Annotated in this window: 57 protein-coding genes (1 of these 57 cut by a window edge); 24 read left to right on the top strand and 33 right to left on the bottom strand. The window is 63.1% G+C overall.

Annotated elements, in window-relative coordinates; translation table 11 throughout:
- Both EAV90_RS23325 and EAV90_RS23320 read left to right on the top strand, forming a co-directional pair.
- Window positions 1-897, top strand: partial view of a sialidase family protein gene (locus tag EAV90_RS23325; RefSeq protein ID WP_129144799.1) — the 3' portion only. It extends 303 nt beyond the left edge of the window; the window shows 897 of its 1,200 coding nt (coding positions 304-1,200); the start codon falls outside the window, past its left edge; its stop codon occupies window positions 895-897.
- Entirely contained in the window at window positions 894-1,577 is a 684-nt protein-coding gene (locus EAV90_RS23320) for an SDR family NAD(P)-dependent oxidoreductase (RefSeq protein ID WP_164937072.1), read from the top strand. The genes EAV90_RS23325 and EAV90_RS23320 overlap by 4 nt, the downstream gene beginning before the upstream one ends.
- Before the next feature lie 33 nt (window positions 1,578-1,610).
- Here the strand turns inward: EAV90_RS23320 and EAV90_RS23315 are convergent, their stop codons facing one another.
- The 3 genes from EAV90_RS23315 to EAV90_RS23305 all read right to left on the bottom strand — a co-directional run bounded on the left by EAV90_RS23315 (window position 1,611) and on the right by EAV90_RS23305 (window position 4,892).
- A complete protein-coding gene (locus tag EAV90_RS23315; protein ID WP_129144797.1) occupies window positions 1,611-2,798 on the bottom strand; it encodes a CaiB/BaiF CoA transferase family protein in 1,188 nt (395 codons plus the stop codon).
- 68 nt (window positions 2,799-2,866) lie between these two features.
- Window positions 2,867-4,522, bottom strand: coding sequence for a copper resistance D family protein (locus tag EAV90_RS23310; RefSeq protein ID WP_129144796.1), 1,656 nt, complete (start codon window positions 4,520-4,522; stop codon window positions 2,867-2,869).
- 7 nt (window positions 4,523-4,529) lie between these two features.
- Window positions 4,530-4,892: a copper resistance CopC family protein gene (locus EAV90_RS23305; protein ID WP_122404447.1), complete on the bottom strand. Its 363-nt coding sequence runs from the start codon at window positions 4,890-4,892 to the stop codon at window positions 4,530-4,532.
- A 347-nt stretch (window positions 4,893-5,239) separates the two neighbouring features.
- Between EAV90_RS23305 and ftsH the strand changes: the two genes are divergently transcribed.
- A complete protein-coding gene (gene ftsH, locus EAV90_RS23300) occupies window positions 5,240-7,081 on the top strand; it encodes an ATP-dependent zinc metalloprotease FtsH (RefSeq protein ID WP_129144795.1) in 1,842 nt (613 codons plus the stop codon).
- 56 nt (window positions 7,082-7,137) lie between these two features.
- Here the strand turns inward: ftsH and EAV90_RS23295 are convergent, their stop codons facing one another.
- Window positions 7,138-7,821, bottom strand: coding sequence for a GntR family transcriptional regulator (locus EAV90_RS23295; RefSeq protein WP_122404449.1), 684 nt, complete (start codon window positions 7,819-7,821; stop codon window positions 7,138-7,140).
- Between the two features lie 123 nt (window positions 7,822-7,944).
- Between EAV90_RS23295 and dctP the strand changes: the two genes are divergently transcribed.
- Genes dctP through EAV90_RS23270 form a run of 5 tightly spaced genes read left to right on the top strand, consistent with a single transcriptional unit; the run spans window position 7,945 to window position 13,814 of the window.
- Window positions 7,945-8,964, top strand: a complete 1,020-nt coding sequence (gene dctP, locus EAV90_RS23290; protein WP_129144794.1) for a TRAP transporter substrate-binding protein DctP — start codon at window positions 7,945-7,947, stop codon at window positions 8,962-8,964.
- Complete coding sequence (locus EAV90_RS23285; RefSeq protein WP_129144793.1) at window positions 8,961-9,518, top strand: TRAP transporter small permease; 558 nt, start codon at window positions 8,961-8,963, stop codon at window positions 9,516-9,518. The genes dctP and EAV90_RS23285 overlap by 4 nt, the downstream gene beginning before the upstream one ends.
- Window positions 9,515-10,870, top strand: a complete 1,356-nt coding sequence (locus EAV90_RS23280) for a TRAP transporter large permease (protein ID WP_129144792.1) — start codon at window positions 9,515-9,517, stop codon at window positions 10,868-10,870. The genes EAV90_RS23285 and EAV90_RS23280 overlap by 4 nt, the downstream gene beginning before the upstream one ends.
- Before the next feature lie 17 nt (window positions 10,871-10,887).
- Window positions 10,888-12,297, top strand: a complete 1,410-nt coding sequence (locus EAV90_RS23275; protein ID WP_129144791.1) for a malonyl-CoA decarboxylase — start codon at window positions 10,888-10,890, stop codon at window positions 12,295-12,297.
- Window positions 12,294-13,814 carry a malonate--CoA ligase gene (locus EAV90_RS23270; protein ID WP_129144790.1) on the top strand — a complete coding sequence of 507 codons (1,521 nt, stop codon included), beginning with the start codon at window positions 12,294-12,296 and terminating at the stop codon, window positions 13,812-13,814. Before EAV90_RS23275 ends, EAV90_RS23270 begins: the two co-directional genes overlap by 4 nt.
- 111 nt (window positions 13,815-13,925) lie before the next feature.
- Here the strand turns inward: EAV90_RS23270 and EAV90_RS23265 are convergent, their stop codons facing one another.
- The 6 genes from EAV90_RS23265 to EAV90_RS23240 all read right to left on the bottom strand — a co-directional run bounded on the left by EAV90_RS23265 (window position 13,926) and on the right by EAV90_RS23240 (window position 20,489).
- Complete coding sequence (locus tag EAV90_RS23265; RefSeq protein ID WP_122404455.1) at window positions 13,926-14,261, bottom strand: hypothetical protein; 336 nt, start codon at window positions 14,259-14,261, stop codon at window positions 13,926-13,928.
- Window positions 14,262-14,352: 91 nt separating this feature from the next.
- The gene (gene groL, locus EAV90_RS23260; RefSeq protein WP_129144789.1) at window positions 14,353-15,972 is read right to left on the bottom strand and encodes a chaperonin GroEL; all 1,620 of its coding nucleotides are present in this window, start codon (window positions 15,970-15,972) and stop codon (window positions 14,353-14,355) included.
- 36 nt (window positions 15,973-16,008) lie between these two features.
- Complete coding sequence (groES, locus tag EAV90_RS23255) at window positions 16,009-16,323, bottom strand: co-chaperone GroES (protein WP_164937067.1); 315 nt, start codon at window positions 16,321-16,323, stop codon at window positions 16,009-16,011.
- Between the two features lie 221 nt (window positions 16,324-16,544).
- Entirely contained in the window at window positions 16,545-18,149 is a 1,605-nt protein-coding gene (locus EAV90_RS23250) for a glycoside hydrolase family 17 protein (protein ID WP_208738532.1), read from the bottom strand.
- Between the two features lie 285 nt (window positions 18,150-18,434).
- Window positions 18,435-19,493, bottom strand: coding sequence for a hypothetical protein (locus tag EAV90_RS23245; protein ID WP_122404458.1), 1,059 nt, complete (start codon window positions 19,491-19,493; stop codon window positions 18,435-18,437).
- A 63-nt stretch (window positions 19,494-19,556) separates the two neighbouring features.
- Window positions 19,557-20,489: a crotonase/enoyl-CoA hydratase family protein gene (locus EAV90_RS23240; RefSeq protein ID WP_283810501.1), complete on the bottom strand. Its 933-nt coding sequence runs from the start codon at window positions 20,487-20,489 to the stop codon at window positions 19,557-19,559.
- 51 nt (window positions 20,490-20,540) lie between these two features.
- Between EAV90_RS23240 and EAV90_RS23235 the strand changes: the two genes are divergently transcribed.
- A complete protein-coding gene (locus EAV90_RS23235) occupies window positions 20,541-21,164 on the top strand; it encodes a TetR/AcrR family transcriptional regulator (protein WP_129144786.1) in 624 nt (207 codons plus the stop codon).
- A 288-nt stretch (window positions 21,165-21,452) separates the two neighbouring features.
- Here EAV90_RS23235 and EAV90_RS23230 read toward each other — a convergent pair whose 3' ends face one another.
- Genes EAV90_RS23230 through EAV90_RS23175 form a run of 12 tightly spaced genes read right to left on the bottom strand, consistent with a single transcriptional unit; the run spans window position 21,453 to window position 30,773 of the window.
- Entirely contained in the window at window positions 21,453-22,487 is a 1,035-nt protein-coding gene (locus EAV90_RS23230) for a Gfo/Idh/MocA family protein (protein WP_129144785.1), read from the bottom strand.
- Window positions 22,488-22,493: 6 nt separating this feature from the next.
- Complete coding sequence (aroQ, locus tag EAV90_RS23225) at window positions 22,494-22,943, bottom strand: type II 3-dehydroquinate dehydratase (protein WP_122404463.1); 450 nt, start codon at window positions 22,941-22,943, stop codon at window positions 22,494-22,496.
- Between the two features lie 13 nt (window positions 22,944-22,956).
- On the bottom strand, window positions 22,957-23,703 hold the full coding sequence (locus EAV90_RS23220) for an amino acid ABC transporter ATP-binding protein (protein ID WP_129144784.1): 747 nt from the start codon (window positions 23,701-23,703) through the stop codon (window positions 22,957-22,959).
- Between the two features lie 59 nt (window positions 23,704-23,762).
- Window positions 23,763-24,590 (bottom strand): transporter substrate-binding domain-containing protein, encoded by an 828-nt coding sequence (locus EAV90_RS23215; RefSeq protein WP_129144783.1) that lies wholly within the window; start codon window positions 24,588-24,590, stop codon window positions 23,763-23,765.
- A gap of 55 nt (window positions 24,591-24,645) precedes the next feature.
- Window positions 24,646-25,302 carry an amino acid ABC transporter permease gene (locus EAV90_RS23210; RefSeq protein WP_122404466.1) on the bottom strand — a complete coding sequence of 219 codons (657 nt, stop codon included), beginning with the start codon at window positions 25,300-25,302 and terminating at the stop codon, window positions 24,646-24,648.
- A 10-nt stretch (window positions 25,303-25,312) separates the two neighbouring features.
- On the bottom strand, window positions 25,313-25,981 hold the full coding sequence (locus EAV90_RS23205; RefSeq protein ID WP_122404467.1) for an amino acid ABC transporter permease: 669 nt from the start codon (window positions 25,979-25,981) through the stop codon (window positions 25,313-25,315).
- 51 nt (window positions 25,982-26,032) lie between these two features.
- On the bottom strand, window positions 26,033-26,887 hold the full coding sequence (locus tag EAV90_RS23200) for a shikimate dehydrogenase (RefSeq protein WP_122406779.1): 855 nt from the start codon (window positions 26,885-26,887) through the stop codon (window positions 26,033-26,035).
- Window positions 26,888-26,901: 14 nt separating this feature from the next.
- The gene (aroE, locus tag EAV90_RS23195; RefSeq protein WP_129144782.1) at window positions 26,902-27,729 is read right to left on the bottom strand and encodes a shikimate dehydrogenase; all 828 of its coding nucleotides are present in this window, start codon (window positions 27,727-27,729) and stop codon (window positions 26,902-26,904) included.
- 3 nt (window positions 27,730-27,732) lie between these two features.
- Entirely contained in the window at window positions 27,733-28,959 is a 1,227-nt protein-coding gene (locus EAV90_RS23190) for a CaiB/BaiF CoA transferase family protein (protein WP_129144781.1), read from the bottom strand.
- Entirely contained in the window at window positions 28,956-29,426 is a 471-nt protein-coding gene (locus tag EAV90_RS23185) for a MaoC family dehydratase (RefSeq protein ID WP_129144780.1), read from the bottom strand. The genes EAV90_RS23190 and EAV90_RS23185 overlap by 4 nt, the downstream gene beginning before the upstream one ends.
- A gap of 11 nt (window positions 29,427-29,437) precedes the next feature.
- Window positions 29,438-29,824, bottom strand: a complete 387-nt coding sequence (locus tag EAV90_RS23180; protein ID WP_129144779.1) for a VOC family protein — start codon at window positions 29,822-29,824, stop codon at window positions 29,438-29,440.
- 4 nt (window positions 29,825-29,828) lie between these two features.
- Window positions 29,829-30,773 carry a ketopantoate reductase family protein gene (locus tag EAV90_RS23175; RefSeq protein ID WP_122404472.1) on the bottom strand — a complete coding sequence of 315 codons (945 nt, stop codon included), beginning with the start codon at window positions 30,771-30,773 and terminating at the stop codon, window positions 29,829-29,831.
- Between the two features lie 102 nt (window positions 30,774-30,875).
- On the opposite strand from EAV90_RS23175, the gene EAV90_RS23170 reads away from it, so the two are divergent.
- A complete protein-coding gene (locus EAV90_RS23170; protein WP_129144778.1) occupies window positions 30,876-31,856 on the top strand; it encodes a LysR family transcriptional regulator in 981 nt (326 codons plus the stop codon).
- Window positions 31,857-31,895: 39 nt separating this feature from the next.
- On the opposite strand, the gene EAV90_RS23165 is transcribed toward EAV90_RS23170, so the two are convergent.
- On the bottom strand, window positions 31,896-32,816 hold the full coding sequence (locus tag EAV90_RS23165; RefSeq protein ID WP_244607698.1) for a LysR substrate-binding domain-containing protein: 921 nt from the start codon (window positions 32,814-32,816) through the stop codon (window positions 31,896-31,898).
- Window positions 32,817-32,912: 96 nt separating this feature from the next.
- Here EAV90_RS23165 and EAV90_RS23160 point away from each other — a divergent pair, with 96 nt between their 5' ends.
- A complete protein-coding gene (locus tag EAV90_RS23160; protein ID WP_129144777.1) occupies window positions 32,913-33,668 on the top strand; it encodes a TSUP family transporter in 756 nt (251 codons plus the stop codon).
- 161 nt (window positions 33,669-33,829) lie between these two features.
- On the opposite strand, the gene EAV90_RS23155 is transcribed toward EAV90_RS23160, so the two are convergent.
- Window positions 33,830-34,519, bottom strand: a complete 690-nt coding sequence (locus tag EAV90_RS23155; RefSeq protein WP_122404475.1) for a TetR/AcrR family transcriptional regulator — start codon at window positions 34,517-34,519, stop codon at window positions 33,830-33,832.
- A gap of 162 nt (window positions 34,520-34,681) precedes the next feature.
- Between EAV90_RS23155 and EAV90_RS41290 the strand changes: the two genes are divergently transcribed.
- The 3 genes from EAV90_RS41290 (at window position 34,682) to EAV90_RS23140 (ending at window position 39,145) form a co-directional block, all read left to right on the top strand.
- Window positions 34,682-34,933, top strand: a complete 252-nt coding sequence (locus EAV90_RS41290; protein WP_430644743.1) for a DUF1127 domain-containing protein — start codon at window positions 34,682-34,684, stop codon at window positions 34,931-34,933.
- A gap of 76 nt (window positions 34,934-35,009) precedes the next feature.
- Window positions 35,010-36,056, top strand: a complete 1,047-nt coding sequence (locus tag EAV90_RS23145; protein ID WP_245509589.1) for an efflux RND transporter periplasmic adaptor subunit — start codon at window positions 35,010-35,012, stop codon at window positions 36,054-36,056.
- A complete protein-coding gene (locus tag EAV90_RS23140; protein ID WP_129144775.1) occupies window positions 36,056-39,145 on the top strand; it encodes an efflux RND transporter permease subunit in 3,090 nt (1,029 codons plus the stop codon). Before EAV90_RS23145 ends, EAV90_RS23140 begins: the two co-directional genes overlap by 1 nt.
- Before the next feature lie 231 nt (window positions 39,146-39,376).
- Here EAV90_RS23140 and EAV90_RS23135 read toward each other — a convergent pair whose 3' ends face one another.
- Window positions 39,377-40,066, bottom strand: coding sequence for an IclR family transcriptional regulator (locus EAV90_RS23135; protein ID WP_129144774.1), 690 nt, complete (start codon window positions 40,064-40,066; stop codon window positions 39,377-39,379).
- A gap of 163 nt (window positions 40,067-40,229) precedes the next feature.
- Between EAV90_RS23135 and EAV90_RS23130 the strand changes: the two genes are divergently transcribed.
- The 6 genes from EAV90_RS23130 to EAV90_RS23105 are packed head-to-tail and all read left to right on the top strand — an operon-like array spanning window position 40,230 to window position 45,893.
- On the top strand, window positions 40,230-41,018 hold the full coding sequence (locus EAV90_RS23130; protein WP_122404479.1) for an ABC transporter ATP-binding protein: 789 nt from the start codon (window positions 40,230-40,232) through the stop codon (window positions 41,016-41,018).
- Complete coding sequence (locus EAV90_RS23125) at window positions 41,002-41,775, top strand: ABC transporter permease (RefSeq protein WP_129144773.1); 774 nt, start codon at window positions 41,002-41,004, stop codon at window positions 41,773-41,775. The genes EAV90_RS23130 and EAV90_RS23125 overlap by 17 nt, the downstream gene beginning before the upstream one ends.
- A gap of 31 nt (window positions 41,776-41,806) precedes the next feature.
- Window positions 41,807-42,829, top strand: coding sequence for an ABC transporter substrate-binding protein (locus tag EAV90_RS23120; RefSeq protein WP_129144772.1), 1,023 nt, complete (start codon window positions 41,807-41,809; stop codon window positions 42,827-42,829).
- Window positions 42,830-42,869: 40 nt separating this feature from the next.
- A complete protein-coding gene (locus tag EAV90_RS23115; RefSeq protein ID WP_129144771.1) occupies window positions 42,870-44,111 on the top strand; it encodes a CaiB/BaiF CoA transferase family protein in 1,242 nt (413 codons plus the stop codon).
- Between the two features lie 58 nt (window positions 44,112-44,169).
- Window positions 44,170-45,000 (top strand): citryl-CoA lyase, encoded by an 831-nt coding sequence (locus tag EAV90_RS23110; protein WP_122404483.1) that lies wholly within the window; start codon window positions 44,170-44,172, stop codon window positions 44,998-45,000.
- A complete protein-coding gene (locus EAV90_RS23105) occupies window positions 44,997-45,893 on the top strand; it encodes an SMP-30/gluconolactonase/LRE family protein (protein ID WP_129144770.1) in 897 nt (298 codons plus the stop codon). Before EAV90_RS23110 ends, EAV90_RS23105 begins: the two co-directional genes overlap by 4 nt.
- 773 nt (window positions 45,894-46,666) lie before the next feature.
- Here the strand turns inward: EAV90_RS23105 and EAV90_RS23100 are convergent.
- Entirely contained in the window at window positions 46,667-46,993 is a 327-nt protein-coding gene (locus EAV90_RS23100; protein WP_129144769.1) for a hypothetical protein, read from the bottom strand.
- A 393-nt stretch (window positions 46,994-47,386) separates the two neighbouring features.
- On the opposite strand from EAV90_RS23100, the gene EAV90_RS23095 reads away from it, so the two are divergent.
- The gene (locus EAV90_RS23095) at window positions 47,387-48,727 is read left to right on the top strand and encodes a MobA/MobL family protein (protein ID WP_129144768.1); all 1,341 of its coding nucleotides are present in this window, start codon (window positions 47,387-47,389) and stop codon (window positions 48,725-48,727) included.
- A 108-nt stretch (window positions 48,728-48,835) separates the two neighbouring features.
- Here EAV90_RS23095 and EAV90_RS23090 read toward each other — a convergent pair whose 3' ends face one another.
- From EAV90_RS23090 to EAV90_RS23085, 3 genes are read right to left on the bottom strand one after another with little or no spacing between them, the layout of a single operon-like run.
- Window positions 48,836-49,465 (bottom strand): NAD(P)-dependent oxidoreductase, encoded by a 630-nt coding sequence (locus tag EAV90_RS23090; protein ID WP_197711506.1) that lies wholly within the window; start codon window positions 49,463-49,465, stop codon window positions 48,836-48,838.
- A complete protein-coding gene (locus EAV90_RS40200; protein WP_197711507.1) occupies window positions 49,462-49,617 on the bottom strand; it encodes a hypothetical protein in 156 nt (51 codons plus the stop codon). The genes EAV90_RS23090 and EAV90_RS40200 overlap by 4 nt, the downstream gene beginning before the upstream one ends.
- A 46-nt stretch (window positions 49,618-49,663) precedes the next feature.
- Window positions 49,664-50,179 (bottom strand): molybdopterin cofactor-binding domain-containing protein, encoded by a 516-nt coding sequence (locus EAV90_RS23085; protein WP_197711508.1) that lies wholly within the window; start codon window positions 50,177-50,179, stop codon window positions 49,664-49,666.
- Window positions 50,180-50,189: 10 nt separating this feature from the next.
- Here EAV90_RS23085 and EAV90_RS23080 point away from each other — a divergent pair, with 10 nt between their 5' ends.
- A complete protein-coding gene (locus EAV90_RS23080) occupies window positions 50,190-50,537 on the top strand; it encodes a hypothetical protein (RefSeq protein ID WP_129144767.1) in 348 nt (115 codons plus the stop codon).
- 1,151 nt (window positions 50,538-51,688) lie between these two features.
- Window positions 51,689-51,949 (top strand): hypothetical protein, encoded by a 261-nt coding sequence (locus EAV90_RS40730; RefSeq protein WP_244607700.1) that lies wholly within the window; start codon window positions 51,689-51,691, stop codon window positions 51,947-51,949.
- Here EAV90_RS40730 and EAV90_RS23070 read toward each other — a convergent pair.
- Together EAV90_RS23070 and EAV90_RS23065 are read right to left on the bottom strand one after the other, a co-directional pair.
- Window positions 51,897-52,091 (bottom strand): hypothetical protein, encoded by a 195-nt coding sequence (locus tag EAV90_RS23070; RefSeq protein WP_122404490.1) that lies wholly within the window; start codon window positions 52,089-52,091, stop codon window positions 51,897-51,899. The two genes, EAV90_RS40730 and EAV90_RS23070, sit on opposite strands and share 53 nt — an antisense overlap.
- A gap of 36 nt (window positions 52,092-52,127) precedes the next feature.
- Window positions 52,128-52,325 carry a hypothetical protein gene (locus EAV90_RS23065; RefSeq protein WP_122404491.1) on the bottom strand — a complete coding sequence of 66 codons (198 nt, stop codon included), beginning with the start codon at window positions 52,323-52,325 and terminating at the stop codon, window positions 52,128-52,130.
- A gap of 420 nt (window positions 52,326-52,745) precedes the next feature.
- On the opposite strand from EAV90_RS23065, the gene EAV90_RS23060 reads away from it, so the two are divergent.
- Window positions 52,746-53,207, top strand: coding sequence for a GNAT family N-acetyltransferase (locus tag EAV90_RS23060; protein ID WP_122404492.1), 462 nt, complete (start codon window positions 52,746-52,748; stop codon window positions 53,205-53,207).
- A 541-nt stretch (window positions 53,208-53,748) separates the two neighbouring features.
- On the opposite strand, the gene EAV90_RS23050 is transcribed toward EAV90_RS23060, so the two are convergent.
- Together EAV90_RS23050 and EAV90_RS23045 are read right to left on the bottom strand one after the other, a co-directional pair.
- On the bottom strand, window positions 53,749-54,657 hold the full coding sequence (locus EAV90_RS23050) for an FUSC family protein (RefSeq protein WP_122404493.1): 909 nt from the start codon (window positions 54,655-54,657) through the stop codon (window positions 53,749-53,751).
- 412 nt (window positions 54,658-55,069) lie between these two features.
- A partial coding sequence (locus EAV90_RS23045) for a helix-turn-helix domain-containing protein (RefSeq protein WP_164937066.1) occupies window positions 55,070-55,507 on the bottom strand: 438 nt, incomplete at its 5' end.

Below are 55,507 nucleotides of genomic sequence, written 5' to 3'. Positions count from 1 at the left end.
ACGCTGTGGCTGATGTGGACGGCTCAGCTCGCCGGAAACCAGGACACCGCGCTGATCCGCCGCCGCCTCTCGCGTGACAATGGCAAGAGTTGGGGCCCGATCGAGACGCTGTTCCCGGAGCAGCGCGGCCGCGGCACCTTCATCCGCCAGCCGGTCGTCGTGCTCGACAATGGCGACTGGCTACTGCCCGTGTTCTATTGCCACAGCACACCGGGCCGGAAATGGAACGGCGACGAGGACACCAGCGCGGTGAAGATCTCGTCGGATGCCGGCGCGACCTGGCGGGACGTCGACGTCCCCGGCAGCCGGGGCTGCGTGCATATGTGCGTCGCGCGCCTCGACGACGGCTCGCTGCTCGCGCTGTATCGCAGCCGCTGGGCCGACAACATCTATCAGAGCAGGTCCGTCGACCACGGCAGCAGCTGGTCGGCGCCGGTTGCGACCGCGCTTCCCAACAACAACTCGTCTATCCAGTTTACGCGTCTCGTGAACGGCCATCTCGCACTCGTGTTCAACGACTCGAGCGCCAATGACGCAACCGGGCGTCGGCTCTCGCTCTATGACGAAATCGAAGATAATCTGCCACCGGTCCTCGCCGCCGACGGCAGCACGGCGAACGGACGCACCGCCTTCTGGGGTGCGCCGCGGGCACCGATGACGCTGGCGGTCTCGGCCGACGGTGGACGGAGCTGGACCAGGCGCAACGTCGAGACCGGCGATGGCTATTGCATGACCAACAATTCGCGCGAGCAAAGCAATCGCGAGCTGTCCTATCCGTCCATCAAGCAGACCGCCGACGGCGCGCTCCACATGGCGTTCACCTTCCACCGCCGCGCCATCAAATATGTGCGTGTGACCGAACCATGGGTGAACGCGCGGCGCCCGGGACTGAGATGATGCACATGCGGCCTCACGCTCTCGTCACCGGCGCCAGTTCGGGGATTGGCGCTGCGATCGTCGAGCGGCTGCTGCGCGACGGCTGGCGCGTCACCGGGATCAGCCGGCGGCCCGGTCTGTTGGAGCATCCGGCCTTCGATCATGTGTCGCTCGACCTTGCCGACGTCAGGGCCATCGCGGACACCGTCGCGGGCATCGCGCCGACCGCACTGGTTCATGCCGCCGGGATGCTGAGGGTCGGTCAGCTCGGGTCGCTCGATCACGAGGCGGGAGCGGCGATGTGGCGGCTGCATGTCGAGGTTGCCGAGCGTCTCGCCGACGCCCTGGCACCGCGCCTTCCACAGGGCGGGCGCATCGTCTTCATCGGCAGCCGAACCGCATCGGGTGCGCCCGGACGCGGGCAATATGCCGCGACGAAGGCGGCGCTGATCGCGCTGGCCCGGTCCTGGGCAATGGAGCTTGCACCGCGTGGCGTCACGGTCAACGTGGTTGCGCCGGCTGCGACCGAGACGCCGATGTTGGAGAATCCCTCGCGCGCTGATGTTGCACCAAGACTGCCGCCACTCGGCCGTTACATCCGCCCCGAGGAAGTGGCCGGCGCAGTCGCCTTCCTGCTCTCGGCCGAAGCCGCCGCCATCACCGGACAGCAGCTGGTCATCTGCGGCGGCAGCTCGCTTTGAGCGCCCGCCATCCCAGAGCTTGCACCCTGATAGCTAGATAATGCCGCCTCGCCGAAGCGCCGCGATCGCCGCCTCGTCATAGCCGAGCTCGGCGAGGATGAGATCGGTGTGCTCGCCGAGTGTCGGCGGACGCGTTGCGATGTTGCCCGGCGTTTCCGACAGCCGCACCGCGGCGCGGGCGACCGGCGCCTGTTTCGGCAGGCCCGGATAATCGACGTCCTGCATGAAACCGGCGGCGCGGATGTGCGGATGATCCAGCGCCTGTTGCGGGCTGAGGACGGGACCGGTCGGAATCATCGCTTGGCCCAGCGCGTCGACGGCTTCCTGCGTGGTGCGCTCGGCGCACCAGCGCGCCATCCGCTCGCTGATGATGCGGCCGTTGTTTCCGCGGCTGATGTCGTCGGCAAAGCGCGGATCGTTCAGCCAAAGCTCCTCCTCGCCGATCAGCCTCGCCCAGCGCTTGAACAGCGGATGGCCGGTGACCTGGCAGAGCACCCAGCCGTCCTTCGTGCGGTAGATGTCGGCCGGCGCTGCGGTCTGGCCGAGATTGCCGGTCGGAACGCGATTGACGTTGATCACCGCCTGCTCGATCAGGCTGGCATTGGTGAAGGACAGCGCGGTTGCGAGCAGCGCGCCCTCGACGATCTGCCCGCGTCCGGATTTGCCGCGCTCGATCAGCGCGGCGAGCGTGCCGAACGCGCAATGCAGCGCCGTGCCGAAATCGACCCAGTTCACCGCGGCCCGATACGGCGGATCGCCCGCGCCCGTCATGTAGACCGAGCCCGACATCGCCTGCCCGACGCCGTCGAAGCCGACGCGGTCAGACCAGGGGCCCGGCCCGCCGAACGCAGTCGCCGTAGTCAGGATGATGTCCGGCTTGATCGCCTTCAACGACTCGTAATCGAGCTTCATCGCGCGCAGGGTCTGCGGCGGCAGATTGGCAACCACGACGTCCGCGGTCGCGATCAGGCGGCGCATCACCCCCTGGCCTTCCGCCTTCATCGGATCGAGCGTGATGCACTTCTTGTTGCGATTGACTTGGAGAAACAGTGCGCCCTCGCCGCCTTCGCCCACCGGCGCCACGAAACGATCCTCGCTGCCGTCGCGCTTCTCGACTCGGATGACGTCGGCCCCGAACTCCGCCAGCAAGGTCGCGCAATAGGGCCCGGCGATGTAGCGCCCGAAATCGAGCACGCGCACGCCCTCCAAAACTCCTCCCATCGGCCTCTTCCCCGGTGTTTTGATCAGATTACAGGGAATGGTTGCCACGGCAAGATGGCAGCGGGCGCTCAGGCTTCGCGGTAGTCCAGCAGGACGAGCCCGACCAGGACGAAGGCGACTGGCCAGATCCACGCCGCGACCTCGCGGACGCGACCGTCGAGACGCAATTCGAGCCAGCGCGCCCAGCCGGCAGCGATGCCGCACAGCGCCAGCGGTGTGTGGCTCATCTCGATCAGCAGCTGGTCCTTGATGTTGGCGATGGCATGGGAATGCGTGAGCAGCAGCGCACCACCGAGCGCGGTCGTCAGGGGAAACACCAGCGCTGCGCGTCCGGCCTTGTCGCCGCGCAGCCGCACGCGCCATTCGAACAGGCCGAACGCGGCGATCAGCAGCACGAAGATCCGATGCTGCGCCACCTCGGGATCACGAAGCGACTCGAAGAAACCGGCCGGCCCGAGCGGCCAGGCCTGCTCGTCGGCGCGGAGGAACAGGAAGGCGGCCATCGCGAGAAACAGCAGCGGCCAGTGCCTCGCCCAGCGGCCCCAGCGAAAATGCTCGATCAAGGCGAGCAGCCCGATCAACACCACGAAGACGCCGGCCCAGTGATGATTGTACTCGGACCAGGCGATGTCCTCGGCGTTGCGCGGCAGGATCGTGCCTTCGCCGGGAACGTAGGCGGATGGCGCGCTGCTGCGCCCGGCATCGGACACGCTGATCCTGGCCTGGAGCTGCGCGATGGTCAGCTTGTCGTAGTCCGGGCTGGTCAGGCGCGGCGGCCATTGCGGCGTAGCGCGCTCGACGATCTCCTGCCAGTTCAGGCGATCGCGCGAAAGATCGACGCCGGGCGGCAATGACGTCAGCGACGCAGCGGCGAGCAGAACGGTGAGACCGATGCCGACCTCGACCTCGGCGAAGCGCTTGAGGCGGAGGATGGGCGTTGCGGCGTCGCGCCGCAGCCGCTCGACCAGGAAATAATTGCCCGCGCCAAGCGCGAGCAGCATCAGCAGCAACCCGACCTTGGCGAGGGTCATGACGCCATAGGCGGTGCCGTAGATCGCCTCGATTGAGCCGATGTAATCGAAGGCCATGACGAGACCGCCGCCGACGATCGCCGCGACTGCGGCCATGGACATCAGCGAGTAGCGCCGTGCGATGAGACGCCAGTCGGAAGGCGACTTGCAGCCGTTCAGCGCGATCAGGAAATAGGGAAGCCCGCCGATCCATGTCGCGGCGCCCAGCATGTGTCCGGCATCGGACAGGAGCAGCGGCCAGCTGACGACCGGCCGGCTCGCCGCGTGGGTCAGCCTGGTCTGCATCGCGAGCGCGAGCAGCGCAAGCGCGAGGAGCGCAGCGGATCGCAGGGCCTGCGCGCGACCATTCGCCAGTACGGCAAGGCCGAATGCACATATCGCGATGACGAAGTCCGCCCGGCCGAAATCGGCGGTGACAGCTTCGCTCCAGGGCACCTGGAGCGTTCCGACCAGCGCGGCGGTATTGAGGCCGAGCGAGGCGACGGTGAGGATCGCCCACGCGAAGGCGCTGGCCTTCAGCACCGTCAGGCATTTCTCCTCGATCGAGAGGCCGAACACGGAGAGCTGCGGCTGCAACGGCCCCCACAAAAGCATCTGAAAGGCGAGACCGCCGAGTGCGAAGGATTGGGCGATCAGGATCAGGCCGCGCAGGACGACCGACAGATAGCCGAAGATGTCGAGAAACAGGTACAAGGTGAGGTCAGTGAACGATGAACGGAATGTCGCCGCGCGTGATGTGTCCGTCGACGCTCAGCACCTGCCAGCGCAGGTGCCATGCGCCACTGGAAAGCCGCGCCGCCTCGGCCTTGAGCTCGTCGGCCGGCGCATCGGCCGCGGGCGTCAGCGCCTGCGCGGCGCCGTTCGGAGCCAGCAGCGTCAGCTTGGAACGGGCGCGATCGATCCGGCTGTTGAAATGCAGGCTGATCGCGACCGCATCGCCCGATACGGTCGCACCGGCCGCCGGCGAGGACGACACGATGATGGCGTGTGCGCAAGCTGCGTTCGGGTCGGCTAGACACCAGATGGCAGATAGAAGGATCGCGATTCGAACGAACACGCGCATGATTGCTCACTCGCTGCCGGTAGCCGTCTCGCCACCGCACCGCCCGCCGGCGCGTGGTCCGTGCCTATGTTGGAACCGGGACGCCCTTCGCAAGGGCGCGCGAGCGCCAACCCGGTTACAACCCGCGGAAAAGCACCGGCTGTTGCCGCTGCGACACACCGGCTGCGGCGGCTGAGCAAGGGCCCGGCCTGCGCCTCTCACCCCAAGCGCACTGGCGTATCCGGAACTGAAGGCAGCAGGAGAAGTTTTGTCGATAACGATGCAGGTCCGGCCGCGTACCGGGCCCGAGCGCGCAAAAATGCGCCTCGACGCGGCGCGGCCGCAACACGATCGGATCTGGCTCTCGCATGAACAAGAATATCCGTTTCAATCTTGGATATGCTGTGGCCGCGATCTTCGCGGTCTTCTTGATCCAGTATCTGATCTCCACGGCGCACCAGACCGCCGTGATCCCCTACAGTGAATACCAGCAATTGCTGCGCCAGGGGAAAGTCGATGCCGTCGGCATTTCCGACCGCACCCTGCAGGGCACACTGAAGGAGCCGCTGCCCGGCGGCCAAAAACAATTCGTCACCACGCGCGTCGATCAGGACGTTGCGCAGGAGCTGGAGAAATACAACGTCCGATTCACCGGCCAGATCGAGAGCACGTTTCTGCGTGACCTTTTGTCGTGGGTCATGCCCGTGCTGCTGTTCTTCGGGGTCTGGTGGTACATCGGCCGCCGCATGGCGGAAGGCGGCGGGATCGGCGGTGGGCTGATGGCCATCGGCAAGAGCAAGGCCAAGGTGTATGTCGAATCCAACACCGGGGTCACCTTTGCCGACGTCGCCGGAGTGGATGAGGCCAAGGACGAGCTTCGCGAGGTCGTCGATTTCCTGAAGAACCCGACCGACTACGGCCGACTCGGCGGCCGCATGCCGAAAGGCGTGCTGCTGGTCGGCCCCCCGGGCACAGGCAAAACCCTGCTGGCGAAGGCCGTTGCCGGCGAGGCCAGAGTGCCGTTCTTCTCGATCTCGGGTTCGGAGTTCGTCGAGATGTTCGTCGGCGTCGGCGCCGCGCGGGTGCGGGACCTGTTCAAGCAGGCCCATGAAAAGGCTCCGGCCATCATCTTCATCGACGAGCTCGACGCGCTCGGCCGCGCCCGCGGCATCGGCGCTTTCGCGGGCGGCCACGATGAGAAGGAGCAGACGCTCAACCAGCTGCTCGTCGAACTCGACGGCTTCGATTCGCGGTCGGGGCTCGTCATCCTCGCCGCCACCAACCGGCCCGAAATCCTCGATCCCGCCCTGCTCCGCGCCGGCCGCTTCGACCGGCAGGTGCTGGTCGACCGGCCCGACAAGAAGGGCCGCATCGAGATCCTGAAGGTGCACATGAAGAAGGTGCGGCTGGCGGATGGCGTCGATGCAGACGCCGTTGCAGCGCTCACCCCGGGTTTCACGGGCGCGGACCTCGCCAATCTCGTCAATGAAGCGGCGCTTCTGGCGACACGTCGCGGGGCCGACGCGGTCAGCATGATTGACTTCAACAATGCGGTCGAGCGCATGGTCGCGGGCCTCGAAAAGCGCAACCGCCTGCTCAACACCAGGGAACGCGAGATCGTCGCCTATCACGAGATGGGCCACGCCCTCGTCGCCCTCTCGTTGCCGGGGACCGATCCCGTGCACAAGGTCTCGATCATCCCGCGCGGGGTCGGCGCGCTCGGTTACACCATTCAGCGACCGATCGAAGACCGCTTCCTGATGACCAAGGAGGAGCTGGAGAACAAGATGGCGGTGCTGCTCGGCGGCCGCGCCGCGGAGCTGATCGTGTTCGGTCATTTGTCCACGGGTGCGGCCGACGATCTGCGCCGCGTGACCGACATCGCCCGCAGCATGGTGACGCGCTACGGCATGTCCGAGAGATTGGGCGGCGTCGCCTACGAGCGCGATCCCGGCAACTTCCTTGCCGGCGCCGACCGCCCCTATCCGGCGCGCGAGCGCGACTATGCGGAAGAGACTGCAGCCGCGGTCGATCGCGAGGTGAAGGCCATCCTCGATCAGGTCTTCCAACGCACCCAGGGCATCCTGAACACGCGCCGGCCGATCCTGGACCGCGCCGCGAAGAAGCTCTTGGAGAAGGAGACGCTCGAGCAGAACGATATCGATGCGCTGATCCGGGAGATGCCCAAGGAAGGGCTGCGGGCCATCTAACTGGCGCGCCGCACGGCAGCCGGTCTGCGTCCCAGACCAGATGCTGGCGGCCACGTCTATTTCGCCGTCTGCCTCCTGCTTTCGGCAGGAGATTGGCCGCCGGGTGAAAGGCCAAGGACCATGTCCGAGAACCGTTCGCCTTGCACCAGGACGTGGTCGTGGAGGCGGGTTGCGGCCAGTTGCTCGTCGCCGGCACGGATCGCTTCCAGAATGCCGGCATGCTCCTGCAGCGATTGCAGCAGCCGGTTGCGCGCCCGAAGCTGGATGCGGCGATAGGCACTCAAGCGCTTGTGCAAGGCGAAAGCCTGATCGGCCAGGAAGCTGTTGCGGCTGGCGCGGTAGATCGCTTCGTGGAAGTTGCGGTTGTCGGCGTAGTACTGCTCGCTGTCGCCGTTCCGCGCGGCCGTCTCGCAGGCCCGGTGCGCAGCTTCCATCGCCGCATCATTGTCCGGCGTCAGCCGCCGTGCGGCCAGCCGTCCGCAGGCGCTTTCGATCTCGGCCATGGTCTCGAACATCTCGAACAGCCGGGTTGGTGACGGGACGCTGACAATGGCGCCGCGTCGCGGGCGAACATCGATGAAGCCTTCGGCCCCGAGCTGCAGCAGCGCTTCCCGGATGGGTGTCCGCGACACGCCGAATCGCTCCGCCAGCGAGGCTTCGTCCAAGCGATCGCCGGGCTGAAATTCCCCTGCAATCACAGCGTCTTCGATCGACTGCTTCAGTCTGAAGGCCTGGCTCATTGTATACATCCGATCTCACAGTTCCATACCATACCCTTGACAAAACATACAGCATGCAGTTCATATGGTAATTGTATGCAAGATCAGAAATAAAAAATGCAATTTGGCGACGGGAGGTATGGAATGAGGATTTCGAGACGCCAAGCCCTGGCCCTGGGCATCGCGGCCCCGGCGCTGCTCCGGTTCGGAGAGGCGCGTGCGGCCACGGCCCTGAAGATTTCGCACCAGTTTCCTGGAGGCACCGCAACCGAGGGCGATTTCCGCGACCGGCTCTGCCGGCGTTTCGCGGCGCAGATCCAGGAGCGCAGCAAAGGTGCGATGACCGCCGAGATCTATCCGGGCTCGTCGCTGATGAAGACCAACGCGCAGGTCTCAGCGATGCGCAAAGGCGCGCTCGACATGAGCCTCATCCCGATCTCCTACGCCGGCGGCGATCTTCCCGAGTTGAACATCGGCCTGATGCCGGGCCTCGTCACCGGTTACGACGAAGGCCTCGGCTGGAAGAACAAGCCGATCGGCCAGGAGTTCAGCAAATTCCTTGCCGCCAAGGGTCTCGTCATCATCACCTGGATCTGGCAGGCCGGCGGCGTCGCCAGCCGTGCGCGCCCCCTGGTCGAGGTCGGCGATGCCAAGGGCATGAAGATTCGCGGCGGCTCGCGCGAGATGGATCTCGTGGTGCAGGCTGCCGGCGCCTCGGTGCTGTCGCTGCCCTCCAACGAACTCTATGCGGCGATGCAGATCGGCGCCTGCGATGCCGCCCTCACCTCGTCCACCAGCCTGACCTCGTTCCGCCTGGAGGAGCTCGCCAAGCATCTGACGACCGGGCGAGCCAAGAGCTACTGGTTCATGCTCGAGCCGCTCGTGATGTCGAAGGCGGTGTTCGACCGGCTTTCGAGCGAGGAGCGCGACATCATCGTCTCGGTCGGCACCGAGCTCGAAGCGTTCGGCCGCGCTGCGGCCGTGGAGGACGACGTCCGCGTCGCCAAGGTCTACCAGGCCGCCGGCGCGACGGTGCACGATCTCGACGACAAGACGGTTCAGGCCTGGCGTGAGCTTGCGCGCAACACCGCCTGGAAGGACTACGCTGGCAAGAACGAGAACTGCGCCCGCCTGATCAAGCTTGCCATGGAGGCCGGCTCATGAGCGCGCACGGCATCGATCTCGGCCATTCCGCCGCCGTGCCCGCGGCGCGCTCCGGCTCCCCCGTGGGACGCATCAGCCGCGCGATGACCCTGCTCAACAGGGCAATCGTCGTGCTCTGCTCGATCGCGCTCATCGTCGCGAGCACGATCCTGAGCTACAGCGTGGGCGCGCGCTACTTCTTCAACGCGGCCACCTATTGGCAGGACGAGGCCGCGGTGTTCCTGCTGGTCGGCGCCACGTTCCTGTCGACCGCGTTCGTGCAGGCCGGGCGCGGCCATATCGGCATCGAGGCCCTCACCGGCTATCTGTCGAAACGCGGCAACGCGATCCGCATGCTCGTGGTCGACATGGCGAGCCTGCTGTTCTGCGGCTTCTTCGCCTGGAAATCCTGGACGCTGTTCCACGAAGCCTGGGTCGACGGCCAGGTGTCCGGATCGACCTGGGCTCCGCCGCTGTGGATTCCCTACAGCATGATGTCGCTGGGCATGACCCTGATGACGCTGCAGATCGCGCTTCAGCTCGCCGCGAGCATCGACGCATGGAGGAGCAAATGAGCACGCTTGCCGTCGGACTGATGTATGGTGGTGCGACCCTCGCCGTCATGGCCTCGGGCATGCCGATCGCCCTCGCACTCGGCGCGGTCGCCGTCGTCTTCATGTACTACTTCATGCCCGCCGCATCGCTCGATACGGTGACGCAGAACGTCTACGAGGAGATGGCCTCGATCACGCTGCTGGCGATCCCGCTCTTCATCCTGAAGGGCGCCGCGATCGGCAAGTCGAAGGCGGGACAGGACCTCTACAGCGCACTGCATGTCTGGATGGGCCGCATTCCCGGCGGTCTCGGCATCGCCAATGTGTTTGCCTGCGCGCTGTTCGCCGCGATGGCCGGATCGTCTCCGGCCACCTGCTCGGCGATCGGCTCGGCCGGCATCCCCGAGATGCGCAAGCGCGGCTATTCCGGCGGCTTCGCCGCCGGCGTGATCGCCGCCGGCGGTACGCTGGGCATCCTGCTGCCGCCTTCGATCACCATGATCCTCTACGCGGTCGCGGCGGAGCAGTCGCTCGGACGCCTCTTCCTCGCCGGCATCGGACCGGGCCTCCTGCTGGTGCTGCTGTTCGCGATCTACGCGGTGCTGAGGTTCAAGGCCGAATACAACGCGGCGCAGCGCGCCTATGCGGCCGATCCGGCGCAGCATCCGATCCTGTCGAATGAGCGCTTCACCATGGCGATGCGGTTCGGCGCGCTGCCGCGCGTGCTGCCCTTCGTCGTGCTGCTCAGCGGCGTCATGATCGCGCTCTATGGCGGCTATGCGACGCCCTCGGAAACCGCCGGCCTCGGCGGCATCCTGGCGCTGGTCCTGATCGCCTCGATCTACGGCGTGTGGCGCCCGCGGGATCTCGGCCCGATCCTGGAATCGACGCTGAAGGAATCGACCATGCTGATGCTCATCATCGGCATGTCGCTGCTCTACTCCTATGTGATGAGCTATCTCCACATCAGCCAGGCGGCGGCGCAGGCGATCGTGGCGATGCAGCTGTCGCGATGGGTGCTGCTGGGCGCGATCCTGGTGCTGGTGGTCGTGCTCGGCTTTTTCCTGCCGCCGGTCTCGATCATCCTGATGACCGCGCCGATCATCCTGCCGCCGCTCAAGGACGCCGGCTTCGACCTGATCTGGTTCGGCGTGGTGATGACGATCGTGATGGAGATGGGCCTCATCCATCCACCGGTCGGACTCAACATCTTCGTCATCAGGAACATCGCGCCCGACATCCCGTTGCGGGACGTGATCTGGGGCACGCTGCCTTTCGTCCTGCTGATGGCGTTCGCGGTCGTCCTGCTCTGCCTGGTGCCGTCGATCTCCACTTTTCTGCCCAATCTGGTGATGGGCGCGCCGTCGCGTTGACCGAGGAGGCATGAACGATGCTGAACGACATCCGATCCGGACGCATTGCGGCGCCCGAATTCCTGCAAGGGCTGATCGACACGTTGACGCAACGCGGCCGCGCGGTTCTCGGCATCAAGCCGGATCGCGATGTCGGCGAGGATCGCGACCTCGAGCTTCTCGGCGAGGCGCTACTTTCCCGGCGCGGCGAAGCCTCCGGCGTTGCGATCGCGCAATCGCTGCTTGCGGCCTTCGAGCGGGCGGCCGAGCCGCAGCGGCTCAAGTTTCTATCCTCCCTCGCCGACCGGTTCGGGCCCGACCGGCGCGCGATCGAGCTCGCGATCGCCGCCTACCAGCGCAAGGAGGGCGGCGACGGGAGCAAACTCGAGGCGCTCCATGCTGCCGCAGAGCCGCGCCGGCAGGAGCTGATCCGGCGCCTCAACCTTGCGCCCGGTGGAACATCGTCGCTGGTGCGGATGCGCGAGGTGCTGCTCGCGCTGCTGCGCGAGCATCCCGAGCTCCAGCCGGTTGACGACGATTTCGTTCATCTGTTCTCGTCCTGGTTCAACCGGGGTTTTCTCGTGCTGCGACCGATCGACTGGACCACCTCGGCCAACATCCTCGAAAAGATCATCAGATATGAAGCCGTCCACGCCATCCAAGACTGGGACGACTTACGCAACCGACTGGAGCCACCGGATCGCCGCTGCTACGCATTCTTTCATCCGCAGCTGGTCGACGAGCCGCTGATCTTCGTCGAGGTCGCGCTGACGAAGGAGATTCCCGGCGCGATCGGCCCATTGCTAGACAAATCGCGCGAGGCGATTGCCGCGCACGAGGCGACAACGGCCGTGTTCTACTCGATCTCGAACACGCAGAAGGGCCTGGCCGGCGTCTCGTTCGGCAATTTCCTGATCAAGCAGGTGGTGCAGGACCTCGCCCGCGAGCTGCCGAACCTGAAGACCTTCGTCACGCTGTCTCCCGTTCCCGGCTTTGCCGGCTGGGTGCGGCGCGAGCTCAAGACCGAGGCCTCCGCCGCGATCGATGAGGAGACGCGACGCGCGCTGGCCGCGCTCGACGACGGCGGCGACATCGCGCAGGCAAAGGAGGCGATCACGGCGCTCGCCGCCTATTACTTCCTGAAGGCGAAACTGCCGTCAGGCAAGCCGGTGGACCCCGTCGCCCGCTTCCATCTCGGTAACGGCGCGCGCCTGGAACGGCTGAATTTCCTCGGCGATGCCTCCGCCAAGGGCATGAAGCAATCCTACGGGCTGATGGTGAACTATCTCTACGCGCTCGAGCGCATCGAGGCGAACCACGAGGCCTTTGCCGAGCATGGCACGGTCGTCGCGTCCGACAAGGTGAAGAAGGCGCTTCGCGCGAAACTGTCATCGCGGGACCTCGTTCCCAGTCCTCACACCAACTCGCAACGGAAGATCTCGTCATGACCTCGAACCTGTACGATCGCCTGCTGGCCGGCGCGGCGTCCGACCAATCCATCTGCATCGAGAAGGACGACGGCACGGCGTTGAGCTATGCCGAACTTGCTGCGCTGAACGGCAGGTTCGCAAACTTCCTCGCCAGTATCGGCATCGGCCCGAACCACCGCGTCGCGGTCAAGGTGGAGAAATCCGTCGAGGCGGTCGCGCTCTATCTCGCAACGCTGCGCACTGGCGCGGTCTATCTGCCCCTCAACACCGCCTATACGCCGACTGAGACCGAGTATTTCATCCGCGACGCGCAGCCGACATTGATCGTGTGTGATCCCAGGGAAGAGGCCGAGTTGCGCGCCATCGCCGCCAAGGCGGGCGGCCGCGTCGAGACGCTCGATCACCGCGGCAAGGGTTCGCTCGTCGAAGCTGCGGCAGACTTCCCGGTGCGATTTGAAACCGTCGCCAGGACGACTGACGATCTTGCGGCCATCCTCTACACGTCGGGCACGACCGGCCGCTCGAAGGGAGCCATGCTGACACACGGCAATCTTTCTTCGAACGCCCTGACGCTCGTCCAGGAGTGGCGTTTTTCGAGCAAGGACGTGCTGATCCATGCCCTGCCGATCTATCACGTTCACGGGCTCTTCGTCGCCTGCAACGTCAGCTTCGCCGCACGCGCGCGCATCCTGTTCATGCAGAAGTTCGACGCCGAACGCATTCTGGCAACGATGGCGCGCAGCACGGTTCTGATGGGCGTGCCGACCTTCTATGTCCGCCTGCTCGAGAGCACTGACCTGAACGAGCGAAGCACCGCCAACATGAGGCTTTTCGTCGCCGGCTCGGCGCCGCTTCTGGCCGAGACACACCGGGCCTGGAAGGAGCGGACCGGGCACGCGATTCTGGAACGCTACGGCATGACCGAGACCGGGATGATCGCCTCCAATCCCTATGAGGGGTCTCGCATCGCCGGATCGGTCGGCCGGCCGCTTCCCGCCGTCGAGGTTCGCGTCACCCATCCCGAAACCGGCGCAATGCTCCCCGTTGGCGAGGTCGGCATGATCGAGGTGAAGGGGCCGAACGTCTTTGCGGGCTACTGGAACATGCCGGACAAGACCGCGGCCGAGTTCCGTGCCGACGGCTTCTTCATCACCGGCGATCTCGGCAAATTCGATGCGAATGGTTATCTGCACATCGTCGGGCGCGGCAAGGACCTCATCATTACCGGTGGGTTCAACGTGTATCCCAAGGAAATCGAAACCGAGATCGACGCGATTCCCGGCGTTTCCGAAAGCGCGGTCGTCGGCGTGCCGCACGCCGATTTTGGCGAGGGTGTCACCGCGGCGGTGGTTCGGTCGCCGGGCTCATCGGTCGACGAACGCGCCATTCTCGCGGCACTGTCGGGACGATTGGCAAAGTTCAAGCAGCCGAAGCGCGTCGTGTTCGTCGAGGGGCTGCCGCGCAACGCGATGGGAAAAGTGCAGAAGAACGTCTTGCGCGAACGCTTTGCAGATCTCTATTCCGGGCGGGCGTAGTCCCCCGCGGCGTTTCCCCCTCTGCATTGGGCTGCCGAGATCCTGATAGCGCGACGTCGATGGCGGCGGGCGAGAACCGGGAGGTAGCGATCTCCCGGCCGCTCTACGACCTCAGCTCATGGCAGGCTCTGGACGGTTCCGATCCAGCGGCGTGACATCGAGCCGGATACCGGATGGCCCCAGAACCGGCGACAGCAGCGTATCCACCTTCATAGTCGGGCTGCCCCGTTGCCAGCTCGACCACGGCATCGTGTCCAGGTACGGGATCGGCGGCAAGGCCAGCCGCTCGAAAGTGTCCGCCGCCTTGGCGGCGGAGCTCGAGCTTTCGGCGCCGTAGGCTGCGAAGGGCACGAGGGAGAGGCCGGCACCAACGGCCAAGGCGGCGAGTCGCCGCAGCGTTTTCTGGGTGGCTTCCCCGCGAGCGGAGAAAGCACGATCGTTGATCATCTCATCCTCCTTTCGTTCGAAAACAGATCCAATTGATCAGAACAGAGCACGCGAAGAACGAGCCCGGCCGCTCGGCCGGGCTCGCTCGTCTCTAGAAGTCCATGGCGGGGGCGCTTGCCGCTTCTGTCTTCTTCGGCTTGTCAGCGACCAGCGCTTCGGTCGTGATGAGCAGCGAAGCGACCGAGGCCGCGTCCTGCAAGGCGGTGCGCACCACCTTGGCAGGATCGATCACGCCGGCCTGGACCATGTCCTGGTACTCGCCGGTCGCGGCATTGAAGCCCCAGGTGTAGGTCTGATTTTCGAGGAGCTTGCCGACGACGATGGAGCCATCCTCGCCCGCATTCTGAACGATCTGCCGGGCCGGCACCTGGATGGCGCGACGCACGATCTCGACCCCCGCCTTCTGGTCGGCATTGGTGGTCTTGACGCCGTCGAGCGCCTTGAGGGAGCGCAGCAGTGCAACGCCGCCGCCAGGCAGAATGCCTTCCTCGACAGCGGCCCGCGTCGCATGCAGGGCATCGTCGACGCGATCCTTGCGTTCCTTCACCTCGACCTCGGTCGCTCCGCCGACCCGGATCACCGCGACGCCGCCGGCGAGCTTGGCCAGCCGCTCCTGCAGCTTCTCGCGATCGTAATCCGAGGTGGTTTCCTCGATCTGCGTCCTGATCTGTTGGCTTCGCGCCTCGATGTCCTTCTTGGCGCCGGCGCCATCGACGATCGTGGTGTTCTCCTTGTCGATCACCACCTTCTTGGCACGGCCCAGCATCTTCACTGTGACGTTCTCGAGCTTGATGCCGAGATCTTCGGAGATCACCGTGCCGCCGGTGAGGATCGCGATATCCTCCAGCATCGCCTTGCGGCGGTCGCCAAATCCCGGCGCCTTGACGGCGGCGACCTTCAAGCCGCCGCGCAGACGGTTGACGACCAAAGTCGCAAGCGCCTCGCCCTCGACCTCCTCAGCGATGATCAGCAGCGGCTTGCCCGATTGCACGACCTGCTCGAGCAGCGGGAGCATCGACTGCAGGCTGGAGAGCTTCTTCTCGTGGATCAGCACATAGGGATCTTCGAGCTCGACCCTCATCTTCTCCGGGTTGGTGACGAAGTAGGGCGAGACATAGCCGCGGTCGAACTGCATGCCCTCGACCACCTCGAGTTCGGTGTGCAGGCTCTTGGCTTCCTCGACCGTGATCACGCCCTCATTGCCGACCTTCTGCATGGCATCCGCCAGGAAGCGGCCGATCTCGGTGTCGCCGTTGGCGGAGATGGTGCTGACCTGGGCGATCTCGTCGTTGGAGGTGACCTTCTTGGCGTGCGACTTGAGATCGGTCACGATCGCCTCCACGGCAAGGTCGATGCCGCGCTTGAGGTCCATCGGGTTCATGCCGGCGGCGACGGCCTTGGCACCTTCCTTGACGATGGCCTGCGCCAGCACCGTCGCCGTCGTGGTGCCGTCTCCGGCAAGATCACTGGTCTTTGACGCGACCTCGCGCACCATCTGGGCGCCCATGTTTTCGAACTTGTCCTCCAGTTCGATCTCCTTGGCGACGGTGACGCCGTCCTTGGTGATGCGCGGCGCGCCGAACGATTTTTCGATGACGACGTTGCGTCCCTTTGGACCGAGCGTGACCTTCACCGCATTCGCCAGCGTGTCGACGCCCCGCAGCATGCGCTCGCGAGCCTCGGTCGCGAACTTCACGTCCTTGGCAGCCATGTTGCCACTCTCCTTTCTGTTCGATGACCGTCAGTGTTACGCCGCCTTCTTCAGCGTGCCGCCCTGTTCGACCACGCCGAGAAGATCGCTTTCCTTCATGATCGAGAACTCTTCGCCATCGATCTTGACCTCGGTGCCTGACCACTTGCCGAACAGCACCCGGTCGCCGACCTTGACGTCGAGTGGCACGAGCTGGCCTTGCTCGTTACGCGCACCCGGCCCAGCGGCGATGATCTCGCCCTGCTGCGGCTTCTCCTTGGCGGTGTCGGGAATGATGATGCCGCCGGCGGTCTTCTCCTCGGCATCGACGCGGCGCACGAGCACGCGATCGTGCAACGGGCGGAAATGCATGCACATCCTCCTTGGGTAGGTTCAGCGATGTCCAAAATCCGGGTCCGGAACCGGCCCCCGGGCGGCAAACGACCTAGGAACAGGTTCATCTTTGTTCAAGGGGACTCGGTGAAAATTTTTTGTCGCATCCTTGCGCACCCGCCTGCTCAAAGTTCAACGCACTCGATCGGCCGCATCAAGGTGGTGCTCGCGCAGGCACGGCGGGTCATGTCGTGCCCTTCTCAGGCACGGGCCCGCCACAGCGTCGCGGCAAGCAGGAGGTAGGCGGCGCAAGTCCACATCGCCTGCCAGTTCGCCGTCCCCTCGTTGACGGTCACATAGATCGCCGCTCCGACGAACACGCCGGCAAACAGCGACTCCGCCACAGGACGACCTCCCTTCGCGGATGGATTGAGCAGCGTCATCGCTGCAAAAGGCAACGCTGCCATGGTGAGTGCTGCAAAAGGAAAATCGATGTTGCGCGGGTCGAACACGAGCCCTAGTGCGGTGGCCGCACCGATCACGACGGTCACGATCAAGGCCAACCCGTGCATGGTTGCGACCATCGTTTCCGTCCGGTAGCCTTTCGGACCGAGCAACTCCTGAAAACTCGGCGGTGGGCGCCCCGACATGAGAGCGTTGGCACCAAGCACCGGCGAAACCGTCGCGGCCAGCAGCAGAGAACTCCAAAGGAGCCAGCCACCCGCTCCGACACTTTCAAAGAACACCTTTTGGGCGTCCACGCCAAACAGGATTCCGGCTGCCGTCGCCGATATCGCCACCCCGAGCCATGAAGCCAGGCCAGGGCTCGCGGGCTTGCGACGCGAGGTCAACCATGCCGCGGCGAACACCAGGGTCGCGAGCGCAATTCCGCAGCTCATTTGCAGCTTCCAGAGCGGAAAGTTGCTGACGGGGATGCCGGCAGGATATTTGAGCACGCGCTGCTCGCCTCCGAACAGGCCCCATGATCCGCCGACTGTGCCCTCGATCTCTCGCTTCCAGGATTCGTCGTAGGCCTCGAACAGGTTGAAGCGGAAATTCTCGCGCCGGGCGAGGTCGAGAACCTCCGAAACCACCCGGGCCTGGTTGATACGCGACGGCAACGCCGATCCCCGCATCCGTCCCTGGCTCGGCCAGCCTACTTCGCCGATCAGGATCTCCTTGCCCGGAAAGGCCGCCGCGACCTGCCGGCGTATTGCGTCGGCGTGCGTGGCAGCCGCTTCTGCCGGAATCGGCACGTTCTCCCAATATGGCAGGATGTGAATCGTGACGAAGTCGACGGCGTCGTAGAGCTCACGACTGCTGAGCCAGAATTCCCAGACGTCGGCATAGGTCACGGGGACACTGACCTGCGCCTTGACCGAGCGGATCGTGTCGGCGAGATCGGAGACCGTTATGTCCTTGCGCAACAAGGTCTCGTTGCCGACCACCAACGCGATGACGGTCCCTAGATACTCCCTGGCGAGGCGTATCGCCGTTGAGATCTGCGCTCGATTCTTCTGCTGGTCCTTGTCGAGGAAAATACCCTGGACGACCTTCAACCCCGCTCGGGCTGCAAGCTCGGGGATTTGGTCGAGACCAAGATCGGTCGCATAGGTACGGATGCAGTCGGATATCTCCGCAAGCTGGGCGAGATCTTCCGCGATCTGCTCACGCGATACCTGCGTCGCGGACGAAAGCGAGGTCTGATGGCTGCGGAACGGGGCGTACGAGATGCATTGGACCTTGTCGTTTGGATCGATGGGTGCGCGCACCAAATGGACTGGCGTCCCCAACCACCACCACACGGCGGCGATGGCGCCCAGCGATATCAGGAAGAGCGCGAGCGAAACGCGGAGACCATACACCGGCCTCGTGGCAGGCGCGACGGCCTCGACCTCCCCGCTTGGCGGGAGCAGCAGCCTGGAGAACCAGCTTGCTTTCCGAGGATGGACCAACTGATCACACGTGAGGTACGGCTTTTCACTTGCTGCGATGTCGCGGACGCGTCGCATTGCTCCAAAGCGCACGCCTGCGATCGCAACTGCATGAAAAACGGGAGGATCATGCAAGTGAATTGGTTCAAGGTCGCTTCCAACCCAATTATAGGATCGCTCGCGTTCCCACAAGCTGGTTGATTCAGGTCAATTCATTCAATGGCCCTGTCGAATCTCCCATGCCCAGACCGGATCGCCGGCATCTCGGCGACTGATCAGGGTGACGCGCATGAAACGATCGTGAGCCAGTGCAGCGCCCAGCCACAGCTCATTCCACGCATCGAATATGGCGGGAGACATTTGCTCCCTCCCAGACATGAGGCGCCACGTCGTTTGCCTTACGATCGCCGTGCTGCCTTCAAGATGCATCTCGGCGTCATCGCCTTGGCCACGTAACAGCCTCGTAAGTGCGGTTGCAAAACCTGCGACACCTCGGTCCACTCCACCGAGCATGGACGCAACATCGTCGAACGTGTGCATGCCGATCAATCGAGCGGCTAAACCTCCCAGGTGACCTCCCTCGGCCGGTCCGAGCACCGACATCATTTCAGGCAGGATCGACGTGATGTAGTCCATCGCGTAATTGCGGAGGGCCTTTCTCAAGCGACTTTCTGGCCAATTCGTTTCGCCAAGGCGTGGCGCAAGTTCTGGCCTGAATGGAGGGCATCGCTCTCCGGGCGAAAATTGCAGCCGCTCTTCCGGAGAAAGTTCATGATCGTACTCCCGGTAATATCCCTCCAGGCCGGGCTGCCCGTCGACGGTCTGTCCCGTGCAGACGAAGCCCAGGCGAGGGTTACCGAGAACCACGCCGTTGTTGCCGTGCCATCCCCTGAGCATCCCGCGAGACACTTCCGAGGGAATTCCGCAGATTGCGGTACCATACCAAAGCCACCGGGGAGGCGGATAACGAATCCATGCCTTCTTGTCGCTCTCATAGACGTATTCGACCTTTACGCCGCCGATCTGATTGGCGAGGTAGTTGTACTGTGCGCTGGCGACTGCATGGGGCAAGCCGTCCAAACCGAGCTTTTTGAGGCCAGCGACGAAATGGGTCGCTTGCTGGCGGCGGAACATTCTGAACACGATCTCAGCAGCGCGAGCCGCCCCGGCGCGCGACGAGAGATGTAGGATGAGACCCGTAAGATAGGAGTGATAAATCCGCTCGACCGCGCGATAGGCCTGCACGTCATCCGACGTACTGTTCTTAATGCTCATTCGTTTCTCCGGACGTTCTTCGATGAATGAATGGCGCCGACATCGCTCGCGCTCCCGACGGCGTCAGTCAATACCCTTCATTTCGTGAATCAACCTGCGTGCCTCGTCGCGTTCCGGGATCGGGCGGCCGCTGTCACGCCATTCGATGGCCGCCTTGAAACCGTGCTTCTGCGCGTACCGCCTGAACCACAACCCCTCAGGATTGTGACGCGTGATGCCGTCAAAGAGCGTCGCGAGCGACTGCGTCTGCTCGAGACCCATGGTCAGCATGACCTGGTTGACGACCATCTTGTGCATGGCGAGGTGACTCTTCGGAACGCCGGCAATCCGGTCGGCGAGCTTTCGCGTCTCGGCCTCGAGCCGCTCCACCGGAACGCAGACATTCGCCAGCCCCCACTCCGCCGCCTTGCGCCCGTCGATCATGTTCCCGGTGAACATCATCTCCTTGGCGCGCGCAGGTCCGAGCTTGAACGTCCACATCGCGGTGGTAGGGCATCCCCATACGCGCGTCGGCATGTAGCCGATCCGAGCGTCCTCCGCCATCACGATCAGGTCGCAGCAGAGCGCGATATCGCTACCCCCGGCGACCGCCGCGCCGTGAATCTTGGCGATGGTCGGCTTGGAGCACTTCCACAAGCTCATGAAGTTCTCGGTGTTCTTCTTCATGAATGCGTAATCGACCATGGGGTCCCAAGGCTCGCTCTCCTGCTGGCACGGGTGCTCGATCTCGCTCTCCGCGTAGGCGACGAGATCATATCCGCCGCAGAACCCCTTACCTGCGCCTTCGATCACGACGACGTGCACGTCGTCGTTTTTCTCCGCCCACTCCACCGCCGCACGGATCTCTTCGGGCATCACGTCGTCGATGGCGTTGAACCGACCCGGGCGGTCGAGGACGAGACGGGCGATGTTCGGTGCATCCTCGCGGACTGCGATACTGAGAGTCGAGAAATTCGGCATCGTAACCTCCCGGATGTATGTATGGACAGTCAGCATTGACTGTAACGATTATCGTGTTACAGTCAATGCTGACTGTCGAGGGAAGGCATGCCAAGACCTGCGAAGAACGGCGCTCTCGACGGAGCGGCCGAGACCACACGATCGCGGATTCTGAACGCCGCCGTGGATTGCCTGATCGACCTCGGCGTCGCCGGCACGACCACGCTCGCGGTACAGCATCGGGCGAGAGTCAGCCGCGGCGCCCTACTCCATCACTTTCCAACCCACGCCGCTCTGTTGGCCGCGAGCGTCGCCGAACTCGTCAGCCGGAACAAGAAGGCCGTCTCGCAGGGGCGCGCAGGCGCGGGGCCGGCTGACACTCTGGTTGCGGCCGTCGAAGCGCTTGCATTCGCCGCGCGCCAGCCAGCCTATCTCGCCGAGTTGGAGCTCTGGGCGGTGGCTCGCACGGATGCTGCCTTGAAACAGGCATTGACCACGGCAGAGCGCGGTGCCCGACACGATCTCGAGCGCGTTTATGTCCAGCTCTTCGGCGAGTGGACGGATTCCGAGGCCTATCACGACGTCATCGCGCTGACGCTCCATTTCATCAGAGGCCTCGCGATTTCCGAGAACCTTCGAACCTCTGCGGGACCACGCGAGCGACTTGTAGCGATGTGGGCCGACGCGATGCGAACCCTGCTCGAGGCCAAAAAGAAGAAACGACAGAAGTGAAAAACGGAGGACATGAACGCCGAATGTGACCGCCCGGGCCGCTTCCGCGGAGGCATCGACGTCAGGGCATTCATGGGATCATCGGGACCGGCACGGCCCTATTCGGCAGCCAGTGCCGGCTGCAGGTCCGGCTTCTCGCACGCAACATCGTGGATATCATCAAGCTCAGCGTGCGCTTTCAAAAGACCGGCAATGGGCCTCCGCTGCTCCTCATCCATACGATCCGGACGCCGCTCGAATGTTTTCGCGGCGCGCTCACTCTGCAACAGAAGGCCGTGCTTTCCGGTATCAAACCGATACGAAATCCCCCGTTTCCGCCGCGCGTTTGACCGCGTCGATCACTCTGAGGGTTTTCAGCCCTTCGCGCCCACTCACCACAGGCTCGGCCGTACCCCGGATCACCCCGCAGAAATTGGCAATCTGCAGGCCGAGCGGATCTTCCTTCTCGTACCGCAGCCGCTCGCGCTCGATCGGCGCCCACCAGCTGGCCTGGCTTGGGTGATGCCATAGATCGAGTTGCGGAATAGCCAGCGATGCCCTCGTGCCGCCGATCTGGTAACACGCCTCCTGCGTATGACTGTAGGCCGGGTTCTCATCGGCGGTGAATTCCCAGCTCCAAGGCGACTGGATGGTATCGGAGACATTGACCGTTCCCAAGGCGCCGGAGGCGAAGTGCAGGAGGATCACCGCTGTCTCTTCAACCGCATTTCCACGCAGCCGATTGGATTGGGCAGCTTGTACCGCCACGATATCCCCGCAGAGGTACCGCAGCAGGTCGACATCGTGGATGAGATTCAGGAAAACGGGCCCCGCTCCTTTCTGCCGGCGCCAAGCCACATCGAAATACTCGTCCGGCTTGATCAGCCAGAACATGCCATGCACCGACACGATCTCGCCGAGCCGGCCGCTGTCGATCTCCGCCTTGGCGCGTTGGATCATCGGATTGTGGCGGCGATGATGGCCGGTGAGCAGCGGCACGCCCGCCCCCTCGGCGGCCTCGACCAGGGCATGTGCAGCGAGGACGTCGTCTGCTAACGGCTTCTCGATGAGCGCCGGGATGCGAGCCGCGATACAATCCATGCCGTTGGCAACGTGCATCTGATTGGGGGTGGCGACAACCACCCCCTCCGGCCGATTTCCGGAAAGCAAGTCCTGAAACGACGGAAACCAGTCCACCTTCAGGGCAGCCGCCAACTCTCGTGCCGCCGGCGCCGGATCGACGATCGACGACAGCACCGCCTCCGGCCGCGCGAGAATGTGCTCGATATGCCGTTTGCCGATGAGGCCCGCTCCCATCACCGACAGGCGGACGGGTGCGTCCATCCGATGCTACCCCTTGTTCTCATCGAGCAGCTTGGCCACACGACGCAAGCCGAGCAGATAGCCCTGCGTGCCGAAGCCTGCGATGACCCCATCGGCTCGTTTGGAAACAAACGAATGGTGGCGGAATTCCTCGCGCTTGTGCACGTTGGAAATATGCACCTCGATCACCGTCCCCTCGAACGTGTTCAGAGCATCCAGGATGGCGACCGACGTATGGGTGAAAGCTGCGGGATTCATCACGATACCGGCAGCCGTCTCGCGCGCCTCGTGAATCCAATCGATGATCTCGTATTCCCTGTTGGATTGATGAAAGCGAATGTCCAGGCCGAGCTCCTTGCCCAGCGCTCGACAATCCCGCTCCACATCCGCAAGCGTCTCGTGGCCGTAGATGTGAGGCTGGCGCTTGCCGAGCAAATTGAGATTCGGCCCGTTGAGGACGTAGACAAGACGACTCATCGAAGAACTCCGTTCAGTGATGGGCGAGGATCTCGCCAAGGAACTGCTTGGTGCGGGCGTGCTGTGGTTCGCGGAAGAAAGCGTCGGGCGCGCCTTCTTCGATGATCTGCCCTTCTGCCATGAAGATGACCCGATCGGCAACCTGGCGAGCAAAGCCCATCTCGTGGGTGACGCAAATCATGGTCATGCCGTCGTTGGCGAGGCCGATCATGGTATCGAGCACCTCCTTGACCATCTCTGGGTCGAGAGCCGAGGTCGGTTCGTCAAACAGCATCACCTTGGGCTGCATGCAGAGTGCGCGCGCGATCGCGACGCGCTGTTGCTGACCTCCCGAAAGCTGAGCCGGATACTTCTCGGCCTGGTCACCGATGCGTACCCGCTCGAGGTATTTTCGCGCGGTCGCCTCCGCCTCGGTCCTGCCGATGCGGCGTGCGCGAATGGGCGCGAGTGTACAGTTCTGCAACACGGTCATATGCGGAAAAAGGTTGAAGCTCTGAAAGACCATGCCGACTTCCTGACGTACGACATCGATGGCCTTGATGCTGTCGTCGAGCCGATGTCCGTTTACAACAATACTGCCCTGCTGGATCGCCTCCAGGCGGTTGATACAGCGGATGAGCGTCGACTTGCCCGAACCGGACGGACCGCAGAGCACGATCTTTTCACCCCTGCGGACAGTGAGATCGACGTTGCGGAGAGCTTGATACCCGCCATACCACTTCTGAACGCCCTTCATTTCGATCAGGATCTGGTCTTGCATGCTGGTCTCCGCCGTCGGGCGACGGCCAACGCGGATCGCGCGTCGGCCGCTCGCAGGGGCTACTGGACTGTGAAGGGGACGCCGGGGATCGACTCCGGGAAGGTCGGCACGGGCGCCTTCATCCATTTGGAGTAGAAGCCGGCCAGCTTGCCGTTAGACTTGATCTGGTCGATGAACTTGTTGGCCGTCTCGTTCCACTCCTTCTCGCCCAGGCGGGTGCAGGCTCCGTTGTATAGTGCGGTGAAGTGAAGCTTGGGCTCGAATCCCAGTTCTGGCTTTGCGGCGTTCAGACGCTGCGGATAGAAGCTGTTCGCGCCGACGGCCTGCACCTGACCGGAGAGCAGCGCCTGGATCGTCGCCGCATCATCGTCAAACCTGCGGATTTCGGTGCCCGCTGGAGCGCTGTTGGTGACCTGGGTGTCCTGCGTCGATGACCTCGGAACGCCGATCACGTACTTGCCCATGTCGGCATTGCTGTTGATTGGCGTTGCCTGGGCAGCGACAAGCGTGATCTCGTTGGCGACATACGGCTTGGAATACTGCACCGCCTTCGCGCGCTCCGGCAGCATCGCCATGGTTGCGAACAGAATGTCGACGCGGCCTGTGGTCAGCGCCGGAATACGATTGGCCACGGCCAACGGGACGAACTCGGCCTTCACGCCGAGATATTCGGCGAACGCGCGCCCCATGTCGGCATCGATCCCATCCTGTTTTCCCGAGCTGTCGACATAGCCCCAGGGAGGATTGTCGCCCTGGATGCCGATGACGACGACGCCCTTCTTCTTCACGTCTTCCAGAGTGCCCGCCTGCGCTTTACCTGCGACGGTGACGGCCCCGAGCGTCAGCAGCGCGATGCCGAGCCGGCGGCGATTGAACCAAAATAACATCTGATGTTTCCTCCTCCTGGTGATGGCTGTGTTTGATTGGGCAGGTGCGCCGTTCCTACCTTTGATTGGCCAGTGCGAGCCTGGCCTCCATCCGACTGCCCCACCACGAAAGTGGCCAGCAGAGGATGAAATACATTGCGCCGACCACGCCGAAGACGAGCAACGGCTGGAAGGTCTGGTTCGAGACGATCTGACCGGCGCGGGCGAGTTCGATGAACCCGACGATGGCGGCGAGCGAAGTGCCCTTGATGAGCTGAACGAGATAACCGATCGTCGCCGGCAGCGAGATGCGGATCGCCTGCGGCAGCACGATGTCGCGCATGCGGGACGAATAGTGCAGTCCAAGCGCCATCGCCGCCTCGGTCTGGCCGCGCGGCACGGCCTGTATCGCACCGCGCCAGATCTCGCCGAGGAAGGCGGAGGCATTCACGGTGAAACCGATCGCCACCGCGGCGAAGGCGTCGAGCTTCAACCCGGTCAGCGCCAATCCGTAGTACACGACGAAAAGCTGCAGCAGCAGCGGGGTGCCCTGGAATATCCCGATGTAAATGCGGGTGATCCATTCCACGCTCCTATGACCACAGGTGCGCAGCAAGGCGACGGCCAGCCCCGCCGTGCAGCCGCCCGCAAACGCGACCAGCGTGAGCAGCACCGTCCATTGCAGCCCGCGCAGCAGGAAGCCGAACTCGGGAAGACCAAAATGCGGTGTCACGATCGCCCCCTCAGCGTGTCGGATATGAGAAGAAGCGGTGAGAGACGACCGCGAAGCCGAGCATCAACAGCCAGGAGATCGCGAGGTAGAGGAAGGTGACGAAGAAGTAGACCTCGAAGCTGCGGAACGTGTCGCTTTCGATGCGCTGCGCAACCGACGTCAATTCGTAGGCCGATACCGCCGAACAGATCGATGAGGTCAGCGTCAGCATGATGAACTGCCCCGTGAGCGAGGGATAGATCGCGCGAAGCGCAGGCTTGAGCACGATGAACCGGAATACCTGTCCTTTGTGCAGGCCGAGCGCGTAGCCGGCCTCCACCTGGCCCTTGTGAATGGATTGCACCCCGCCGCGAATGATCTCGATGGCGTAGGCGCCGCCATTGACACCGAGTGCGATAATGGCGGTGGCGGTCGGATTGAGCTTCAATCCGATCAGCGGCAGAGCGAAGAACAGAAAAAAGATCTGCACCAGGAAAGGCGTGTTGCGCACAGTCTCGACGAAGCCGATCACGAGAGCACGCAACCACGCAGCTTTCGAATCGCGCGCCGCGACACCCGCGACACCGATCATCATTGCGAGCGTCATCCCGGCAAGCGCCAGGCCCAGCGTACCCACGCATCCCCACAGCAGCGCGGGCATCGCGTGCCAAACCACCGAGAAATCGAGCGTGTAGCCCATCTTGCGTTTCCTCTCGGGCGTCGTCCGTGCCACTCGCCCATCGGCCGGGTGTCACCCTCCCAGGGATGCAAAAGTGGCGAAGAAGACGTCCGGATCAGGTGAGATGCCCGTGAACAGGCGGAATGCTTCGGTGCCCTGGAAGATCGCCATGCCACCGCCATCGACGGTGCGGCAACCGAGGGCACGCGCCGCGCGCAGCAGCGCGGTTTCCAGCGGGAAGTAGACGATCTCTGCGACCCACAGATCGGGACGCAGCAGGGCCGTCGGCAACGGCGTGCCCGGATATTTGTCCATGCCGATCGGCGTCGCGTTGACAATTCCGTCTGCGGCAGCCACGGCCGCAGCGACATCCTGGCCGGCCTCCAGGCGCCCATCTGCAAATTGAGGGGACAGGCCGTCAACCAGACTCTGCGCCTTGGCCAGGTCGACGTCTATGATAGTCAGTTCCCGCACGCCGAGCTTCATGAGCGCGAAAGCGACCGCCGAGCCTGCGCCGCCCGCGCCGAATTGGACGACCCGTCCGAGTGGTGCACCTTGCATGTTGCGGCGGAAGTTCTCGGCAAAGCCGAACCAGTCGGTGTTGTGGCCGGTCATGCGGCCACTCCTGAGGACCACGGTGTTCACGGCACCAAGCGCCTCTGCGTCAGGCGAAAGCTCATCCAAGAGTGGAATGATCGCCTGCTTGCAGGGATGGGTCACGTTCAACCCGTCAAAGCCCATTCGCCTTGCCGCCGTGAGCAACTCCGGCAATGTCTCCACGCCGAGCTTCAATTCGGCCAGATCAATCTTCTTGTAGATATAGCGGATGCCGGCGGCGTCAGCGGCCGCTTCGTGCATGGGCGGGGTGCGGGAGGCGGCGATGCCACTGCCGATCAGGCCGACGAGAAAGCTGGACTTCGGATGCATGCTCGGCATCGCCTTCAGCTCAATGGGACGGTCAGCTCGGCGATGACCTGAGCCGTGCTCGGTCGAACGCCGCGCCACCAGGCAAAAGCTTCCGCCGCCTGCTCGACCAGCATGCCGACACCGTCGGCCAGCTTGGTGACGCCTTCGGCGCGAGCCGCCCGCAGAAAGGGGGTCAGCCCTTTGCCGTAGGCGAGTTCGTACGCCAGCTCCGCACCGCGGAAGACATTGCCTGGAAGCGGCGGCATCTCACCTCGCAGGCTGGCCGACGTCGCATTGACGACGACGTCATAACCCTCGGCAAGATCGGCCAGTTCAGCATAGCCGCTGACGATCAGGGGGCCACAGCCGGCAAACTCTTCGGCCAATGCCACCGCTTTCGACAGTGTTCGGTTGACCAGAACCAGCTCGGACGGCTCCTGGCGCAGGAACGGCAGCAGCGCACCGCGTGCCGCTCCCCCAGCGCCGAGCATCAGGACGCGCCGCCCGGCCATTTTGACGCCGAGATTGGCGGTGATGTCACGCACCAGGCCGATCCCGTCGAAATTCTCGGCAATGATCCGATCGCCCTCGAACTTCAGGCAGTTTACGGCGCCTGCTCGTCTGGCGCTCTCTGAAAGCTCGTTTGCATAGGCGAAGGCATCGAGCTTGAACGGGGCGGTGATGTTCAGCCCCCTGGCGCCCTCGGTCCGGAATTGATCGACCCGTTCGCTGAAGCCATTGAGGGGACCCTCGATCGCCTCGTAAACAAGGTCCTGTCCTGTCATTCTGGCGAAAGTGCCATGGATGAGAGGTGATTTGCTGAAGCCGATCGGATTGCCTATCACCGCGTAACGATCGCTCATGGCTCACTCCTGCACGGCGGCTTCGTTGTACAGCACGCCATCGCGCACCATCGCCTCGACGAGCTCGGTCGACAGTCCCAGCGACTCTGCAATGCGGCGATTGTCCTGGCCGAGCAGTGGCGCCGGCGTGCGCACCGTGGTGTCGCAGCCGGAGAAGCGGAAGGGCAAGTTCGGCAACGTCACCTTGCCGAGCACCGGATGCTCCTGCTCGACCAGCATGCCACGCGCGTGGATCTGCGGATCCTTCACGACCTCTTCGATGGTCTGCACGGGAGCGGACGGCACACCTGCTTCCTCGAGTGCGGCAAGACAAGCATCCCGAGACGGCTGCGACAGCGTCCAGTCGCGCACGATCTCCATCGCTTCGGCATAATGGGCGTTGCGCGCGGCAGGCGTGGTGAAGCGTTCGTCGGACGACAACCTGCTTCCTCCGATCAGCGTCGCCAATCGCCGCCACGCATCATCGACCTGCGCGGCGATCACAAGATTGCCGTCCCTGGCCGGAAAGACTCCGTAGACGGTCGAATCCGGCTGACCGTTGCCGGTCTGCTTCGGCAGGTCGGTGCCGCCGGAGAGAAAGTAGCGCTGCACCGCATAGTCGTGCATCGACACCATGCAGTCGTACAGCGCGAGATCGATATGCTGGCCGCGCCCGGACGACGTGCGGCCGACCAGCGCCGCATTGATGGCAGCCACACCGTGGATGCCGGTGTACATGTCGGCCAGTGGCATCCGCAGCAGCGGTGGCGCTTCGCCGGGGGAGCCCAGTTGCGCCAGGGCGCCCGACATCGCCTCCGCGATCAGGCCGAAGCCCGGACGGTCGGCATAGGGACCGGTATGGCCATAGGCGGAGACGGAGCAGTAGATCAGTGTGGGATTCCGCGCCGACAGCGCCTTGTAGCCGAGCCCGAGGCGCTCGAGTGCGCCGGGGCGGTAGTTCTCGATGAAGACATCGGCCGTGTCGATGAGCTTCATCATCATGTCGAGGCCACGCGTGTCGCGCAGATCGATGCACAATCCCTGCTTTCCCATGTTCTGCTGCAGGAAGTAGCCGGATTGTCCGTCCTTGAAATAGCCGTGGGCGCGGCCCGCATCGCCTGCCTTCGGACGCTCCACCTTGATGACTTCCGCGCCCATCGCGGCGAGGCAGCGGCCCATGAACGGGCCTGCCAGGAAATGGCTGTAGTCGATGACGCGAATGCCCTTGAGCGGCAGATCTTGCGCGGTCATGCCTGTTCTCCTTTGGCACTGGTCTTCGGGCGCATCGGAATCATCAGCCGATGCTCACCGAGCTGCACCACCTCGCCGCGCTGATTGATCAGCTCCGAGGGCAACACTACGATGCCCCACCCATCACGCTTGGTGGTGCGCATCGAGCCGACGCGAAACTTCACGTGCACGGTGTCGCCGAGCTTGATCGGCAGCTTGAAATCCCACGTCCAGCCCAGCGACATTCCCGGAAAGAAGCGATAGTCGGCGCGGGTCTTCAAACCGTCGGCCAGCGACAGGCCAAACAGTCCATGCGCGACGCGCGTGCCGAATGGTGTGGTTTTGGCGTATTCCTCGTCGACATGGACCGGCGTGAAATCACCCGTCAGTTCGGCATAGGCATTCACCATCGCCTCGGTGACCGTCACCGAAGGGGTGACGCATTCGTCGCCGACCCTGGCATCTTCCCAGTAGCGCTCATCGGTCATCGCGTCTTCCTCTAGGCACGGGGATTGATCGCCAGGGCGGCTTCCACGGCGCCTGCGCTGGCTTGCAAGATTTCGACGTTCAGCCCGCCCGGCAGTTCGAGCCAGTTGGGCCCAGCGGGCAACGCCCTGGCGCCCCACGCGGCCGCACGAGCGAGCACACCTTCGTAATCGTCGACCATGATGCCGAGATGGGCGAGACGCCCTTCCGGACCGGTAAAATTCGGATCCTCGATGAGTTGCACGCTTCCGAGCACCCACACCTGACGCGGGCGTGAACCCTCGGCGGGTTGCTCGTCGCGAATGGCAAGACCAAGCACCTCACGAAAGAAATCGACGTGATGATCGACGTCAGGCACGCGGATCGCGACGTGTTCGACATAAGCGCGGGGCAACGACATTGTCTCAGGCCTTTCCTGGATAATCGCTGCGGGCGTATTCGAGCCCTTTGACCAACGCGACGAGTGTGGAATTGACGGGGGTCGGCACATTGAGCTTGGCGCCCCAACGCACGACGGAGCCGTGGATGTAATCGATCTCGGTCAGATTGCCGGACTGCAAGCTCTGCAACATGGACGTCTTGAACTCGGGCGGTAGACCAGCGGATGCCATCGTCCAGGCACGGCGCGGATCGGCAATCGAGATCTTCACGCCGGCAGCTTGTGCGACCGCGATGCTCTCCGAGATTGCGGCCAAAGCGCAATCTTCCAGGACCGGTAGCGAATAGAGACCACCATAAGTCAGCCCGGTAACGGCGGTAATTCCTCCTCCGGCGACGTTGATGAACAACTTGTCCCACATCGTGCCCAAGATGTTGTCGCTGAGCAGCGTGAGAATGCCGGCACGATTGAAAGTCTCGGAAATTCGCTGTGCGCGCTCGGTCAAGCGTCCATCGAGTTCGCCGATGATGGTTTCCTTGCCGATGACTCCGGAGCGAACATGGCCGGGACCAAGCAGCACGCCGCCAACGTAGGTCTTGCCTGCCATGACGCGGTCACGACCAACCTCCTCCGAAAGGATGTCCTCGTGACCAAGACCGTTTTGAAGCGACATCACGACCGTCTGCGGCCCGATGATCGGCGTGGCCGCCCGGATCGCATCCCGCGTGTGGTAGGATTTGACCAGAACGATGACGAGGTCCGCCACGATGCCGACCTGGTTCGCGGAGGTGCAGGCCGAGACCCTCACAACGGTCTCGGCGTCACCTTCGAGCATCCGTAGGCCGCCCGCATTGATCGCGTCGACATGAGCCTGAAACGGATCGATCAGCCAAACCTCGGCCCCACCGCGCGCCAGCGTCCCACCGATGGTCGAGCCCAAGGCTCCCGCTCCGATAAAGCAGATCCTCATCCGAACGCTTCTCCCTCGCCCGTTTTGGCGTTGGAGGCGTACTAGCAGGCCACCCTGTATCTGGATATGCTATGACTCTTATATCCATTATTGCGGATCGCAATGAAGCACCGGGACCTCTCCGAGACGAACTTTTTGGAGCCGCGCCTGCTCCGGCTCTTCGACGCATTGTTCTCCACGGGCAGCGTCACCAAAGCAGCCGAGAAACTCGGTCAAAGTCAGCCGACCATTTCGATCTGGCTGGCGCGCTTGCGAAAAGAACTGGACGACCCGCTCTTCATTCGGTCGGCTGAGGGAATGCTGCCGACTCCGCGCGCCGAGGCTCTCATCGGCACGGCCAGGCAGGCGTTGGAGATGCTGCGGCGTCTGGCGGAGCTTCGTCCTGAGTTCGATCCGGCGACTGCAAAGCGCCGCTTCATCATCTGCATGACGGATGCGAGCCACATCACGCTGCTTCCGGCCATCCTCGCCTACGTTCGTCGCGTTGCTCCGGGCATCCGCATCGAGGCGGCGCAGATCGGCAGTGATACGCCACGAATGCTGCAGTCTGGCGAGGCCGATCTGGCGCTCGGCTACATCTCGGACCTCGACGCCGGGCACTTCCAACAGGCACTCTTTCCGCAGGACTGGGTCTGCCTGGCAAACGCAAAACATGCCCGGATCCACGAGCGCATCACGGCAAGGGATTTCCGGCGAGAGGCGCACGTCCTCATTCGCTCCGGCACCGGACATCAATTGCTCGCGGATGCGCTACGGGAGCAGCGGATAGTCCCTGACGTTGCGCTCGAGCTACCGGGCTTTTTGGGGTTGCCCGCAATCATCGGGACGACCGACCTGATCGCCACTCTTCCAAGGCACATCGGCGAAACGCTGGCTCACTACTACGGACTGCGCGTGCTCGACTGCCCGCTGGCGATCGCCGGCTTCACGGTGAAGCAATATTGGCACGCCCGCTTTCATCACGACCCGGCAAGCCAATGGTTGCGTGACGTATGCGGGGAGCTTTTTCAACAGCAGGAAGTGCGGGGTCTGCATCGTACCGGCCGGCCAAGGCAACGAAGGCCGCGCGATTTGCAATCGTAACGGTCCCTGGTAGCGCGGCAGCGACCGCCCCGCCACCGATCACGGCTCATTTCGAGGCGCCTTCGGTGCAACGCTCCGCCGCTCTGATGATAGCGAGTCGATCAGCCAAGCGCGCAGCACCGCAAGACCTGGATCGTCCTTGCGGAAGGCGCGATAGAGCAGATACCAGGCACGCTTCTTCGGTACCGTGACCGAGAACGGCGCAACCAGCCGGCCTTTGGCGAGATCTTCTTCGACGTAGGGTCGCAGGCCGATCGCGACGCCAATGCCGTCGACCGCGGCCTGCAGCGCCATCGTGTAATTGCCGAAGGTCGGCCCGACCCCCTTTCCGCGCGGCTTCACCCCGGCGGCGGCGAGCCAGAGATCCCAATCCTCCGGCGAGTGCGCCACCTGCAGCATATCCTGCCGGGTCAACTTTGATGGATGCGGGATCCGTTGGGCGACCGCCTTGGTGCAGACCGGAAACAGATCGGTCGCGAACAGAAGCTCGGCCTCGTAGCCGGGCCAGTGACCGTCGCCGAGCAGGATGCCGCAGGTCCAGTCATCGCGGAACGGATTCAGCGCGCCTCCTGTCGAGAGGCGGACATCGATTTCCGGATGCTGCTCGTAGAAGCCGCGCAGCCGCGGGATCAGCCAGCGCACCGCAAAGGTCGGACCCACGCCGAGCGTCAGCACCGGCGTCGTCCGCATCAGGCTGACCTGTTCGGCGAGACCTGCGATCGCATCGAAGGCCGAGGTGAGTCCAGGCTGCAGCGCCCGGCCCTGTGCGGTGAGATCGAGGCCGTTCGGCCGGCGCTCGAACAGCTGGAATCCAAAACGCTCCTCCAGCAACCGCACCATGCGGCTGATCGCGGCCTGCGTGACGTTCAGCTCGTCGGCGGCAGCGACAAAGCTGCCATGGCGCGCGGCGGCCTCGAAGGCGCGCAGGCCGTTCAGCGATGGCAGGCGGCGGATCGGCATAGACTTAGTTTTCCTTAGCCTATGGCCCAGTTAAAGCCGTTTGCGAGAGGGCTGTCAAATCCGTGATGAAGGGGCAACCGAAATCTGGGGGTTGCCATGATCACCCTACCCTTCGCCGTCGCGCTTGCCGCCTCCGTGCTCTCCACCTCTTTCATCTCGGGGGTGTTCGGCATGGCCGGCGGCATAATCCTGATGGGCTTGCTGCTGTCATTCATGGGGCTGGTGCCTGCGATGGTGCTGCACGGCCTCTCCCAGATCGCGGCCAATCTGGCGCGGGCCTGGAGCTGGCGGCAGCACATCGTGCGGCCGGTGGTATTGCGCTACACCATTGGCGCACTGATCGCGAGCCTCATCGTGGTTTCCGGCGTGGTCGCCCCCAGCAAGCCACTAGCCTTAATTTTGATTGGCCTCGTCTCATTCGCCGGGCTCCATCTGCCGCATCGCCTGACGCCCACCGTGATGGTGCCCAGCCAGGCCGTCGGCTGCGGCACGTTGTGCACCGCCCTGCAACTGATTGCCGGCGTGTCCGGGCCGATCCTCGACGTGTTCTTCGCCAAGACCGAGCTCGGCCGCAAGGAGATCATCGCGACCAAGGCCGCGATCCAGTCGATTGGGCACGTGCTGAAGCTGATCTATTTCGGCCGGCTGCTGCTGATCGAGGGCGGCGCAATCTCGCCGACGGCCGTGCTGCTTGCCACCGCCGCGGCGGTGCTCGGTACGCTGCTGTCGCGGTCCCTGCTCGACGCCCTGAGCGACGCCACCTTCGCGCGGTGGTCGCGGTGGCTGATCGCGGCGATTGCGGCCATCAGCCTTGCCCAGGGCCTCGTCCTCACGTTCGAAGGTATTGGATGAGCACTCGCCCTGAAAGTTCGGCACCAAAGCGCCGCACAAGGAGATTCATCGTGTCTGAGATGTCCACGCAATTTTCCGAGATCGGCGCCATGCCCAACCCTGGTCGCGCGGCTCGGCGCGGTCTTGAACTATCGCATATTTCACGGAATGTGCTCAACGTCTCATCTCTGCACGACATTACGTCGCGTGCCCGCACCACTCTCGAGAAGATCGGCCATCATTTCGATCTGCTCGGCATCGTCCCACTTCACGTGGGGAGCGAACACAAAGCGTGTCAGGAAGTAGCCAATGTGGAAGCAATGCACGGCGCGGGCGAGCACCTCGACGTCTACGTCCTTGCGGATAGCGCCCTCCCCCTTGAGCTCGGTGAGGCTCTCCAGCATCGGCTGCCAGATATACTGCCGCCATACGCGCTCCATGACGTCGCGCAGCTCCTCGTTCTGAACGAGTTCGAGCAGCACAGTGCGGGCAAGCTGCGGATTGCGCGAGACGGTAGCGAGCCGGTCAGTCGCGAGCGCCACGTACCAGCCGCGGAAGCCGGCATCCCTTCCCTTCTCCCGCAACAGCGCCTTGAAGGATTCCCAGTTCTGCACCAGCCCGATCCTGAGCAGCAGCGGAAAGAACACCCGCCTCACCAGATCCTTCTTGGTCGGGAAGTAGCGAAACAGCGTCTTCTCCGTGACATTGGCTTGTTTTGCGATCTGCGCCGTGGTGGCGCCGTCGATACCCTGCTTGCCGAACAACTCGACAGCTGCGTCGATGATCGCTTTCTCCTTCTCGGTTTTCGGCGTGGAGAATTTTTCGGCTTCCTGCTCGACGTCGCGCAGCGACGGACGCGCCTTCCTTGCCATGATTTTGAGAACCTCTGCTTTTCTCGCTTGAGTATAGTGTTCACTATCTTGTGTATAGTGATCACTTTACTCGATTGGTATAGTGTGCACTATACTTTTCATCGATGCAGCGCAAGCCCGCAATCACTCCCATCACCCCTTCGTTAACGGACGGAACACCCCATGATCACGCTCACGCTTTTGATGTTCGCAACCAGGCAAATCCGCAGCCTTCTGAGCTGGGTTCGGAGTTGCGCAGAAAGCCTTACAGCCTACCATGATCGCCGCGAGGCGGTCAGGATTCTCGGCGGACTCGATGATCACATGCTGAGGGATATCGGCCTGTCGCGCGACCAGACTGGGCGGGCGGCACGCGATCGCGTCCCGGCGGAGCTCGGAGATGCGGCCGTAAGGCATCCCCGGAGCTTTTGCTGATCACGCCCGACTGTCTCGTTACATCTTTAGGAGAACTCCAATGTCGCTTCGTCGACAAACGCTGTTGCTTGCCTGCATGCTGCCGCTCGCGGCATGCAACGATACCGCGCCAAACGCGCCGGAAGTAAGGGCCGTTCGCACCGTCGTGATCGATCCCAAGCCGCTCGATGACGACCGCCGGTCCGTCGGCGAAATCAAGCCGCGTTATGAGAGCGAGCTCGGCTTCCGCGTGGCCGGCAAGATGGTGGCGCGCAGCGTCGATGTCGGCGCGGCCGTCAGAAAGGGCGATGTCCTGGCGCGGCTCGAAGAACAGGATTACCACAACAAGCTAAAGTCGGCGGAGGCGGACCTCGCGGCGGCCGAAGCGGTCCTGGTGGAGGCACAGAGCACGGAGGAGCGGCAACGGCAGCTCCTTACCACCGGCACCACCACGCGCGCACTGTACGATTCGGCGCTGAAGAACTTCCGTTCCGCCGAGGCCAGGAGGGATCAGGCGCTGACCTCCGTCGAGCTGGCCCGGGACCAGCTCGCCTATACCGAACTGCACGCCGAATTTGACGGCGTCGTCACCGCCGTTGGCGCCGAAGCCGGCCAGGTCGTGAACAGTGGACACATGATCGTGCGCGTGGCGCGGCCCAGCGACAAGGATGCGGTCTTCGCAGTGGCCGAAGCCGCCTTTCGGCTCGGCAGCGAACGGCGCGAGCCCAGCCGGGTCGTGGTTCTGCTGCTGAGCAACGCCGCAGTGACGGCCGAAGGTGTGGTGCGCGAGATTTCTCCGATCGCCGATCCCGCCACGCGCACCTATCAGGTCAAGGTGACGCTTGCAGACGCGCCGGAGCAGATGCGCTTCGGCGGCAGTGTGGTCGGCCGGATCAAGGCCTCGACCACGCCGGTCGTCGTGCTGCCAGGCAGCGCGCTGTTCGACAAGAATGGGACGCCGGCGGTGTGGATCGTCGATCCCGTGGGTCAATCGGTGCAGCTCAAGACGGTGAGCGTCGAACGCTATGAGACCGACCGGGTCATTCTCAAGGAGGGGCTGAACAAGGGTGACATCGTCGTGACTGCCGGCGTCAGCCGCCTTCGCGATGGCCAGAAGGTTCGTCTTGCTGGGGGAGACGCGTGATGGAGGGCTTCAATCTTTCCGACTGGGCACTGCGCCACAAGAGCTTCGTCATTTACCTGATGTTCGTCGCCGCGGTCGCCGGTCTGTGGGCTTATGGCAAGCTCGGGCGCGAGGAAGACCCTCCCTTCACGATCAAGACCATGGTGGTGAAGACGCTATGGCCGGGCGCCACCACCACCGAGACGCTGGAGCAGGTCACCGACCGGATCGAAAAGAAGCTTGAGGAAGTCCCCAACCTCGACTTCGTACGCAGCTACACCAAGCCCGGCGAATCCGTGGTGTTCGTCAATCTGAAGGACACGGTGAGCGGCCAGGCCGTGCAGCCGCTTTGGTACCAGGTTCGCAAGAAGATCGACGACATCAGGGCTACCCTTCCCTCCGGCATCGCAGGTCCATTCTTCAACGACGAGTTCGGCGACACTTATGCGCTGATCTTCGCGCTGACCTCGGACGGATTCAGCCATCGCGAGTTGCATGATATCGCCAATCGGTTGCGCGCGGACCTCCTGCGGGTGCGCGACGTCGCCAAGGTCGAGCTCGTCGGCGTGCAGGACGAGAAGATCTATCTGGAATTCTCCACCCAGCAGATCGCGGCGCTCGGGCTCGATTCAAATTCGCTGGTGCAGGCCCTGCAGACCCAGAACGCGTTGGTACCAAGCGGCACGGTTGATGCGGGGCCGGAGCGGATCGCCGTACGCGTCTCCGGCAGCTTCACCTCTGAGGAGGCCCTCAAGGAGATCAATTTCCGCTTCCAAGATCGGTTTTTCCGCCTGACCGACATCGCCACAGTCCGGCGCGACTATGCCGAGCCCGCGCAACCCATGTTCCGCTTCGACGGCCAGCCTGCGATCGGGCTCGCCATCTCGATGGCCGCGGGAGGCGACGTGCTGGCGCTGGGGCATAACGTCAAGGAGCGCGCCGCGGAGCTTGCGCGCGACCTGCCTGTCGGCGTCGACCTGCATCTGGTCGCCGACCAACCGGCGATTGTGCATGAGGCGGTCGGCGAGTTCACCGAGAGTCTGATGGAAGCGATCGCGATCGTGCTTGCGGTGAGCTTCCTCGCGCTCGGCTGGCGGCCGGGTATCGTGGTCGCGATCGCGATCCCGCTGGTGCTTGCCATCACCTTCGTTGCGATGAAGTTCGCCGGAATCTCGCTGCAGCGGATTTCGCTCGGCGCGTTGATCATCGCGCTCGGCCTGCTCGTCGACGACGCCATGATCGCGGTCGAGATGATGATCACCAAGATGGAGGAAGGCCACGACAAGATAAAGGCCGCCACCTTCACCTATACGTCCACGGCCTTCCCGATGCTGACGGGAACGCTGGTGACCATCGTCGGCTTCGTGCCGGTCGGCTTCGCGCAAAGCGGCGCCGGTGAATATTGCTTCTCGCTGTTCGCCGTCGTCGGCATCGCGCTGCTCGTCTCCTGGCTGGTGGCGGTGCTGTTCACGCCATTGACGGGTGTCGCCATCCTGCCGGACAAGCTCGCGGGACACGGCCAGCACGGCGCATCGTGGTTCTCGCAGCAGTTCCGCGCCGCGCTCGACCTCGCGCTGCGCCACAAGTGGGTCGTGCTGGGTGCGGCGGCTATTCTCTTCGTATGCTCGGTCGGCGCCATGCGGTTCGTTCCGCAGCAATTCTTCCCGAAGTCGGACCGTGCCGAACTGCTGGTCGACCTGACCTTGCCGCATGGCGCCTCGCTGGAGGCGACCCAGAAGGTTGCGGCCCGGGTTGAAGATCTGCTCAAGGCCGATCCCGACGTCGAGCGCTGGAGCTTTTACGTCGGTCAGGGCGCGATCCGCTTCTATCTGCCGCTCGACCAGCAGTTGGCCAATGATCATTTCGCGCAGGCGGTCGTGGTGACCAAGGGAGCGAAGGTACGGGGCAACGTCGTGGCACGCCTCGAAAAGGCGTTCGCGACCGACTTCGACGCGCTGATGGCGCGCGTGACCGCGCTCGAACTCGGCCCGCCCGTGGGCTGGCCGCTGAAGTTTCGCGTCAGCGGTCCGGATCCGGACAAGACGCGGGAGCTGGCGCAGTCTTTTGCGCAGGTGCTCGGCAAGAACCCGAACACGCGCAACATCAACTACGACTGGAACGAGAATGCCAAGGTCATCAAGGTCGATGTCGACCAGGACCGCGCGCGGGCGCTCGGCATCAGCTCGCAGCAACTGTCGAACAACATCAATGCGGTGCTCTCGGGAACGCGGATCACGCAGTTGCGCGACAGCGTCTACCTGATCGACATCGTCGCCCGCGCCGTGCCTGAGGAACGCGCCAAGCTCGAAACGTTACGCAATCTCATGATCGGCGCGCCGGGCGGACGCCATGTTCCGCTGGAGCAGATCGCGACCCTCTCCTATCAGCTCGAACCGCCCCTGATCTGGCGGCGCCAGCGGTTGCCGACCGTCACCGTGCAGGCCGAGGTCGCGCCGGGCATCGAGGCCGCCGCCGTCGCCAGCCAGCTTGCGCCGGCAATCGAGCAATTCCGCACCCGGTTGCCCGCCGGCTACAAGGTGGCGCTCGGCGGCGTGATCGAGGACAGCGCGAAGGCACGGGCGAGCATTGCCGTCGCTGTGCCGCTGATGCTGTTCCTGATGGCAACCATCCTGATGGTGCAACTGATGAGCATCCAGCGCCTCGTGCTGGTGTTCCTCACCGCGCCGCTGGCGTTGATTGGAGTGGCCGGCGCATTGCTGATCTCGCGGGCGCCGCTGGGTTTCGTGGCGATCCTCGGCATCATTTCGCTGATCGGGATGGTGATCCGCAATTCGGTGATCCTGATTTCACAGATCGACCAGCATATCGCCGACGGCGAGCATCCCTGGTCCGCCGTCATCAGCGCCACGGAACACCGCCTGCGGCCAATCCTGCTCACGGCGGCCGCGGCCATCCTCGGCATGATCCCGATCGCGCCGACGGTGTTCTGGGGCCCGATGGCCTATGCCGTGATGGGCGGCCTCGTGGTGGCGACCCTGCTTACGCTGGTTTACCTGCCGGCGCTTTATGTCGCCTGGTTCAGGATCGAGCCGCAGCGGGACGAAGCCGCCCCGGCGAAGCGTGCCGAGCTCGCACTGGCAACGTCATGAAAAACAACGCAACAGATGCCGGAGACCATCATGAACAACCATCGCGTACATCTCCTGCGCGGGCAATCAAAATCAGTTTGATTATTCAACGATTGCAGTGCGCGTTTGGAAAAAATGCCGGAAATCCGCTCTAGCAGTTTCAATAGGTTGGCAGTCGTTTCCAGATGAGACCAGCTCTCGCAGTAGGAACCGTTCCGGGTAAGGGATGCGGGGGAATAGCAGACACGGCGGTTACCCTTCGCTTGCGGGCAATAGCTCGGCGAGCGTCTGCGCCTCCAACTTGAGCGCGCTCAGTGCGGTCTTCTGCGCCTGCGCGTCGAAGCGGGTCCGGATGGCTGAAACCGACAGCGCACCGCGCAATTTGCCCTGGCCGTCAATGAGTGGCACCGCGGCGGCCGCGACCTCCGGATCGCGCTCGCCGAGCGAGACGTAATAGCCCTGCGCCAGCACCTTCTTCCGGCTCGCCGCTGTGCCATCGCCGTAGGCCGTGAGCACATGCCCGGCTGCGCCACGATCGAGCGGCAGTCGTTGCCCCTCGTCGAGATGATGCCTGACGGCGCGCGGCGAGTTTACGCGGTAAAGGCAGATGCGCTCGTTGCCGTCACGAATATAGAACGACGCCGTTTCTCCAGTGGCCTCGACCAGCCGGCGCAACGTCGGCCGAACGAGATCACCGAGATCCAGGCTCTGGCGATATAGCGAGCCGAGGCGCCAGAGCTCCGGCCCCGGCCGGTACAGTCGATCATCGCCGCGCGTCAGGAAGCCGCCCTCTTCCAGAGTCGCTGCGAGCCGCAGCACCGTGCTCTTGTAGAGATCGGTCGCAGTCGCGAGCTCGGTCAGAGTCATTTCCCGACGCTCAGGCCCGAACGTCTTGAGAATGGCGAGCGCGCGCGCCACGGCATCCACACCAGTCTTGGTCATCTGCCATCCTGTTCTACTGTACAGAACCAGTATTCACAAATTGCGGCCAAGCGCAACAAACGGCGAATTGGATCGGTTCTCTACGACAGAACAGTCTTGACTCCTCGCCCTCGACATGATTTGAAAGTTTCACATAACAGAATTAGTTCTACGGAGTGAAACAATGGAAGGGCATGCAACAGCCGTTGATTTGCGTGACGTGATGATCCGCTTCGGCGAGTTCACCGCAGTCAAAAGCATGGACCTAACGGTCGGCGAGACCGAGTTCGTCGCGGTGGTCGGGCCGACCGGTTGCGGCAAGTCCACCATTCTCAACACCGTCACCGGGCTGCTGAAGCCTGCCGCCGGCGACGTTCGTATCTTCGGCAAGCCGCTCGCCGGGCTGAACGATCAATCCGGCTACATGCTGCAACAGGAAGGATTGCTGCCCTGGAAGACTGCGCAGGACAATGTCGGCCTCGGGCTCGTGTTTCAGGGCAGGTCGGTCGAGGAGGCGCGCGAGCGCGCGCGGCCGTGGCTTGCCAAGGTTGGGCTAAGGGGATTCGAGGAACGCTATCCGCATCAGCTCTCCGGTGGTCAGCGCAAGCGCGTTGCGATGGCTCAGACGCTGATCATGGAGCCGCGGATCGTACTGATGGACGAACCGTTCTCGGCGCTCGACGTCCATACAAGACGGCTGATGCACCGCATCCTGCTCGATCTCTGGCAGGCCGACCGCCGCTCGCTGATCTTCATCACCCACGATCTCGACGAGGCGATCACGCTCGCCGATCGAGTCGTTGTGATGTCGGCGGGGCCTGCGAGCCGCATGGTCGGCGACGTCAGGATCACCCTGCCCCGGCCGCGCGACGTCTCCGCGCTGCAGACCACCGACGAATTCGTCGCCCTCTACCGCGAGATATGGTCGCTGCTCGGCGCCGAAGTGGAGAAGAGCTATGCAACGCAAAAGTAAGATCGTTCTCACCCAGGTCGCGATCGTGCTCGCGTTGCTGCTCGCCTGGGAGCTCGGCGTGCGGGCTGGCCTGATCGATTCATTCTTCTTCCCGGCACCCTCGGCCCTGATCGCACGAATCAAGGAGTGGATCTCGACGCCGGATTTCTGGACTGATGTCGGCATCACGTTGCTGGAGACCGTGCTGTCCTTTGCGGTCGGCATCGGGATCGGGACCGCGCTCGGCATCTGGCTCGGCCTTAGCCCGTTTGCCGCCGACGTCGTGCAACCCTTCATCAAGATGTTCAATGCGATCCCGCGCATCCTGCTCGGGCCCATCTTCGTGATCTGGTTCGGCCTCGGCTTGACCTCGAAGGTCGCGCTCGGCGTCACGCTGGTGCTGTTCGTCGCCTTCTTCAACACCTTCCAGGGGGTGCGCGAAGTCAACCCGATCGTACTTGCCAACGCCCGCCTGCTGCGGGCGTCGAAGTCCGCGCTGCTCCGTCACGTCTATTTGCCGTCGGCCACGACCTGGATCCTGTCCAGCCTCCGCGTTTCGGTCGGCATGGCCGTAATGGGCGCGGTGGTCGCCGAATATCTCGGTTCATCCGCGGGCCTAGGGCACCTGATTGCACAGGCCGAAGGCGTGCTCGACGCCACCGGCGTGTTCGCAGGGATCGTCGTGCTCTCGGTCTTCGTCGTGGCGCTCGACGCCATGGTCGACCGGGTCGAACGCCGCCTGCTGGTCTGGCGCCCGTCCCCCGCTCACGAATCCTGATTTGCACAACAGCTTCCCTGGAGAAATCACCATGCGCGTCCTGACACGACTGATGTTCGGAATCGCCTTCGCCGGTCTCGCGATCGCATCCGCTCATGCTGCGGAGCCCGAGAAGACCAAGCTGAAGATCGCGGTCGGCTCCCAGATCCTCAACTACATGCCGCTGGAGCTCGGCGTGAAGCTCGGCAACTTCAGGCAGGAGGGGGTCGACGTCACCGTCGAGAACTTTCAGGCCGGCGGCTCGAAGGCGCTGCAGGCACTGATCGGCGGCTCGGTCGATGGCACCGTCGGCTTCTACGACCATACCATCCAGATGCAGGCGCAGGGCAAGGAGATCTCCTGCGTGTTCCTGCTCAACGACACTCCGGGCGTGTTGATCGGGGTACGCAGCGACCTCGCCGACAAGGTCAAGACAGGCGCCGACCTGAAGGGGCTGAAACTCGGCATCACGGCACCGGGCTCATCGACCGACACCATGGCGCGCTACTACATCAAGAAAGCCGGGCTCGGCCCGCGCGACGTCAACATCATCGCGGTCGGCAGCGGCGCGCCGGGTATGGTTGCGCTCGAGGCGAAGAACATCGACGCGCTGGTCTACTTCGACCCCATCGCCACGATGCTCGCGCGCAAGAAGGCCGCCGTGCCGCTGTTCGACGCCCGCACCCACGAGGGTTCGAAGCAGGCGTTCGGTGGTACCTATCCGACCGCCTGCCTTTACCTGCAGCAATCCTTCATCGACAAAAATCCGGAGACAGTGCAACGGCTCGTCAACGCCTTGCTGAAAACCCATCGTTGGATCAATTCGGTGCCGACTGAACAATTGGTCGAGGCGATCCCCGCCGGGTACAAGACCGACAATACCGAGATCAGCATGGAGATCCTCAAGGCGTCGAAGGATCTGTTCTCGCGGACCGGTCTGATGGACCCGGAGTCCGCGAAAGTGCCGCTCGCTGTCCTAAGCGACTACGATCCGAAGATCGCTGCCGCGAAGATCGACCTCACCAAGACCTTCACAAACAAGTTCGTCGAGCGGGCGTCACGGCAATTGAAGTGACGCCGCGCCGCGGCTCGCCCTATCTTCCGGAGTTGATCAAATGTCCCTGCCGCTTTCCGGCGTTCGTGTCCTCGACCTTTCAAACGTGCTGGCCGGCCCGTTCTGCGGTTATCACCTCGCCCGGCTCGGCGCCGAGGTGATCAAGATCGAGAATCCCAAGGGCGGCGATCTTGCGCGCCGGCTCGGCGCCGACCCCAGAATGTCGGAGCGCCTCCAGGGGCTGTCGTTCGTCGCCGTCAATGCCGGCAAGCAGTCGGTGGCAATCGATCTGAAATCGAAGGATGGCAAGGAGGTTTTCCTGCGCCTCGTCGCCACTGCCGATGTCGTGCTGGAGAATTTCCGGCCCAAGGTGATGGAGCGGCTCGGGCTCGGATTCGAGACGCTCGCAAAGCACAATTCGCGCCTGATCTATTGCGCGATTTCCGGCTTTGGGCAGACCGGCCCCTGGGCCGGACGTCCCGCTTATGACCAGATCGTGCAGGGCCTGTCGGGCGCGATGAGCGTGACGGGCGATGCGCGCTCCGCGCCGCTGCGCACCGGCTTTCCGATCTCCGACACCATCGCGGGCCTGACCGCGGCTTTCGCCATCGCCGCGGCGCTGGTCGAGCAGCGCCAGACCGGCCGCGGCCGGTTCATCGATGTCTCGCTGCTGGAAGCCACGATCGCGGCGATGGGATGGGTGGTCTCGAACCATCTCAATGCTGGCATCGATCCGCTGCCGATGGGAAACGAGAACTTTACCGCCGCGCCATCGGGCACGTTCACGACCGCGACGGGGCCGCTCAACATCGCCGCCAACGAGCAGAAGCAATATGAGACCCTCTGCAACCTGATCGGGCGGCCGGAACTGAAATCCGATCCTCGCTTTGCCGACCGTCAGGCACGCAAGACCAACCGGAGCGCGCTCAGCGAAGAGTTGAACCGCGCGCTTGCGGCACGGCCCGCCGAGGAGTGGGAGGCAGAGTTCAATGCGGCCGGCGTGCCGGCCGGATGCGTGCTCAAGGTCGCCGACGTCCTCGCCGAAGCGCAGGTTGTTGGACGCCGTTTCATCGAGACGCTGCCGGCCGCACGCGGCGATGGCGAGGCGTTGCGCGTGACGCGGCCGGGCTTTCGCCTGGAAGACGAGTTTCCCTCGCCGCCTGCGCCGCCCGCGCTCGGCGCCGATACCGTGCTCTGGATGGCACGCCTCGGCTATTCGCAGGAGGACACCGAGCGCCTCGTGTTGAACGGGGCCATCGGCCTCCCGTCGACGGCGGACACCGTCCCGAAAAGAAGCGCCTAACGTGTCCCGCACCCCCTCGCCGACCAGGCCGACAGGACAGTGAAATAAAGGATCGACGATGACCGACGCATCGACACTGGAACAGGCCGCCGCGCATTGGTGGCGGACCTCGATCTGCGACATTGCCCCCGGGCGCATCGCTTTTCGAGGCTATCCAATCGAGGAATTGATCGGCCGCATCTCGTTTCCGGCGATGATCTGGCTGATGTTGCGCGGCGAGCTGCCGACGCCGCAGCAGGAAAAGCTGCTGCAGGCCGCGCTCGTCGCATCTGTCGACCATGGACCGCATGCGCCCTCGATCGCGATCGCGCAGATGGCGGTGAGCTGCGGGTTGCCGCTGAACGGCGCGATGGCATCAGCGATCAACACCCTCGATGACGTGCATGGCGGCGCCGGTGAGCAGGCCATCGAACTCTATGACGACGTGCTTCGCCGCAGCCGCGGACAGGATATCGACGCAGCCGCGGCAGCCGCCATCGATGACTTCATCGCGACGCGCAGCAAATACCTGCCCGGCTTCGGCCATCGCTTTCATCCAGTCGATCCGCGCGCGGCGCCGCTTCTGGCACTGGTGGATGCAGCGGTCGCAGCCGGCAGCGTCGACGGGCAGTATGCCAAGACGGCGCGTGCCATCGAAGGCGTGCTGCAGCAACGCAAGGGCAGGCTCATTCCGATGAACATCGATGGCGCCACCGCGGTGATCTATGGCGAGCTCGGATTCGCCGCGCCGCTGGCCCGGGGCATCTTCTGCCTGTCGCGCGCCGTCGGTATTCTGTCCCATGCCTGGGAGCAGACCGGCCGCAAGGACCGCAACAAGGGTCCGATGCCCAAGCTATTCGGCTACGAATATGAGGGCCAGCAGCGCCGCCATCTGGATGTCGCGCCATGATGTATCTGGAGCAGCCACCGAAGCTCGTCCCGACGCGGCTATTCTCGGCCATGCCGGATGAATTCCGTCGCCACGGCGTGCGCTCCGCCTGGGCGGATGCCAACAAGGGCGGCGCACCCGTCGACTGCTTCATCGAGGGGCCGGCGTTCGATGGCCGCGGCAATCTCTACGTCGTCGACATCCCGTTCGGACGCATCTTCCGGATTTCGCCCGAGGGAACCTGGTCCCTCTTCCTTGAGTATGACGGCTGGCCCAACGGGCTGAAGATTGCCCCTGATGGCCGCATGCTGGTCGCCGATTACATGAACGGCTTGATGGAGGTCGATGCGCAAGCGGGCGCGATCCGACCGCTGCTGCGGCATCGCAATTCGGAATCGTTCAGGGGATGCAACGATCTTCACATCGCTTCCAATGGCGACGTCTACTTCACCGATCAGGGGCAGACAGGGTTGCATGATCCGACGGGCCGCGTCTATCGCCTGCGTCCGGATGGTCGGCTGGACTGCCTGATCGCAAATGGACCAAGCCCCAACGGTCTCGTGCTCGATCGCGAAGAAGCGGTTCTTTTCGTCGCGATGACACGCGACAATAGCATCTGGCGCGTTCCACTGACGAATGATGGAGGAGTCGCAAAAGTCGGGCGGTTCAGCTCTTTCTTTGGAACTAGCGGCCCTGACGGGTTGACGATGGACTCCAATGGTCGTCTCTTCGTAGCCCACGCCTCGCTCGGTCATGTCTTTGTCATGCAGGGCAATGGCGAATGCATTGGCCGCATCAAATCCTGCGCGGGTCCGAGCTGTACCAACGTCGGACTGAATGCCGCTGGCGATACATTGGCAATAACCGAATCGTCGACGGGTTCAATACTTCTCGCCGAGATTGCCCATGTTTGATTCTTCTCGGCAGCTTCAGCTTTTTTCTCGTTGCAAGGGCCGGACCGGTGGACCTACCCGAGCGCGCTGTTGGTGAAGCGAAGCGATTGCCGAACGGAAAAGCTCATCATTCGAGTACTTGTCCGTTTTGCTCGCTGCAACATCCTATTCTACGATGGGGACGTAGCGAAACTGCACCGAAAAGTCTGCACGGCATATGCTGAGATGAAAGCCATGGAGATCGGGACCACCCGCAGCGCCATAACCATCTCCGTTTCCAAACGCACCCCAAAGATTGGGCTGGAACGGAGCTACCTACATAACGAACTCAGCAGCTTGAGTGCTGGCTGGGGCGGGAGGGTACTCAGCCAGCCAACGCTCCACCGCAAACCACTGAAAGATCAGACAAATTCGGGCGACATCGAGCTGTGTGTAGCATCCACGTGCGACATCATCAAGAGCGCCAAATGATCCGCGCCATGAACTGCGCGGCCACGATGAAGATCCCGTCAACGACACCGCAATCGGCAACACGACGTGGCGTCGGATAGCTGCGCTTGTTGGCGCTCACAATGATCAGGAAGACGCCGTCAGGCCGATAGCGCTGACGATTGGCGCGGCAGTAGGCTCCGGCTTGCGCCCTCGGCGATGGCCTTGACGTCCGCGGAAATGGGGGCAGGAAGCGCGGGGCCCTCAACCCGAAGGACCCCCTCAGGGAGCGGGACTAGCATGCAAGCGAACGTACACCACGACGTTGGCTGAAGGGCGTCTGGTCAAGCGACTTGCCAGGCGCGCTACGGCTCGAAGACGGTGCCGCGGAAGGCAGCGGCCTGCGCCGGGGTCAGATGGCCGCGCAGTTCGGCGCGGATCAGCTCAATCACCGCATCCGCCAACTGGCCCTGGCTGGCCAGATGCCACATCGCCCGCCCCACTTCGCCATCGCGAATGCCCTGCTCCCGCACCGAAGCGTCGCGCAGGCGGCGCTTGCCAACGGCGAGCTGACGGCGAGTAGCCGCAAGGCGTTCTTCCGCGATCTCGACCCGGCTGCGCGGCCGCTCGGGCGGGTTGGGATCTGTGTTTACCGCGGCATAGCTGAGCGGGCGGGGGGGGAAGGCAGACATGAAGGGCTCCTTGATGGGCTACCGGAGCAGCTCATTATCCAGCTGGACCGGTAAATCGGAAGCCCCCGCGTGAGGGATCATTTTGAAGACAGTGCCGGCGCCATTTCCCGAACGCCTCGACGGGATGGCAGGGCCCGATCTCAGGCTGTGGCGACCATGCCGGCGATCCTTTGGCAGCGGAACAGGCCCTGCCCGCTGCCACGCCAGGCGGGCCTCTACGCAAGGACAAAGGGTTGGCCCCTTGGGAGCAGGCTAGAGCCGATGTCCGACGGTCAGAGGCGCCTCCCCTGCCACTTAAATTGCTGCGTGGTCGGTCCGCTTGGAGCTTGCTGCCGGTTGGCCTAGTTTGCCCGGCACCCAGAAACCGGCTTCATCTATACATCGGGTTGGCACATGATCGGTAGCCTCGGCTTCGATATGAGTTTGGTTCAACGCTCGCGAGGCGGGGATGCGCTGTGGCATTCCGCCTACGTGTTCGGCGGTACGGCGCGCCTCGCCGACGGCTCGGTCGTGGACTTTTCAAAACGAAATGACGTTATCGCCAGCTTCATCGTGAAGCCGGAAGGCATGCCGGCCTGGGCTGCAGAGTATGCGCAACTGTGGAAGCGTGCGGTCGCGGCGGAGAAGCGGGCCGATGCGCAGGAAGCCCGGCTCTTCGAGCTGACGATCCCTCGCGCTCTTCCAAGGAAGCATTGGGTGACGCTTGGTCGACACGTTGCCCGCACTCTTGCCGATCACGGCATGGTGGTACAAGTTGGCATTCACTGTCCGCTTGCATCCGACGGCGACATCAATCCGCACATCCACTTCATGGCCACCATGCGCGAGATCGTGGACGGCGAGTTTGCGCGCAAGAAGGCGCGCCACTGGAACAAGATTTTCCACGGCAATGCCAAAGCTTTCCGCCACAAAATGGCGGAGATCCTGAACGAGTTTTGTCGGATCGCAGGCGTGGACTACCGTGTCGATCCCCGCTCCAATGCCGAGCGCGGTCTGCCCCCGGCCGAAATCCGGCTGCCGCACTGGCATATCCTCCACTACAAGCGCACAGGGCAAAAGACCCGCGCGATGGAGCAGCGCGATGAGGAACGCGCTGCCCGCGCGAATGTCGCTCGCCTGGAAGCAGAGTGCCGCCAATTGGAGCGCGAACTCGAGGCAGCCCGGACGGATGCCTCTGCCGAGGAAATCGCCTCGGCCGCTCGGCCTCAGGTGGCCCGCGCCCTCCCCCAACCGCGCGCAATCCGCCCAGATCAGAATGCGGCATTCAACCGGGAGCCGCTCAGGCTGGTCGAATTTCCAATGGATCGACCCAAAATCCAGTTTGCGCCTGCCCCCATCGGTCTCCAGGAGGAGGTCCATAGCCGTCTGGCGCGCAATTCCAAACGACTTCGCGCATGCGCGTTGCTGCGCGTGTTCGTTGCAGCCGACAATCCGAACCAGGCGCGAAATGTCGATCGTGCGATCCAGTATTGTCATAGTGCCGTGACCAAGGCGCTTGTGCGACAATTTGCGAACGCTCCATCGCGCCATCAGGCGGCGGAAGAACTCCAGGCGCTCGACTTGCTGGAGGCACTGACCGAACTCGATGCCGTCGCATGGTCGGATCTCGAGCTCTCACGGTTCGAAAACGACCTCGACGCACTGATCATTCCGTATGGGCTTCTGTGGCAAGCCAAGGCGTCCAAACACTTGCGCGGTCTTGATCGCGGTGCCCACCAAAATCCGACAATCTAATACTAAGAAGATGAATTCAGACCACACATAGTGGCGATCTGCCGTCGGCGCAGATCGCGATCATGTCAGGGAAAAAGATTTGAAATAGCCGTGGGCGAACATCATCGGCTACTCGCCGGCTCCGCGAACCTTCACGTTGTTACGTTCCAGCACTCCCGGCATGGAATTTCCCTTCTGTGGAGGATTCGGTGGATGCAGCATAGCGCGCCGCGAGCTTGGTATGCTGTCCCGCCCCTGGACGCCCTGACGACGAATATTGGTGCCCATCAGCTGCAGGATCGGCGTCACGGCGGCAACATCGGCCTCCTCGCCGCCGATCATGATCGAGAGTTTGGCATCTCTCGCACCGATATCGCCACCGGAGACCGGCGCATCGATCGCGCCCGCGCCTCGCGCGCGCGCCGCGGCAGCGATGCGCTTGGCCAGCGAGGGACTCGAGGTGGTCATGTCGATCAGGATCGCACCGGGCCGCGCCTGCGCGATGATGCCGCGCGAGCTCAAATAGATCTCTTCCACGTCCTTCGGCAGGCCGACCATTGTGATCACCACGTCGGCTTTGGCCGCCGCTGAACCCGGATCGTCGTGCCAAGTCGCGCCACGCGCCAACAGACCTTCTGCCTTGGCTCGGGTGCGATTGTAGACATGCAGCGGATGGCCGGCGGCCAGGATGTGGCCCGCCATATGCGCGCCCATCAGGCCAAGGCCTATGAAGGCGACAGGGGCGCGGGGGTCGGTCATGTTTGCTCCTTGTTGGTCCTGCCGCGCAACAGCTCGCGCAGATACATTGGGCTTAGGGGCTGTCGATCGACGATGACGCCGAACGGCGCCAACGCGTCATTCACGGCGCTTGGCAGCACACCGAGCGCGCCCATCACGCCCCCTTCGGCCATCCCTTGCTGCCGGTCGCAGTGCGCCGGCTCGGGGTATGTTGCGAGATCACCTCGATCGGGGGAATTTCGACCGCCGTGGCCAAGAGATAGTCGGCAAAACTGCCGGTGCGATTCTGGCCGTCTCGTCGTAGATGACCTCTTCCAACAGCGCGCCGCTAATGCCCATCGCGATGGCGCCCTGCTGTTGACCGCGCACGATCGCAGGGTTGTAGACGGTGCCACAATCCTCAACGACCAGATAGCGATCGATCGCGACATGGCCGGTCTCCATGTCGACCCGCACCTCGCACGCGTGCGTTGAGTTGGAGAAGGTCATCGGCGGCGGATCATAGGCGCGATGCGCTTCGAGTCCCGGCTCCGTGCCCGGCGGCAGGCGCAGCGGATCGAGATATGCGAGGTGGGCAATATCGGCGAGCGAAAGCCCGGCATCCGTCCACACGCCACCGAGCCGACGCTCAACGCATCCTGCGCGCAGGCGCAGCTCGCTCGCGCTGTTGAGACGCAGATTGACGAAAGCAAGAAAGAAGCGTTGGCGGAATATGTAAATCCATCGCAGGAACATAATCGACCTAGTGGAGGCCGCACGCAAATTCCAAGGTGACGGACGACACGCTCCCGAAGATGCAATTCACAATCTTGTATTCAAGCGCTTCAACGACAACGTCTCGTTGAACTACTTCGAGCATAATCTTTGGCTCGTCGATGACGCCCTGGCGTTTATGCCTTACATCTCCAGCGATAGAATTCTGCATGGCGGGCGGCGACGTAGCGGTGACAAAGTCACCGATCTTCTCTTCTTCGATGATAGTATGGTGCTCGGCGACGAGAATGCGACGACTTTGACGTGGTCGAGTTCAAAAGACCGAGCAGAAACGATTATGTCTTCGGGTCGGAAAAGAGCGACCCCGCACTGCAAGTGATCAATACAGTAGCCAAGGCGACCGCTACCGGCGTAGCAAGAACAGGCGGGACACATTTTTCGTTCGCCGGCGTAGTACGTAGGCTGGCGTATGTAGTTGCTGATTTGCGCCTAGCTTAATTGGCGTTCTCCAGCAGCACGATTTTATAAATGATTGGAACCCTAAAGTGTTCGTTCGCTGCCACGCCAATCAACGCGTGTTCATTCAGGCATTCGGATACGAAACCCTGCTTGAAAATGCAAAGAAGCGAAACCAAGCCTTCTTTTCGGTGCTCTTTGGACAATGATGTTTTGCCCGCCGGAGCGAGCGCCTCGGACAAGAGAGAAAGGTTGAGACGTGTCGCTCAAGCATGACCTGCTCCGTATCGGCTATCTCCCTGAAAACCTATCTGGCGCAAGTGAAGGCCACCAGCGTGCGTAGCATCGATACTGTGCCGCCTTCGGTCTTGGGAGCAGCGTGGGGCCGCAGAGGGATAGAATGGCCGCCGCGATCTACTTTCCGCTTTTTCTGGTGCTTGTTAGGGGGAAGCAGTATTCGGTATTCTACCTCTCAGCAGACTTGCAAACCCCCAACCATGTTCAAACCGCGCAAACCACTTTCTCTGACTGCGAGAACGTGCGGGTTGGCGAGGGTTCGTCTATGATTTAACGAGCGTTCAACAGGGCTTCGTGAGACTTAAGTAGGTTCAGGCGGCCTAAGTCAGCAAACGTTCTTGCCGCAGTAGCCAGAGACAACGAGTAGCCGACGCGCACTAAAAACGTCCGGTCTCTATTGGGTGCTATCAGTTTCCACCGCGCGCCAACTTCGCGACAGCTCGACGGAGGTTGACCTCGATGCACCGAGCGCAGATCAGCTCGCCGTCCCCGGCCGGTGGCGCAAGAACGGTTAGCTCTTCTGGCGCGAACTCTTCTTCGCAATGGTCGCAGCGGGGGATTTTGTGCACCCGCGCATTTGCTCACGTAGTTGTGGCGGAATTCGGTAGCGCGGTCCGCACTTGCGCTCGTTCCAAATTCGGAACCGAGGTGAAGTAAACTCGCGGCCGTTGCAGATTTACAACCCGCTTCGCCATTCAAGATACTAAGCTCGTCCCGTCCATTGCGACGATCGAAACATATTTCACGCTTACTTAATGGGAACAGCGGGGCCGCAAAGTGTTTGATGTCTATCGCAATGAGAAACGCGACTTTCTCGTTCTAAGCACAGGCTCTGCGATACCCGCAGTTTGCTCTCAAAATAAGTGGCGCAAGAGTAGAAAACGAGTTCTCAAAGTCAGCGACGAAATCAAGGCGGCCGTTCAGAGACAAGGCTATTACGTTCGCAGCTTGCGCGTTACCAAGGCGGATGATCTAGGTCGGCGACTTAGGTCGTCGCCGCGCCATCCAACTGCGCCAGCCCAGCCTCGATCACTATGATATCTTCCTCGATCTGCTGAATGGTTGTTCGCCAATCAAAGCCGGTGCGTGCCTTCAGCTCCATGGCCTGCTTCCGGCGCTGCATACGCAAATCGTTCAGGCTGACGTATCCGCTCACAATAAGCTCGATTGCGCTTGGCATCCCTCGCCCCTAGTCCCAAGACCCACTTCGCAACGGTTAGTCCGCGACACTCTTCACAACGGCATCCCTTCGCAGATTGTGGCCGGCAGCGGTCAAATGGGACGCTATGATGAGACCGAGCCGCCTTAACGTCTGGAGGGCAACAGGGTCGCACAGTTCAATCGAAAGCCCCGCTCCCAACACCGCAATGGTGCGCTGTTCATCGCTATCGAGATCAGCCCAGGAGATGTCCATCACGCGGCTCCGCGCTAAACAAATTGTCTAAAACCCAAATGCGTGCCTGATTGGCCGCAGCATATCCATGGCCGCGTCTGTATACCGACCGTTGGTGAGGCATCGATCCACTTGCGCTGTGCTAATCAGCGCCACAACTGCCACTGTGAAGCCCTTAAACATTGGGCCTCTCCTGAAAGAGACCGCCAACCGGGCGTGTCGAAATATTCAACCGTTCTCAGAATGCGCTGCCGCATATGACGACGACCTATATGCAAATGGTGACAGCTACTCGTAACCAGTTCCTTAACGGGCGCAATGTCTGGATGCGAGCGCCACGGGATGGGGCGAAGGCGTTGTAGCGGCTTTTGCCGATGAAGCGCTCAAGATTGTGATGCACGGGCAGACAAGGAAGATCGGCGGCAGCGTAGGAGGGCTCCGATGACCAACGTACAGACCTTCATCGTGGAGCCCGGCACACCGGAATTGGCGATCTGCGCACGATGGCGCGCAAATGCCTTTCCAGTACTCCAAGCGTCCTTTGAGGATGAACTGAGGTCGTTGGAGCTATTTGCATCCGATCAAGCACACGGTGTGGCGCTGATCGCCAAGGCCGATGGCAAACCGATCGGAACGTGCCTTCTCGTCGAGACCGAGATCGAGCCTAACCATGATGTGTCGCCATGGCTTGCAGGCTTGTTCGTCGTCCCTGAGTATCGGCGAAAAGGAGCAGGCGCCGCATTGGTCGCAGCGATCGAGGATCAAGCGCGACAGCGAGAGTTTTCGCGGCTCTACCTTTACACCACAGATGCCGCCGGGTTCTATGCGAGGCTCGGGTGGTCGGTCCTTGATCGCACTAACTGGAAGGGGTTTGACACAGCTCTGATGGTTCGCGACCTGTAAACGTCGCTAGGAACGCTGTCAGACGGCATCCATGCTTCGCGCTCCTCGTCCGTCAGGATCGATCTCCGGGACCACCCCGGTGCGGGACCTCAGTCGCCGGAGCGAGGGTACCGGGCAGAGCTACTCGCAATCGTGGGCGTGGATAAGGCGTGAGCGGTCCTACGCCCGGCTGTGTGCTGCACCACCCGTAAATTTCCCAAGTGTTGGCTGCTCGGCACACTGGTTAAGTGGTGCGGATCGAGCGCCGCACCATGAAAACACCGAAGCCGAAGCAATGGGCGACCAAGAGGTCCAACGATTAATGCGACTGGCCCGGCAAGGAGTTAGCACATCGAGGATAGCCGGCGAACTTGGCCGCCACGCCGGATCGTTGAGGCGCATGGCGCGAACGTTGGGATTGCTGTTGAAGAAGTAGTCCCCGAGCGATCTTGAGCGCAGGCGGCGGACTACAGCCCAAAGCCTCGGCCGATCTCCCGGAGCGGCATACTGCTTGTCGTGGGTGTGGATAAAACCCGGCGGCTCGCGTAACATCGGCCAGGGTTCAACGTCTCACCGGGATCAGACAAATGAGCCGTTTCCTGCAGTGCTGTGTAGCTGCTACTGGCTGCGTCGCCGGAGCTTTGGTCTTCCATTCGTCCGAAGCGAATGCTGTCTTTTGGCGCGGCATCACCGCGCCAACAAACATCGTGTTGAGGAGCCGTGCAGCCTGTAATTGCACGACAAGACCGACCGCCGCGCTGCGGGCGGCGGCGCTCCTGGCTGGACCGCTGCTCGATTCGAGATCGATGCCGGCTATTTCGGAATGAAGTCCCACGATGTCGCGCACCAGCGCAAGGAAGAGCGCCGAATTGTCTCTTGCGCCATGCAAGGCCGCGCTTGCATACGCGCGTACGCGGGCATGAATCGCCGCCAGCTGCGCCGCAAGCGCCGGATGATGATTGGGAGCGGACATCACCACGTTGATGGCGGCGATCGAGATGACGCCGACGGCGATGGCGGCGCCACGCTCCAGGCTGGCGTCGAACACATTCTGAGGATGGTCGATCTGCTGGATAGCGATGTTCGCAACGGTATAGCCGGTCAGTACCGCCGCATAGGCACGATAGCCATCCAGCAGCTTCGCCGCAAAGACACAAAGACCGAGCCACACCGCCGACGCCACAAGCATCAGATCTCTCGTCTGTGAGAAGATTCCGGTTAGTGCGATCGACGCCGTCACGCCCACGGCAGTCCCGAGCAATCGAAAGGCGGCTTTCTCGAGGGCCTGACCGCGGGTCGGCTCTGCGAGGATTGCCACCGTCACCGCCGCCGTGAACGGCGCGTCCAGTTGCAGCCAAAGACCGACGAACAGCGCCAGCACGATGGCCAGCCAAACGCGGACGGCGAAGCTCCAGGAACTCGCCGGAATCTTCGCGATGGTGAACGGCTGCTGGGCTATTGTGGCGGCCACGTCGAGTTCCTCATCGGATTGCCTCCTTCGACTTGCGCTTGGTCCTCACGCGGCGGCTTCCGTCTTCGGCCTGCTCAGTTTGCAGTGCATTCACGCGCTCATCTTCCGGATTGCGCCGAGCTTTAGGGATTGCACGTGTCGGGTGCGGCTCTGCTCGTCAGGTTGACGATGGTTGCCAGCAGCGCGAAACGCAGGGCGGCAATGGCGAAGACGGCCAGAGTTAAAAGGTCGCTCATGTAAGCTCCTGTACATTTTCAGGTCGCGCCGAACCGCGCGGCAATGTCCTCACCTTGACCAGGATCGAAGCGATCCGGGCGGCTTGGCTATTCGACAACTATGACATTCGGCGAGGCCCGGCTTCGCAGGGATTGCCGCGCCTTTGTCAGCGATTGCTGTTGCCGGCAGCCGACGTTCACAATCCAGGCTGTTGACGATACCGACCGGGCGCCTGTCCCGTCGCCTGCGTGAAGGCGCGCGTGAAATTGGCCTGGCTCGAAAAGCCGAGCGCGAGCGCAATCTCGACCAACGGCCGATCACCCGCCATCAAGAGGGCTTTGGCGCGATCGAGGCGTCTGGCGCTGACATAGCGATGAGGAGATTGCCCGACGGCTTTCTTGAAGGCACGGGCAAAGTGATAGCGGCTGAGGCATGCAATCGATGCCATCTGGTCCAGGCCGAGTTCACTTTCCAGATTGGCTTCGACGTAATCCAGCACCCGGAAAACCCCATAGGCGTTAAGTTTGTTCTTGAGTGTTGGAATCACACGTGATTCCAAGGCGGGATGGCAGACGAATCGCTTCTGAACGAGGACTGGACGAGAGTGGTTACGCAGCTCGGCGGGGCTGCGCAG

Origin of the sequence: Bradyrhizobium vignae (assembly GCF_004114425.1) — a bacterium.
Lineage (GTDB): Bacteria > Pseudomonadota > Alphaproteobacteria > Rhizobiales > Xanthobacteraceae > Bradyrhizobium > Bradyrhizobium vignae.
This window is presented reverse-complemented; position numbering and strand designations above follow the sequence as displayed.

Excerpts from the sequence above, each read along its gene's own strand:
- EAV90_RS23230 (WP_129144785.1), bottom strand. The coding sequence starts at position 22,487 with ATGGACGCACCCGTCCGCCTGTCGGTGATGGGAGCGGGCCTCATCGGC.
- EAV90_RS23130 (WP_122404479.1), top strand. The coding sequence starts at position 40,230 with ATGGAAGGGCATGCAACAGCCGTTGATTTGCGTGACGTGATGATCCGC.
- EAV90_RS23145 (WP_245509589.1), top strand. The coding sequence starts at position 35,010 with ATGCTGCCGCTCGCGGCATGCAACGATACCGCGCCAAACGCGCCGGAA.
- EAV90_RS23245 (WP_122404458.1), bottom strand. The coding sequence starts at position 19,493 with ATGAGCATTAAGAACAGTACGTCGGATGACGTGCAGGCCTATCGCGCG.
- EAV90_RS23115 (WP_129144771.1), top strand. The coding sequence starts at position 42,870 with ATGTCCCTGCCGCTTTCCGGCGTTCGTGTCCTCGACCTTTCAAACGTG.
- EAV90_RS23125 (WP_129144773.1), top strand. The coding sequence starts at position 41,002 with ATGCAACGCAAAAGTAAGATCGTTCTCACCCAGGTCGCGATCGTGCTC.
- EAV90_RS23220 (WP_129144784.1), bottom strand. The coding sequence starts at position 23,703 with ATGCAAGACCAGATCCTGATCGAAATGAAGGGCGTTCAGAAGTGGTAT.
- EAV90_RS23090 (WP_197711506.1), bottom strand. The coding sequence starts at position 49,465 with ATGACCGACCCCCGCGCCCCTGTCGCCTTCATAGGCCTTGGCCTGATG.
- EAV90_RS23180 (WP_129144779.1), bottom strand. The coding sequence starts at position 29,824 with ATGTCGTTGCCCCGCGCTTATGTCGAACACGTCGCGATCCGCGTGCCT.
- EAV90_RS23205 (WP_122404467.1), bottom strand. The coding sequence starts at position 25,981 with ATGGGCTACACGCTCGATTTCTCGGTGGTTTGGCACGCGATGCCCGCG.
- groL (WP_129144789.1), bottom strand. The coding sequence starts at position 15,972 with ATGGCTGCCAAGGACGTGAAGTTCGCGACCGAGGCTCGCGAGCGCATG.
- aroQ (WP_122404463.1), bottom strand. The coding sequence starts at position 22,943 with ATGAGTCGTCTTGTCTACGTCCTCAACGGGCCGAATCTCAATTTGCTC.
- EAV90_RS23200 (WP_122406779.1), bottom strand. The coding sequence starts at position 26,887 with ATGCATCCGAAGTCCAGCTTTCTCGTCGGCCTGATCGGCAGTGGCATC.
- EAV90_RS40200 (WP_197711507.1), bottom strand. The coding sequence starts at position 49,617 with ATGGCCGAAGGGGGCGTGATGGGCGCGCTCGGTGTGCTGCCAAGCGCC.
- EAV90_RS23065 (WP_122404491.1), bottom strand. The coding sequence starts at position 52,325 with ATGGACATCTCCTGGGCTGATCTCGATAGCGATGAACAGCGCACCATT.
- EAV90_RS23140 (WP_129144775.1), top strand. The coding sequence starts at position 36,056 with ATGGAGGGCTTCAATCTTTCCGACTGGGCACTGCGCCACAAGAGCTTC.
- EAV90_RS23165 (WP_244607698.1), bottom strand. The coding sequence starts at position 32,816 with ATGCCGATCCGCCGCCTGCCATCGCTGAACGGCCTGCGCGCCTTCGAG.
- EAV90_RS23105 (WP_129144770.1), top strand. The coding sequence starts at position 44,997 with ATGATGTATCTGGAGCAGCCACCGAAGCTCGTCCCGACGCGGCTATTC.
- EAV90_RS23265 (WP_122404455.1), bottom strand. The coding sequence starts at position 14,261 with ATGATCAACGATCGTGCTTTCTCCGCTCGCGGGGAAGCCACCCAGAAA.
- EAV90_RS23320 (WP_164937072.1), top strand. The coding sequence starts at position 894 with ATGATGCACATGCGGCCTCACGCTCTCGTCACCGGCGCCAGTTCGGGG.
- EAV90_RS23215 (WP_129144783.1), bottom strand. The coding sequence starts at position 24,590 with ATGTTATTTTGGTTCAATCGCCGCCGGCTCGGCATCGCGCTGCTGACG.
- EAV90_RS23285 (WP_129144793.1), top strand. The coding sequence starts at position 8,961 with ATGAGCGCGCACGGCATCGATCTCGGCCATTCCGCCGCCGTGCCCGCG.
- ftsH (WP_129144795.1), top strand. The coding sequence starts at position 5,240 with ATGAACAAGAATATCCGTTTCAATCTTGGATATGCTGTGGCCGCGATC.
- EAV90_RS23155 (WP_122404475.1), bottom strand. The coding sequence starts at position 34,519 with ATGGCAAGGAAGGCGCGTCCGTCGCTGCGCGACGTCGAGCAGGAAGCC.
- EAV90_RS23160 (WP_129144777.1), top strand. The coding sequence starts at position 32,913 with ATGATCACCCTACCCTTCGCCGTCGCGCTTGCCGCCTCCGTGCTCTCC.
- EAV90_RS23095 (WP_129144768.1), top strand. The coding sequence starts at position 47,387 with ATGATCGGTAGCCTCGGCTTCGATATGAGTTTGGTTCAACGCTCGCGA.
- EAV90_RS23235 (WP_129144786.1), top strand. The coding sequence starts at position 20,541 with ATGCCAAGACCTGCGAAGAACGGCGCTCTCGACGGAGCGGCCGAGACC.
- EAV90_RS23070 (WP_122404490.1), bottom strand. The coding sequence starts at position 52,091 with ATGCCAAGCGCAATCGAGCTTATTGTGAGCGGATACGTCAGCCTGAAC.
- EAV90_RS23270 (WP_129144790.1), top strand. The coding sequence starts at position 12,294 with ATGACCTCGAACCTGTACGATCGCCTGCTGGCCGGCGCGGCGTCCGAC.
- groES (WP_164937067.1), bottom strand. The coding sequence starts at position 16,323 with ATGCATTTCCGCCCGTTGCACGATCGCGTGCTCGTGCGCCGCGTCGAT.
- EAV90_RS23315 (WP_129144797.1), bottom strand. The coding sequence starts at position 2,798 with ATGGGAGGAGTTTTGGAGGGCGTGCGCGTGCTCGATTTCGGGCGCTAC.
- EAV90_RS23085 (WP_197711508.1), bottom strand. The coding sequence starts at position 50,179 with ATGTTCCTGCGATGGATTTACATATTCCGCCAACGCTTCTTTCTTGCT.
- EAV90_RS23120 (WP_129144772.1), top strand. The coding sequence starts at position 41,807 with ATGCGCGTCCTGACACGACTGATGTTCGGAATCGCCTTCGCCGGTCTC.
- EAV90_RS23185 (WP_129144780.1), bottom strand. The coding sequence starts at position 29,426 with ATGACCGATGAGCGCTACTGGGAAGATGCCAGGGTCGGCGACGAATGC.
- EAV90_RS41290 (WP_430644743.1), top strand. The coding sequence starts at position 34,682 with ATGATCACGCTCACGCTTTTGATGTTCGCAACCAGGCAAATCCGCAGC.
- EAV90_RS23275 (WP_129144791.1), top strand. The coding sequence starts at position 10,888 with ATGCTGAACGACATCCGATCCGGACGCATTGCGGCGCCCGAATTCCTG.
- EAV90_RS23295 (WP_122404449.1), bottom strand. The coding sequence starts at position 7,821 with ATGAGCCAGGCCTTCAGACTGAAGCAGTCGATCGAAGACGCTGTGATT.
- EAV90_RS23170 (WP_129144778.1), top strand. The coding sequence starts at position 30,876 with ATGAAGCACCGGGACCTCTCCGAGACGAACTTTTTGGAGCCGCGCCTG.
- EAV90_RS23305 (WP_122404447.1), bottom strand. The coding sequence starts at position 4,892 with ATGCGCGTGTTCGTTCGAATCGCGATCCTTCTATCTGCCATCTGGTGT.
- EAV90_RS23100 (WP_129144769.1), bottom strand. The coding sequence starts at position 46,993 with ATGTCTGCCTTCCCCCCCCGCCCGCTCAGCTATGCCGCGGTAAACACA.
- EAV90_RS23240 (WP_283810501.1), bottom strand. The coding sequence starts at position 20,489 with ATGCTGACTGTCCATACATACATCCGGGAGGTTACGATGCCGAATTTC.
- aroE (WP_129144782.1), bottom strand. The coding sequence starts at position 27,729 with ATGAGCGATCGTTACGCGGTGATAGGCAATCCGATCGGCTTCAGCAAA.
- EAV90_RS23110 (WP_122404483.1), top strand. The coding sequence starts at position 44,170 with ATGACCGACGCATCGACACTGGAACAGGCCGCCGCGCATTGGTGGCGG.
- EAV90_RS23190 (WP_129144781.1), bottom strand. The coding sequence starts at position 28,959 with ATGACCGCGCAAGATCTGCCGCTCAAGGGCATTCGCGTCATCGACTAC.
- dctP (WP_129144794.1), top strand. The coding sequence starts at position 7,945 with ATGAGGATTTCGAGACGCCAAGCCCTGGCCCTGGGCATCGCGGCCCCG.
- EAV90_RS23135 (WP_129144774.1), bottom strand. The coding sequence starts at position 40,066 with ATGACCAAGACTGGTGTGGATGCCGTGGCGCGCGCGCTCGCCATTCTC.
- EAV90_RS23280 (WP_129144792.1), top strand. The coding sequence starts at position 9,515 with ATGAGCACGCTTGCCGTCGGACTGATGTATGGTGGTGCGACCCTCGCC.
- EAV90_RS23060 (WP_122404492.1), top strand. The coding sequence starts at position 52,746 with ATGACCAACGTACAGACCTTCATCGTGGAGCCCGGCACACCGGAATTG.
- EAV90_RS23175 (WP_122404472.1), bottom strand. The coding sequence starts at position 30,773 with ATGAGGATCTGCTTTATCGGAGCGGGAGCCTTGGGCTCGACCATCGGT.